Annotated in this window: 49 protein-coding genes, 1 tRNA gene and 1 pseudogene (1 of these 51 only partly in view); 29 read left to right on the forward strand and 22 right to left on the reverse strand. The window is 72.3% G+C overall.

Annotation, left to right across the window (positions count from 1 at the left end; translation table 11 throughout):
• A protein-coding gene (locus ACGF3I_RS16515; protein WP_393132481.1) for a penicillin acylase family protein crosses the window boundary here: on the forward strand, positions 1-355 show its 3' portion. The gene continues 2480 nt to the left of window position 1, outside the view; only the last 355 of its 2835 coding nucleotides appear in the window; its start codon lies off the left edge, out of view; its stop codon occupies positions 353-355.
• Positions 356-397: 42 nt separating this feature from the next.
• Here ACGF3I_RS16515 and ACGF3I_RS16520 read toward each other — a convergent pair whose 3' ends face one another.
• The gene (locus ACGF3I_RS16520) at positions 398-1735 is read right to left on the reverse strand and encodes a serine-threonine protein kinase (protein ID WP_393132483.1); all 1338 of its coding nucleotides are present in this window, start codon (positions 1733-1735) and stop codon (positions 398-400) included.
• A gap of 77 nt (positions 1736-1812) precedes the next feature.
• Positions 1813-3060: an exo-beta-N-acetylmuramidase NamZ domain-containing protein gene (locus ACGF3I_RS16525; protein WP_393132485.1), complete on the reverse strand. Its 1248-nt coding sequence runs from the start codon at positions 3058-3060 to the stop codon at positions 1813-1815.
• A gap of 322 nt (positions 3061-3382) precedes the next feature.
• Between ACGF3I_RS16525 and ACGF3I_RS16530 the strand changes: the two genes are divergently transcribed.
• From ACGF3I_RS16530 to ACGF3I_RS16540, 3 genes are all read left to right on the forward strand, one after another.
• Positions 3383-4147, forward strand: a complete 765-nt coding sequence (locus ACGF3I_RS16530) for an SDR family oxidoreductase (RefSeq protein ID WP_393132487.1) — start codon at positions 3383-3385, stop codon at positions 4145-4147.
• Positions 4144-5784, forward strand: a complete 1641-nt coding sequence (locus ACGF3I_RS16535; RefSeq protein WP_393132489.1) for a class I adenylate-forming enzyme family protein — start codon at positions 4144-4146, stop codon at positions 5782-5784. Before ACGF3I_RS16530 ends, ACGF3I_RS16535 begins: the two co-directional genes overlap by 4 nt.
• Before the next feature lie 93 nt (positions 5785-5877).
• A complete protein-coding gene (locus ACGF3I_RS16540; RefSeq protein ID WP_393132491.1) occupies positions 5878-6474 on the forward strand; it encodes a TetR/AcrR family transcriptional regulator in 597 nt (198 codons plus the stop codon).
• A gap of 30 nt (positions 6475-6504) precedes the next feature.
• Here ACGF3I_RS16540 and ACGF3I_RS16545 read toward each other — a convergent pair whose 3' ends face one another.
• The 6 genes from ACGF3I_RS16545 to ACGF3I_RS16570 form a co-directional block, all read right to left on the reverse strand.
• Positions 6505-7719 (reverse strand): acyl-CoA dehydrogenase family protein, encoded by a 1215-nt coding sequence (locus ACGF3I_RS16545; protein ID WP_393132493.1) that lies wholly within the window; start codon positions 7717-7719, stop codon positions 6505-6507.
• A gap of 9 nt (positions 7720-7728) precedes the next feature.
• Positions 7729-8751, reverse strand: a complete 1023-nt coding sequence (locus ACGF3I_RS16550; RefSeq protein ID WP_393132495.1) for a phosphotransferase family protein — start codon at positions 8749-8751, stop codon at positions 7729-7731.
• A gap of 231 nt (positions 8752-8982) precedes the next feature.
• Entirely contained in the window at positions 8983-9303 is a 321-nt protein-coding gene (locus tag ACGF3I_RS16555) for a DUF202 domain-containing protein (protein WP_393132497.1), read from the reverse strand.
• Positions 9303-9695, reverse strand: coding sequence for a YidH family protein (locus ACGF3I_RS16560; protein WP_393132499.1), 393 nt, complete (start codon positions 9693-9695; stop codon positions 9303-9305). Before ACGF3I_RS16560 ends, ACGF3I_RS16555 begins: the two co-directional genes overlap by 1 nt.
• A 25-nt stretch (positions 9696-9720) precedes the next feature.
• A complete protein-coding gene (locus tag ACGF3I_RS16565; protein ID WP_393132501.1) occupies positions 9721-10236 on the reverse strand; it encodes an NUDIX hydrolase in 516 nt (171 codons plus the stop codon).
• Positions 10237-10299: 63 nt separating this feature from the next.
• Positions 10300-11196: a DMT family transporter gene (locus ACGF3I_RS16570; protein ID WP_393132503.1), complete on the reverse strand. Its 897-nt coding sequence runs from the start codon at positions 11194-11196 to the stop codon at positions 10300-10302.
• Positions 11197-11364: 168 nt separating this feature from the next.
• On the opposite strand from ACGF3I_RS16570, the gene ACGF3I_RS16575 reads away from it, so the two are divergent.
• The 3 genes from ACGF3I_RS16575 to ACGF3I_RS16585 all read left to right on the forward strand — a co-directional run bounded on the left by ACGF3I_RS16575 (position 11365) and on the right by ACGF3I_RS16585 (position 14533).
• Complete coding sequence (locus ACGF3I_RS16575) at positions 11365-13020, forward strand: FAD-binding dehydrogenase (RefSeq protein WP_393132505.1); 1656 nt, start codon at positions 11365-11367, stop codon at positions 13018-13020.
• 198 nt (positions 13021-13218) lie between these two features.
• Positions 13219-13884: a molybdopterin-dependent oxidoreductase gene (locus ACGF3I_RS16580; protein ID WP_393132772.1), complete on the forward strand. Its 666-nt coding sequence runs from the start codon at positions 13219-13221 to the stop codon at positions 13882-13884.
• Positions 13856-14533 carry a cytochrome b/b6 domain-containing protein gene (locus ACGF3I_RS16585; RefSeq protein ID WP_393132507.1) on the forward strand — a complete coding sequence of 226 codons (678 nt, stop codon included), beginning with the start codon at positions 13856-13858 and terminating at the stop codon, positions 14531-14533. The genes ACGF3I_RS16580 and ACGF3I_RS16585 overlap by 29 nt, the downstream gene beginning before the upstream one ends.
• A gap of 93 nt (positions 14534-14626) precedes the next feature.
• On the opposite strand, the gene ACGF3I_RS16590 is transcribed toward ACGF3I_RS16585, so the two are convergent.
• Both ACGF3I_RS16590 and ACGF3I_RS16595 read right to left on the reverse strand, forming a co-directional pair.
• The gene (locus ACGF3I_RS16590) at positions 14627-16033 is read right to left on the reverse strand and encodes a gluconate:H+ symporter (RefSeq protein WP_393132509.1); all 1407 of its coding nucleotides are present in this window, start codon (positions 16031-16033) and stop codon (positions 14627-14629) included.
• Positions 16034-16044: 11 nt separating this feature from the next.
• Positions 16045-16554, reverse strand: coding sequence for a gluconokinase (locus ACGF3I_RS16595; RefSeq protein WP_393132511.1), 510 nt, complete (start codon positions 16552-16554; stop codon positions 16045-16047).
• A gap of 138 nt (positions 16555-16692) precedes the next feature.
• Between ACGF3I_RS16595 and ACGF3I_RS16600 the strand changes: the two genes are divergently transcribed.
• Both ACGF3I_RS16600 and ACGF3I_RS16605 read left to right on the forward strand, forming a co-directional pair.
• A complete protein-coding gene (locus ACGF3I_RS16600) occupies positions 16693-17394 on the forward strand; it encodes a FadR/GntR family transcriptional regulator (protein WP_393132513.1) in 702 nt (233 codons plus the stop codon).
• Between the two features lie 229 nt (positions 17395-17623).
• Positions 17624-19123, forward strand: a complete 1500-nt coding sequence (locus ACGF3I_RS16605; RefSeq protein ID WP_393132515.1) for an amino acid permease — start codon at positions 17624-17626, stop codon at positions 19121-19123.
• Between the two features lie 55 nt (positions 19124-19178).
• Here ACGF3I_RS16605 and ACGF3I_RS16610 read toward each other — a convergent pair whose 3' ends face one another.
• Positions 19179-19886 (reverse strand): TetR/AcrR family transcriptional regulator, encoded by a 708-nt coding sequence (locus ACGF3I_RS16610; RefSeq protein WP_393132517.1) that lies wholly within the window; start codon positions 19884-19886, stop codon positions 19179-19181.
• A gap of 29 nt (positions 19887-19915) precedes the next feature.
• Between ACGF3I_RS16610 and ACGF3I_RS16615 the strand changes: the two are divergent.
• The 4 genes and pseudogenes from ACGF3I_RS16615 to ACGF3I_RS16630 all read left to right on the forward strand — a co-directional run bounded on the left by ACGF3I_RS16615 (position 19916) and on the right by ACGF3I_RS16630 (position 25086).
• A pseudogene (locus ACGF3I_RS16615) lies at positions 19916-21517 on the forward strand (APC family permease).
• Positions 21518-21673: 156 nt separating this feature from the next.
• Complete coding sequence (locus ACGF3I_RS16620) at positions 21674-23317, forward strand: amidohydrolase (RefSeq protein WP_393132519.1); 1644 nt, start codon at positions 21674-21676, stop codon at positions 23315-23317.
• A 45-nt stretch (positions 23318-23362) separates the two neighbouring features.
• Entirely contained in the window at positions 23363-24451 is a 1089-nt protein-coding gene (locus ACGF3I_RS16625; RefSeq protein WP_393132521.1) for an S-(hydroxymethyl)mycothiol dehydrogenase, read from the forward strand.
• Entirely contained in the window at positions 24451-25086 is a 636-nt protein-coding gene (locus ACGF3I_RS16630) for an MBL fold metallo-hydrolase (protein ID WP_393132523.1), read from the forward strand. Before ACGF3I_RS16625 ends, ACGF3I_RS16630 begins: the two co-directional genes overlap by 1 nt.
• A gap of 790 nt (positions 25087-25876) precedes the next feature.
• Here ACGF3I_RS16630 and ACGF3I_RS16635 read toward each other — a convergent pair.
• Positions 25877-26854 carry a pseudouridine synthase gene (locus ACGF3I_RS16635; protein ID WP_393132525.1) on the reverse strand — a complete coding sequence of 326 codons (978 nt, stop codon included), beginning with the start codon at positions 26852-26854 and terminating at the stop codon, positions 25877-25879.
• A gap of 194 nt (positions 26855-27048) precedes the next feature.
• On the opposite strand from ACGF3I_RS16635, the gene ACGF3I_RS16640 reads away from it, so the two are divergent.
• The 5 genes from ACGF3I_RS16640 to ACGF3I_RS16660 all read left to right on the forward strand — a co-directional run bounded on the left by ACGF3I_RS16640 (position 27049) and on the right by ACGF3I_RS16660 (position 31035).
• Positions 27049-28575 carry a beta-ketoacyl-[acyl-carrier-protein] synthase family protein gene (locus tag ACGF3I_RS16640; protein ID WP_393132527.1) on the forward strand — a complete coding sequence of 509 codons (1527 nt, stop codon included), beginning with the start codon at positions 27049-27051 and terminating at the stop codon, positions 28573-28575.
• 377 nt (positions 28576-28952) lie between these two features.
• Entirely contained in the window at positions 28953-29162 is a 210-nt protein-coding gene (locus ACGF3I_RS16645) for a hypothetical protein (protein ID WP_393132529.1), read from the forward strand.
• A complete protein-coding gene (locus tag ACGF3I_RS16650; protein WP_393132531.1) occupies positions 29146-29670 on the forward strand; it encodes a DUF6879 family protein in 525 nt (174 codons plus the stop codon). The genes ACGF3I_RS16645 and ACGF3I_RS16650 overlap by 17 nt, the downstream gene beginning before the upstream one ends.
• The gene (locus ACGF3I_RS16655; RefSeq protein WP_393132533.1) at positions 29660-30493 is read left to right on the forward strand and encodes a helix-turn-helix domain-containing protein; all 834 of its coding nucleotides are present in this window, start codon (positions 29660-29662) and stop codon (positions 30491-30493) included. Before ACGF3I_RS16650 ends, ACGF3I_RS16655 begins: the two co-directional genes overlap by 11 nt.
• A gap of 305 nt (positions 30494-30798) precedes the next feature.
• Positions 30799-31035, forward strand: coding sequence for a hypothetical protein (locus ACGF3I_RS16660; RefSeq protein ID WP_393132535.1), 237 nt, complete (start codon positions 30799-30801; stop codon positions 31033-31035).
• Positions 31036-31252: 217 nt separating this feature from the next.
• On the opposite strand, the gene ACGF3I_RS16665 is transcribed toward ACGF3I_RS16660, so the two are convergent.
• Positions 31253-31340 (reverse strand) — tRNA-Leu (locus tag ACGF3I_RS16665).
• A 185-nt stretch (positions 31341-31525) separates the two neighbouring features.
• On the opposite strand from ACGF3I_RS16665, the gene ACGF3I_RS16670 reads away from it, so the two are divergent.
• The 3 genes from ACGF3I_RS16670 to ACGF3I_RS16680 all read left to right on the forward strand — a co-directional run bounded on the left by ACGF3I_RS16670 (position 31526) and on the right by ACGF3I_RS16680 (position 34251).
• Positions 31526-32857 carry a M20/M25/M40 family metallo-hydrolase gene (locus ACGF3I_RS16670; protein WP_393132537.1) on the forward strand — a complete coding sequence of 444 codons (1332 nt, stop codon included), beginning with the start codon at positions 31526-31528 and terminating at the stop codon, positions 32855-32857.
• A gap of 183 nt (positions 32858-33040) precedes the next feature.
• Positions 33041-33274, forward strand: a complete 234-nt coding sequence (locus ACGF3I_RS16675) for a chaplin (RefSeq protein WP_100577050.1) — start codon at positions 33041-33043, stop codon at positions 33272-33274.
• A gap of 137 nt (positions 33275-33411) precedes the next feature.
• Entirely contained in the window at positions 33412-34251 is an 840-nt protein-coding gene (locus tag ACGF3I_RS16680) for a chaplin family protein (protein ID WP_393132539.1), read from the forward strand.
• Positions 34252-34340: 89 nt separating this feature from the next.
• Here ACGF3I_RS16680 and ACGF3I_RS16685 read toward each other — a convergent pair whose 3' ends face one another.
• Positions 34341-34529 (reverse strand): DUF5703 family protein, encoded by a 189-nt coding sequence (locus ACGF3I_RS16685; RefSeq protein ID WP_100106356.1) that lies wholly within the window; start codon positions 34527-34529, stop codon positions 34341-34343.
• 47 nt (positions 34530-34576) lie between these two features.
• Between ACGF3I_RS16685 and ACGF3I_RS16690 the strand changes: the two genes are divergently transcribed.
• Positions 34577-35245, forward strand: a complete 669-nt coding sequence (locus ACGF3I_RS16690) for a hypothetical protein (RefSeq protein ID WP_393132541.1) — start codon at positions 34577-34579, stop codon at positions 35243-35245.
• A gap of 128 nt (positions 35246-35373) precedes the next feature.
• Here ACGF3I_RS16690 and ACGF3I_RS16695 read toward each other — a convergent pair whose 3' ends face one another.
• On the reverse strand, positions 35374-37716 hold the full coding sequence (locus ACGF3I_RS16695; RefSeq protein WP_393132543.1) for a helix-hairpin-helix domain-containing protein: 2343 nt from the start codon (positions 37714-37716) through the stop codon (positions 35374-35376).
• The gene (locus ACGF3I_RS16700) at positions 37713-38696 is read right to left on the reverse strand and encodes an aldo/keto reductase (protein WP_393132545.1); all 984 of its coding nucleotides are present in this window, start codon (positions 38694-38696) and stop codon (positions 37713-37715) included. The genes ACGF3I_RS16695 and ACGF3I_RS16700 overlap by 4 nt, the downstream gene beginning before the upstream one ends.
• Before the next feature lie 169 nt (positions 38697-38865).
• On the opposite strand from ACGF3I_RS16700, the gene ACGF3I_RS16705 reads away from it, so the two are divergent.
• Both ACGF3I_RS16705 and ACGF3I_RS16710 read left to right on the forward strand, forming a co-directional pair.
• Positions 38866-39921 (forward strand): LLM class F420-dependent oxidoreductase, encoded by a 1056-nt coding sequence (locus tag ACGF3I_RS16705; protein ID WP_393132547.1) that lies wholly within the window; start codon positions 38866-38868, stop codon positions 39919-39921.
• A 235-nt stretch (positions 39922-40156) separates the two neighbouring features.
• Positions 40157-40945 carry a ferritin-like domain-containing protein gene (locus ACGF3I_RS16710; protein WP_393132549.1) on the forward strand — a complete coding sequence of 263 codons (789 nt, stop codon included), beginning with the start codon at positions 40157-40159 and terminating at the stop codon, positions 40943-40945.
• A gap of 92 nt (positions 40946-41037) precedes the next feature.
• On the opposite strand, the gene corA is transcribed toward ACGF3I_RS16710, so the two are convergent.
• Complete coding sequence (corA, locus tag ACGF3I_RS16715; RefSeq protein WP_393132551.1) at positions 41038-42033, reverse strand: magnesium/cobalt transporter CorA; 996 nt, start codon at positions 42031-42033, stop codon at positions 41038-41040.
• Positions 42034-42092: 59 nt separating this feature from the next.
• On the opposite strand from corA, the gene ACGF3I_RS16720 reads away from it, so the two are divergent.
• The 5 genes from ACGF3I_RS16720 (at position 42093) to ACGF3I_RS16740 (ending at position 49552) form a co-directional block, all read left to right on the forward strand.
• On the forward strand, positions 42093-42779 hold the full coding sequence (locus tag ACGF3I_RS16720) for a histidine phosphatase family protein (RefSeq protein WP_393132553.1): 687 nt from the start codon (positions 42093-42095) through the stop codon (positions 42777-42779).
• 68 nt (positions 42780-42847) lie between these two features.
• A complete protein-coding gene (locus ACGF3I_RS16725; protein ID WP_393132555.1) occupies positions 42848-43438 on the forward strand; it encodes a DUF3090 domain-containing protein in 591 nt (196 codons plus the stop codon).
• A complete protein-coding gene (locus ACGF3I_RS16730; protein WP_393132557.1) occupies positions 43402-44223 on the forward strand; it encodes an SCO1664 family protein in 822 nt (273 codons plus the stop codon). Before ACGF3I_RS16725 ends, ACGF3I_RS16730 begins: the two co-directional genes overlap by 37 nt.
• A gap of 903 nt (positions 44224-45126) precedes the next feature.
• Positions 45127-46356 carry a cysteine--1-D-myo-inosityl 2-amino-2-deoxy-alpha-D-glucopyranoside ligase gene (mshC, locus tag ACGF3I_RS16735; RefSeq protein WP_393132559.1) on the forward strand — a complete coding sequence of 410 codons (1230 nt, stop codon included), beginning with the start codon at positions 45127-45129 and terminating at the stop codon, positions 46354-46356.
• A gap of 148 nt (positions 46357-46504) precedes the next feature.
• Positions 46505-49552 carry an NPCBM/NEW2 domain-containing protein gene (locus ACGF3I_RS16740; protein ID WP_393132561.1) on the forward strand — a complete coding sequence of 1016 codons (3048 nt, stop codon included), beginning with the start codon at positions 46505-46507 and terminating at the stop codon, positions 49550-49552.
• A 109-nt stretch (positions 49553-49661) separates the two neighbouring features.
• On the opposite strand, the gene ACGF3I_RS16745 is transcribed toward ACGF3I_RS16740, so the two are convergent.
• The 5 genes from ACGF3I_RS16745 to glpK all read right to left on the reverse strand — a co-directional run bounded on the left by ACGF3I_RS16745 (position 49662) and on the right by glpK (position 56365).
• Positions 49662-51068 (reverse strand): NADP-dependent succinic semialdehyde dehydrogenase, encoded by a 1407-nt coding sequence (locus tag ACGF3I_RS16745; RefSeq protein ID WP_393132563.1) that lies wholly within the window; start codon positions 51066-51068, stop codon positions 49662-49664.
• A gap of 97 nt (positions 51069-51165) precedes the next feature.
• Positions 51166-52149: a PAC2 family protein gene (locus ACGF3I_RS16750; RefSeq protein WP_393132565.1), complete on the reverse strand. Its 984-nt coding sequence runs from the start codon at positions 52147-52149 to the stop codon at positions 51166-51168.
• A 256-nt stretch (positions 52150-52405) separates the two neighbouring features.
• The gene (locus tag ACGF3I_RS16755; protein ID WP_393132567.1) at positions 52406-53095 is read right to left on the reverse strand and encodes a FadR/GntR family transcriptional regulator; all 690 of its coding nucleotides are present in this window, start codon (positions 53093-53095) and stop codon (positions 52406-52408) included.
• A gap of 109 nt (positions 53096-53204) precedes the next feature.
• Positions 53205-54833, reverse strand: a complete 1629-nt coding sequence (locus ACGF3I_RS16760; protein WP_393132569.1) for an FAD-dependent oxidoreductase — start codon at positions 54831-54833, stop codon at positions 53205-53207.
• A gap of 5 nt (positions 54834-54838) precedes the next feature.
• Positions 54839-56365, reverse strand: a complete 1527-nt coding sequence (gene glpK, locus ACGF3I_RS16765; RefSeq protein WP_393132571.1) for a glycerol kinase GlpK — start codon at positions 56363-56365, stop codon at positions 54839-54841.
• Positions 56366-56370 lie beyond the last annotated feature (5 nt).

Consider the following 56370-nt stretch of genomic DNA (forward strand, 5'->3'; position numbering starts at 1 on the left):
ACACGGGCCCACCGGCGCCCACGCCGGGTCGGCCTTCCAGTACGGCTGGTGGAGCTATGTCGACAAGGATCTGAGGTCGGTGCTCGGCGAGACCGTGCGGGGTCCGCTGGGCCGCGCCTACTGCGGCGGCGGTCAGCTCGCCGCCTGCCGCGACACTCTGCTCACCACCCTCAAGCAGGCCGCCGGCAAGACGCCGGCCCAGGTCTACCCCGGGGACGCCGGCTGCTCGGCGGGTGACCAGTGGTGCGCCGACAGCATCACGCAGCGCCCCCTGGGCGGCATCACCCAGTCCACGATCAACTGGCAGAACCGGCCGACCTACCAGCAGGTGGTCGAGTTCCCCAGCCACCGTTAGGGCGGAGGCGGCAGCCACCGCCGGGACGTGCCCGGCCGCGGGTCAGGATCCGGTGATCCGGCCCGCGGCCAGCACCACCCGGGCCAGTTCCGGATGGCAGATGTCGCTGTGCGCGCCCGAGGGCGGGCCGCCCGCCTTCACCACGGCGGCCGCGTCCACGCTGACGCACCCCGAGTCGGGCACCCCGTCGCGCAGCGCCTCGGCGAGGGTGAGCGTGGTGCACGGCCGTACGGCCTGGATGCCGTCGTGGCCGGTCGCCCACCACCGCCGGTCGAGGCCCGGCAGGGCGCTCGCGTAGTCACCGGCCAGGGCCGAGGCCAGCGGGTAGATCACCCCGAGCGCGGTGTCGAAGCGCGAGTAGCAGGACACCAGCGGCCCGTCCACCCGCTCCTGCGCGTCGCTCAGCGCGCCCGCGCCCGCGAGCCCGTCCGGCAGCCGCTCGGCGAAGGCGTAGTGCGAGAAGGCCCCTTCGAGCAGCGTCACCGACTTCACGTTGCGCGCCGTGCGCGGCAGCCCCGCCAGCGCGAACGCGACCAGCCGCGCGCCCTGGCTGTGGCCCACCAGATGGATCCGCAAGTCCGGCCGTGTCAGCGCCAGTTGGCCGAGCAGCGGGCCGAGACCGAGCCGGCCCACGGTGCCCGCGCGGTGCTTCATCTCGTAGTACGTCGTCTGGCGCAGCACCTCCTTCGCGCCGTCCCACAGGTGCTTGAGGGAGCCGCCGATCGAGAACGCGGGGCCGGGCGGCCCCGGCTCCACGGCCAGACCCGTCTCGGCGAGCGCGGCCGTGAACCGCCGGCACAGCGCCAGGACGTCGTCGGTGAGCAGGGCCGACGGCGCCCCGGGCCCGCCCTCGACGGTCAGGTCGCCCGCCGCCCCCGGCCCGCCCCCGGGAGCCGTCACCAACTGCCGGGTCAGCCGGCCGAATGCGGCGAACGCGTCCTCGGAGTCCGGCTGTGCGGCGAGCAGGCCGGCGATGGTGTCGAGCGCCGCATCCTGGCCGGGGAAGAACGCCTTCAGCGCGGTGACCGTCGCGCCGTCGAGGGCGGAGCCGGGGGCGGTCGTGGGGGAGGCGGCGGGGGTGGCCGCCGCGGTGGCGTGCGGGAAGTCGGGGACGGCCTCGTCGGTGAAGCGGATGGACGGCCAGACGAGGCCGCCGTAACCCAGGCGTACCGCGGGGGCGCCCGCCACCAGCGCCGGGAACGCGGCGAAGAACGCCCGGAACATGCCTCTCGCGGTGCCGGGGGTGTTGTTCCAGCCGTGCGCGAACAGCACCAGATCGGTGGCGTCCACGTCGGCCAGGGCGGCGCGCTGGGCGGGATCGGCGTCGCCGTCCGCGTCGAAGGTGATCTCCCGGTACGGCTCGACCCCGATGTCCGTCATGCCCCGACCTCCGGTCCGCTCGACGATGAGCGCCCCCATCGTCCCGCCGGGTCGGCGAGTCGGCCAGATGCGGGGACCTATCCGTCGTACATGAGGTACGTGCGGCGTACGGCCCGGAACGCCGCGAGGCCCGGCTGCCAGGCGGCGACGATCTCGTCCGTACCGGCCCCGGCGTCGATCATCGTCCGTACCAGGGCCGAACCCGTGAGCTTGTCGATCCAGTGGTCGGCGCGCCAGGCGAAGCCGCTCCACACCTGGCGCGCGGTCACCAGGAGGGCGATGCCCGTGCGTACGGGATCGAACAACTCCCGCCGGTGCACGTGGAGTTGGACGCCGCCCACGGTCCTGCCCTGGAACTTGGAGAACGTCGGCGCGAAGTAGGCCTCGCGGAACCGGACGCCGGGCAGGGCCAGTTCACCGAGCGCGCTCGCCCACCGGCCGTCGATCCCCTCGGCGCCCAGCAGCTCGAACGGGCGGGTCGTGCCGCGGCCCTCCGACAGGTTGGTGCCCTCGAACAGGCAGGTGCCGGAGTAGACGAGCGCGGTGTCGGGGGTCGGCATGTTGGGGCTCGGCGGCACCCAGGGGAGCGCGGTGTCGTCGTAGAAGTCCGAGCGCCGCCAGCCGCTCATCGCGACCGTCGTCAGGCGCACCTTCCCGTCCAGGAACTCGGCGTTGAACAGCCGGGCGAGTTCGGCGGCCGTCATCCCGTGCGCCTGGGCGATCGGTCTGCGGCCGACGAACGTGGCGAACGCCGGGTCGAGGACCGGGCCCGAGGCGGACCGCCCGCCCACCGGGTTCGGGCGGTCCAGGACCATGAAGCGCTTGCCGGCCAGGGCGGCGGCCTCCATGCAGTCGTAGAGCGTCCAGATGTAGGTGTAGAAGCGGGCTCCGACGTCCTGGATGTCGAAGACGACGGTGTCCACGGCGGAGGCGGTGAAGATGTCGGCGAGGGCCTGTCCGCTCCTGGTGTACGTGTCGTACACGGGCAGCCCGGTCGCCGGGTCGTCGTAACGGCCCTGGGAGCCGCCGGCCTGGGCGGTGCCGCGGAAGCCGTGCTCCGGGCCGAAGACGGCGGTGAGGCGCACGCGGGGGTCGGCGTGCATGACGTCCACGATGTGCCGTACGTCCGGGGTGACGCCGGTGGGGTTGGTGACCAGGCCCACGCGTTGGCCGGCGAGGGGGCGGTAGGCGTTCTCCGCGAGGCGGTCGAAGCCGGTGCGGGTTCGCTGCCGCCCGGCCCGCTCGCGCGGTTCGGCCGCGTCGGCGGGGGGTGCCACTCCCGTGGCGAGGGTGGCGGTCAGTAGGCCCCGTCTGGACAGGGGCATGTGGGCCTCCTCGGGGGTGCGGGGGGTTCCGCCGCCCACGCTAGCCCCCAACGCCCCACCGGGGAACGAGGCGCGTCTTCCTGGGGCCACCCCGGCGGGGGCTGCGCCCCCTGCGCCCCCCTTTCGCGCCTGAACGGCGCTCGTCCTCAATCGCCGGACGGGCTGAGGTGGCCTGCTGCTGCCCCAGCACCGGTCCCGCCAAGGTGCGCGGGGAACTGCGTGGGGTGGGGTGCGGACCGCGTGGGGGTCGGGGGGTTGGGGGTTCCCAGGTACATACCGACTGGTTAGTCTGTCGGGGCATCCCCCAGAGAGGCGGCACTTCATGGGCTCGGTCCAGAACACCACCGTGGTCGTCACCGGCGCGGGCGGCGGCATCGGCGCCGCCCTCGCCCGCAGATTCGCCGCGGAGGGCGCCCGGGTGGTCGTCAACGACCTCGACGCGGACAAGGCCCGCCGCACCGCCGAGGAGATCGGCGCCATCGCCGTCCCCGGGGACGCCTCCACCGTCGTCGGCCCCGCCCGCGAGGCGCTCGGCGGCACCATCGACGTCTACTGTGCCAACGCGGGCCTGGGATCGGGCGGTTCGGAGGCGGCCGACGAGGACGTGTGGGCCGCGGCCTGGGACGTCAACGTGATGGCGCATGTGCGCGCGGCCAAGGAACTGCTGCCGGACTGGCTGGAGCGCGGGACCGGGCGCTTCGTGTCCACCGTGTCCGCCGCCGGGCTGCTCACCATGATCGGCGCGGCCCCGTACAGCGTCACCAAGCACGGCGCGCTCGCCTTCGCCGAATGGCTGTCGCTGACCTACCGGCACCGCGGTGTGAAGGTGCACGCCATCTGCCCGCAGGGCGTGCGCACCGACATGCTGGCCGCCACCGGCACCGCCGGTGACCTGGTGCTCAGGCCCACCGCGATCGAACCCGCCGCCGTCGCGGACGCGCTCTTCGCCGCGATGGCCGAGGACCGGTTCCTGGTGCTGCCCCACCCCGAGGTCGCCGACTACTACACCGCCCGCGCCGCCACCCCGGACCGCTGGCTGACCAGCATGAACCACCTTCAGCAGAAGTGGGAGGCCAACGCCGAATGACCTCGATCTACGCGGCGAGGCCCTGGCTCGCGCAGCTCAGCGACGCCCAGCGGGCGGACATCGACCCGCCCGCGACCGTGCTGCACGCCTTCCGCGCCGCCGTCGCCCGCGCCCCCGAACGCACCGCGCTGGCCTACTTCGACGGCCGCCTCAACTACCGCGAACTCGACCGGCTCTCCGACTCCGTGGCCGGACACCTCGCCGCCCGCGGCCTGCTGCGCGGCGAGCGCGTCGCGCTGATGCTCCAGAACACCCCGCACTTCGTGATCGCCCTGCTCGGCGCCTGGAAGGCCGGGGCCGTCGTCGTCCCGCTCAACCCGATGTACAAGGCGGGGGAGGTCGGACATGTGCTGGACGACGCCGAGGCGGGCGCGCTGATCTGTTCCGACCGGGCCTGGGAGGGCTATCTGCGCGAGGCCGCCGCCGCGTCCCCGGTGCGCATCGCGCTCACCGCCTGCGAACTCGACCTGCAGACGCTGAACGACGAGCGGGTGCTCGGGTTCGAGCGGCTGCCCGTGCCCGACGACGCCGACGACCTCGTCTCCGTCGCGCGCCGCGGCCTCCCCGCCCCCGCGGACCGCCAACTCGCCTCCCACGACACGGCGTTGATCAGCTACACCTCCGGCACCAGCGGCACCCCCAAGGGTGCGACGAACACCCACCGCGGCATCACCTACAACGCCGAGCGCCAGCGCACCGGTCATCCGGTCCCCGAGGGCGCGGGCTACTTCGCGCTCGCCCCGCTCTTCCACATCACCGGCATGGTCTGCGAACTGGCCGCCTGCCTCGCCAACGCCGGCACCCTGATCCTGGCGTACCGCTTCCATCCGGGCGTCGTCCTCGACGCGTTCGCCGAGCACCGGCCGGCGTACACCGTCGGGCCCTCCACGGCCTTCATGGCGCTCGCCGCCGCCCCGGGCGTCACCCGGGACCACTTCGCCTCCTTCCGGGTCATCTCCTCGGGCGGCGCCCCGCTGCCGCCCGCGCTCGTCGAGAAGTTCCGCGCGGACTTCGGGCCGTACATCCGCAACGGCTACGGCCTGACCGAGTGCACCGCCCCCTGCGCCTCGGTGCCGCCCGAGAAGGAGGCGCCCGTGGACCCCGTGTCCGGGACGCTCTCGGTCGGCGTGCCGGGGCCCGAGACCGTCGACCTCGAAGGCAACGACGTACCGTTCGGCGAGCAGGGCGAGATCGTGGTGCGCGGACCGCAGGTCGTGCCCGGGTACTGGCGCCGCCCCGAAGCCACCGCCGAGACCTTCCCGGACGGCGAGCTGCGCACCGGGGACATCGGGTTCATGGACCGCGAGGGCTGGCTCTACGTGGTCGACCGGATGAAGGACATGATCAACGCCTCCGGCTTCAAGGTGTGGCCGCGCGAGGTCGAGGACGTCCTGTACACCCACCCGGCGGTGCGCGAGGCGGCCGTCGTCGGCGTCCCCGACGCCTACCGCGGGGAGAGCGTCAAGGCGTACGTCAGCCTGCGCCCGGGCGCCGCGGCGGACCCGGCCGAACTCGCCGCGTACTGCAAGGAGCGGCTCGCCGCCTACAAGTACCCGCGCCAGGTGGAGATCCTGACGGAGCTCCCCAAGACCACGAGTGGGAAGATCCTCAGGCGGGAACTGCGCGGCCAGGCGTAGCTCCCCGGGTACCGGTCGAGGTACCGGAGCAGCAGGACCGGAACAGGGCGGGGGCCGCGGCCCCCGCGCACGGACGAGAGAAGGGCGGCGGCGATGGCCAAGGCGACGGACACGAGCGGCACCACCCCCGTGCCCCAGCGGCTGCTCGCCGCCGCCACCCGCCTCTTCGCGGAGAACGGCTACGACCGCACCTCCGTCCAGGAGATCGTCGAGGCGGCCGGCGTCACCAAGGGCGCGCTGTACCACTACTTCGGCTCCAAGGAGGACCTCCTCCAGGAGGTGTACGCGCGGGTGCTGCGCCTCCAGCAGGAGCGGCTCGACGCGTTCGCCGGTGCGGACGCGCCCGTCGAGCAGCGGCTGCGCGAGGCGGCGGCCGACGTGGTGGTGACCACCATCGACAACCTGGACGACGCGGCGATCTTCTTCCGCTCGATGCACCAGCTGAGCCCCGAGAAGAACAAGCAGGTGCGCGCCGAGCGGCGCCGCTACCACGAGCGCTTCCGTGCGCTCGTCGAGGAGGGCCAGGCCGCCGGGGTGTTCTCCACCGCGACCCCGGCCGACCTGGTGGTGGACTACCACTTCGGCTCGGTCCACCATCTGTCCACCTGGTACCGGCCCGACGGCCCGCTCACCCAGCAGCAGGTCGCCGATCACCTCGCCGACCTGCTGCTGCGCGCGCTGCGTCCCTGAACTCGTTTTCTGCCAGGGGTACTTGTGCGACTACAGGTACTTCTTCAGCTCGCGGCGGGCCAGTGAGCGCTGGTGCACCTCGTCGGGTCCGTCCGCGAGGCGCAGCGTCCGCGCCGCCGCCCACAGTTCGGCCAGCGGGAAGTCCTGGCTCACGCCGCCCGCGCCGTGCAGCTGGACCGCGTCGTCGATGATGCCGACCACGGTGCGCGGGGTGGCGATCTTGATGGCCTGGATCTCGGTGTGCGCCCCGCGGTTGCCGACGGTGTCCATCAGCCAGGCCGTCTTCAGGACGAGCAGCCGCAGTTGCTCGACGGCGACCCGGGCGTCCGCGATCCACTCCTGCACCACGCCCTGCTGGGCGATGGGCCTGCCGAACGCGGTACGGGCCACGGCCCGGCGGCACATGAGCTCGATGGCCCGCTCCGCCATGCCGATCAGACGCATGCAGTGGTGGATCCGGCCGGGGCCGAGCCGGGCCTGCGCGATGGCGAAGCCGCCGCCCTCCTCGCCGACGAGGTTGCTCACGGGCACCCGGGCGCCGTGGAAGACGACCTCCGCGTGGCCGCCGTGCGCGTGGTCCTCGTAGCCGTACACCCGCATGGCCCGGCGGACCTCCACGCCCGGGGTGTCGCGCGGGACCAGGATCATCGACTGCTGGCGGCGCACATCGGCGTTGCCCGGGTCGGTCTTGCCCATCACGATGAAGATCTTGCAGTCCGGGTTCATGGCCCCGGAGATGTACCACTTGCGGCCGGTGACGACATAGCTGTCGCCGTCGCGCTCGATGCGCGTCTCGATGTTGGTGGCGTCGGAGGAGGCGACCTCGGGCTCGGTCATCGCGAAGGCCGAGCGGATCTCCCCGGCGAGCAGCGGTTCCAGCCACTGCTTCTTCTGCTCGTCGGTGCCGAACTGGGTGAGGACCTCCATGTTGCCGGTGTCCGGGGCCGCGCAGTTGAGGGCGGTGGGCGCCAAGTGCGGGGAGCGGCCGGTGATTTCGGCCAGCGGGGCGTACTGGAGGTTGGTGAGCCCCGCACCGTACTCGGCGTCCGGCAGGAACAGGTTCCACAGGCCCTGGCGGCGCGCCTCGGCCTTGAGGTCGCCCACGACGCGCGGGGTGTCCCAGGGGGAGGCGAGCAGGGCGTGCTGCTCGTGCGCGACGGCCTCGGCGGGGTGGACGTACTCGTCCATGAAGGCCAGGAGCCGGGTGCGCAGCTCTTCGGTGCGGGCGTCGAATGCGAAGTCCATGGCGGGCGTTCAGCCTTCCTGAAGGGTGGTGAGGCCGTGCTCGATGAAGACGGGGACCAGGTCGCCGATGCGGTCGAACCCGGCGCCCACGGTCTGGCCGAGGGTGTAGCGGTAGTGGATGCCTTCGAGGATCACGGCGAGCTTGAACCAGGCGAACGCCGTGTACCAGGCGAGGGCGGAGGTGTCGCGGCCCGAGCGGGCGGCGTAGCGCTCGATCAGCTCGGCGGGGGAGGGGTGGCCGGGCGCGCCGGCCGTGGTGGAGACCGGCGAGTCGGGGAGTTCGAGCCGGGCGCTGTACATCACGAGGAGGCCGAGGTCGGTCAACGGGTCGCCGAGCGTGGACATCTCCCAGTCGAGGACGGCCTTGATCCGGTCGTCCTCGCCGAGCAGGACGTTGTCGAGGCGGTAGTCGCCGTGCACGACGGTGGCCGCGGGCGAGTCGGGCAGCTCGCGCCCCAGCGCCGCGTGCAGTTCGTCGATCCCGGCGAGTTCGCGGTTGCGCGAGGCGTCGAGCTGCTTGCCCCAGCGGCGCAGCTGCCGGTCGAGGAAACCGTCGGGACGCCCGAAGTCCTGGAGCCCGACCGCTTCGGGGTCCACGGCGTGCAGGTCGACGAGGGTGTCGACCAGGGCGAGCACGGCGGCCCTGGTGCGCTCGGGCCCGAGCGGCGCGAGCTGTTCGGCGGTGCGGTACGGGGTGCCTGCCACGTACTCCATGACGTAGAACGGCGCACCGAGCACCGACGGGTCGTCGCAGAGCAGCACCGGCTCGGGCACCGGCACGGCCGTCGGGTGCAGGGCGCTGATGACCCGGTGCTCGCGCTTCATGTCGTGCGCGGTGGCCAGCACATGGCCGAGCGGGGGCCGGCGCACGACCCACTGCCCCGACCCGTCCGTGACGACGTAGGTCAGGTTCGAGCGGCCCCCCTCGATCAGCCGGGCTGTGAGCGGGCCGCCCACCAGGCCCGGCCGCACGCGGTCGAGATGGGACCGCAGCTGCTCCGGGTCGAGGCCTGGCGGGGGGACTGTGCTCATGAGGGGCACCTCCGGAACGGAAGACGGGTCGGGCAGCCTGTGCGAGGGACACGCTACCGACCAGTCGGTATGCCGTCCAGGGCGGACCGCGACGGAGGTACGGAGCCGGCCTGCCGCCGCGCCGGGTGCGTCGCGTCCCGCGCGGGGGTGTCGCGGTCCTGTGCCGGGGCATCGCGCCCCCTGGGCCGGGACCCGGCCGCCCGGTGCGGCAGCCCGCGAGGGGCCCGCCCCTCAGAACAGCGTCACGACCGCGAAGCACGCCAGCGCCACCGTGCAGGCCACCGCGCCGAGCGCGGCGCGCACCCCCAGCACACGGGGGCGGGCGTCGCCGCTCAGGGTCTGGATGCGGCGGTGCGCGACGGCCAGGAACCCGAGCCAGACCAGCGCGCTGAGCGTGACGGCGGTCAGGGCGAGCGGTGAACCGCCCCGGTGCACCGCCTGCTTGGCGGCGAGCACGGCCGCCACCGTGCAGGACAGGGTGGTGCGCCGCCAGGCGAGCCGGGTCCGCTCGGGCTGGAGCCCCGGATCGCGGGCGGCGTCGGGCGAGGACATCAACCGGCCCAGCCGAAGACCACGACCACCACCATCGCCACGGCCACCACCGCGACGGCCAGGCTCAGGAAGGTGGGGAAGCGCGACACCGGCAGGTCCTCGCCGCGCCGCATCGCGCGCTCGCAGCGCACCCAGTGGTTCACCGCCCGCAGCGCGCACAGCACGCCGGCGGCCAGCAGCGCGAGGGCGAGCGCCACCCGGACGCCCCAGCGCAGGTCCGGCAGGAACTGATCGACCGCGAACCCACCACCGACCAGCGCGAGCGAGGTCCTGATCCAGGCCAGGAACGTCCGCTCGTTGGCGAGCGAGAACCGGTAGTCCGGGGTCTCGCCCTCCTCGCCGATGCGCTGGGGCGCGAACCACAGCCGCAGGGTCTGCACGATCGTGATCACCCGCCGCACCCTACCCGGCGGCCCCTCAGGAGGGCCCGAGCCCCGAGGCGCGCAGCCGCCGCCAGGCCGCGAGGCCGTCGGGCACCCACTCCCAGGTGCCGATCCTGCGCTCCAGCTCGGCCAGGGGCAGGAAGCCGTGCCAGGCGACCTCCTCGGTCTGCGGGTTCACCGGCAGCTCGCAGCGCACCTCGTACACCGCCGACCACCAGCTCCGCCCGGCGCTCTCGTAGAGGAACGTGAACAGGGGCGTCGGCCGGGGCAGCCCCCGCACGCCGAGCTCCTCCTCGGCCTCGCGCAGCGCCGCGTCGTCGTACGACTCGCCCGCGCCCACCACCCCGCCCACGAACATGTCGTACAGGGAGGGGAAGACGAGCTTGTCCGGGGTGCGGCGGTGGACGAAGATCCGGTCCGCCGCGTCGCGGGCCAGGACGAACACGCAGCGGTGGCGCAGGTTGTGCGCATAGGCGTCGGCGCGCCGGGCCTGGCCGATCACGGTGTCGTGCTCGTCGACGATGTCCAGGATTTCGTCAGCCGGGTTCATGGGCCCATCCAAGCACCGGCGGCCCGGCCCGGGCAGGGCCGCCGGGCGCCCCGCCCGGCAGGCTCAGTGGGGCTGGAGGTCGCGGGACTCCGGCGCCGGCGCCGTGCCGGACGGCATCGCCGGGTGCAGCCCGAGGAGCACGATCCCGGTCACGATCGCGGCGAGCCCGGCCGCCTCCCAGGCGAGCGCGCCGGTGTCGGTGCGCAGCTGATCGCCGAGGAAACCGACCCCGCAGGCGATCCCGGCCAGCGGCTGCGCCGCGGTCAGGGCGGGCAGGGACATCCGCAGCGGCGCCGTCTCGAAGGCGCTCTGTACGAGCACGAGCCCGCTCACGCCGAGCGCGATCACCACGTACGGCTGCCAGCTCGTCATCAGCTCGGGCCAGCCGCCGCGCGACAGGTGCTGTCCGCTGATCCGGGTCAGCGCGTCCTGGAGCCCGTACAGCAGCCCCGCGGCGACGGCCAGCATGACCGGGGCCGCCACGCTGAGCCGATCGTGTTTGGCGAGCCCGGCGAGCAGCAGCGCGCTGCCCACCACCAGCCCCACGATCAGCCAGTGCCGCAGCGCCCCGGCCTCCGCGACGCCGCCGCGCGGCTGGCCCGCCACGATGAACGCGCTCACCCCGCCCGCGAGCAGCGCGAGCCCGGCCCAGCCCTGCCGGCCGAGCGGCTGACGGGTCTGGAGCCGCGACAGCCACAGGGCGAAGAACAGATTGGTCGCCACCAGCGGTTCGACCAGCGAGACCTCGCCCGAACCCAGGGCCAGCGCGCTCAGCACCATGCCCGCCACCATCAGGCCTATCCCGGCCAGCCAGCGCGGCATGCGCACCAGGTCGAGCAGCAGCCGGGGCGACAGGAAGTCGCCCAGCGGGGCGTGCTGCGCCGCGTTCTGCTGGAGCACGAATCCGAAGCCCAGACAGCACGCCGCGCTCACGGCGAGGACGAGGACCAGAACCGACACGACGGGTACACCTCAAGTACGGCCGGGGAGCGCCGACTTGGCCGACCCTAGCGCCCCGGGAGCGCTCCTGCCTCCCGGGTGCCCGCCACCGGGCGGTTGACGCCGGGTGGCGGCCCGCCGAAGATCTGACGCACGGGTGACCCGGCGGACGAGCGGAGTGAGCGGCCCATGGCGTACGACGCCGATGTGATCGTGATCGGGGCGGGGCTCGCGGGCCTGGTGGCCACGGCCGAGCTGGCGGAGGCCGGCCGGAAGGTGATCCTGCTCGACCAGGAGCCCGAGCAGTCGCTGGGCGGTCAGGCCCACTGGTCGTTCGGCGGGCTCTTCCTCGTGGACTCGCCCGAGCAGCGCCGGATGCGGATCAGGGACAGCCGGGCGCTCGCGCTCCAGGACTGGTTCGGCACGGCCGGCTTCGACCGCGCCGAGGACCACTGGCCGCGCCGCTGGGCCGAGGCGTACGTGGACTTCGCCTCGGGCGAGAAGCGGGCGTGGCTGCACGCCCGGGGGGTCCGGTTCTTCCCCGTCGTGGGCTGGGCCGAGCGGGGCGGCTACGACGCCAACGGGCATGGCAACTCCGTTCCCCGCTTCCACATCACCTGGGGCACCGGCCCCGGTCTGGTGGCCCCGTTCGAGCGGAGGGTGCGGGAGGCCGCCGCCCGGGGGCTCGTCCGATTCGGTTTCCGGCACCGGGTCACGGGGCTCGCCCGTACCGCCGGGGCCGTCGACACCGTGAGCGGCGAGATCCTTGAGCCGTCCGGCGCCGAGCGAGGGACGGCCTCCACCCGGACCGTCACCGGGTCCTTCGAGCTTACGGCGCAAGCGGTCGTGGTGACCAGCGGCGGCATCGGCGGCAACCACGACCTCGTTCGGGCCCAGTGGCCCGAACGGCTCGGCACCCCGCCCGAGCACCTGCTCTCCGGCGTGCCCGCCCATGTCGACGGCCTGATGCTCGGCATCACCGAGCGGGCCGGCGCCCACCACATCAACCGCGACCGGATGTGGCACTACACCGAGGGCATCCAGAACTGGAACCCGATCTGGGCCCGGCACGGCATCCGCATCCTGCCCGGGCCCTCCTCGCTCTGGTTCGACGCGCGCGGCAACCGGCTGCCCGTGCCGCTCTTCCCCGGCTTCGACACGCTGGGCACGCTCGACCACATCATGAAGACCGGGCACGACCACACCTGGTTCGTCCTGGACCGAAGGATCATCGGCAAGGAGTTCGCGCTCTCGGGCTCCGAGCAGAACCCCGACCTCACCGGCAAGTCCGTGCGGGGCGTCATCGGGCGGGCCAGGGCCGATGTGCCGGGCCCGGTGCGGGCGTTCATGGACCACGGCGCCGACTTCGTGGTGGAGAAGGACCTGCCGGCGCTGGTGCGCGGGATGAACGCGCTGACCAAGGAGCCGCTCATCGACGAGGCCGCGCTGCGCCGCGAGATCGTGGCCCGCGACCGCGAGATCGCCAACCCGTTCACCAAGGACCTCCAGGTCACCGCCATCCGCGGGGCCCGCAACTACCTCGGCGACAAGCTCATCCGCACCGCGCCCCCGCACCGCATCCTCGACCCCGCCGCGGGTCCGCTGATCGCGGTCAAGCTGCACATCCTGACCCGCAAGTCGCTCGGCGGCCTGGAGACCGACCTGTCCTCGCGGGTGCTCACCGCCGGCGGCGACCCTCTGCCCGGCGTGTACGCGGCGGGCGAGGCGGCCGGGTTCGGCGGCGGCGGGGTGCACGGCTACCGCTCCCTGGAGGGCACCTTCCTCGGCGGCTGCATCTTCTCGGGCCGGGCCGCGGGCCGTGCCGCGGCCCGGGCGGTGTCGTAGGCCGCCGAGGGGGCCGCGCCGCCGGCGACGAGGAACGGCACCGGATCTCGGCGGCCGGCCCGGATCTGACGGAACGGTGACATACGGCCGCGGGCCCTGGCAGGAGCGGCCCCCGGGTGTTCGAATCGAGAGGTGACACCAGAACCGACACCGCCTCCCTCGCGGGGCACCCCCGTGGGGCGCCGGCTCGTGCTGGGGATGCTCGGCCTCGGCGTGGCCGGGGTCGCCTCGGCGCGCTCCGTACAGGGCGGGCTCGAAGCGTTCCTCGGCGCCGCCGCCGACAAGGACCCCACCGGCCTGACCAGTCTGCTGCCCAACGGCGGCGGCTTCCGCTACTACTCGGTGGCCTCGTCGGTGCCCGACCGGAGCGCCGCCGACTACCGGCTCACCGTGGACGGCCTGGTCACCAGGCCCGCCACCTACACCCTGGACGCGCTGCGCGCCCTGCCGCAGACCAGGCTGGTGCGTGACGTGCAGTGCGTGACCGGCTGGCGGGTGCCGGGCACGCCCTTCGCCGGGGTCCAGCTGTCCCGGCTGCTGGACGCGGCCGGGGTGCGTCCCGGCGCCGGAGCCGTCCGCTTCACCTGCTTCGACGGTGCGTACAGCGAGAGCCTGACCCTCGAACAGGCGCGCCGCGACGACGTGCTGGTCGCGCTGAGCATGCAGGACAAGCCGGTCAGCCACGCACACGGCGGGCCGGTGCGCCTGTATGTGGCGCCCATGTACTTCTACAAGTCGGCGAAATGGCTGTCCAAGATCACCGTGACGCGGACGGTGGAACCGGGATTCTGGGAGGAGCGAGGCTATGACGTCGACGCCTGGGTCGGCCGGTCCAATGGACGCGAAGACACCCCCACCTCCTGAACTCCCTTACACGGTAAGGCGGTTCACGCCGGGGGTGCGGTGGGTGCACCGGGCCACGGCCTGGCTGATGGGGGCCTGTGTGGTCACCGCCGCCGTCCTCTACGTCCCGCAGTTCGCGGAGGCGGTCGGGCGGCGCGAACTGGTGGTGCGGGTGCACGAGATCTGCGGCGTCCTGCTCCCGGTGCCCGTGCTCATCGGTCTGGTGTCACGGGCGCTGCGCGCCGACCTCGGACGCCTCAACCGCTTCCAGCCGTACGACAGGGTCTGGCTGCGCAGCGCGCTGCGGCGGGTGCGCGAGCCGCGTCCCGCCGGGAAGTTCAACGCCGGGCAGAAGCTGTACGCGGGCTGGATCGCGGGGGCGGCCCTGGTGATGCTGGGCACCGGGTTGCTGATGTGGTTCACCCACCTCGCGCCCATCGAGGTGCGGATCGGGTCCACGTTCGTGCACGACTGGCTGTCCTTGGCCGTCGGGATCGTCGTCGCCGGCCATGTGTGGATGGCGCTCGGCGACCCGATGGCACGCCGTGGCATGCGCACCGGGTCGGTCGACCGGGACTGGGCGCTGGACGAACACCCGTTGTGGGAGCCGGAATCGGACGAGGATCCGGACTCGGCCGGCTCGGGCCCGGCCCGGTCGCGCCGCCCCTAGCCGAGCCGCGCCTGGCCGAGCCGCCCCTGGCTCAGCCGACCCGCGCCGGGGACGAGCCGTGCCGGGGACGAGCCGTGCCTGGACGAGCCGTGCCTAGACCACGAGGGAGAGCAGCAGCACGAAGCCGAGCGACACCACGGAGATGATCGTCTCCATCACCGACCAGGTCTTGACGGTCTGCCCGACGGACAGCCCGAAGTACTCCTTCACCAGCCAGAACCCGGCGTCGTTGACATGGCTGAAGAAGAGCGAGCCGGCACCCACGGCGAGCACGAGCAGGGCCGCGTGCGCGGTCGACATGTCGGCCGCCAGCGGTGCCACCAGACCCGCGGCGGAGATCGTCGCCACGGTCGCGGAGCCCGTCGCCAGCCGGATGGCCACCGCGATCAGCCAGGCCAGCAGCAGCGAGGGGATCGCCCAGTTCTTGGAGAGGTCCAGGACCATCTGGCCCACGCCCACGTCGATCAGGGTCTGCTTGAACCCGCCGCCCGCGCCCACGATGAGCAGCACACCCGCGATCGGCGCGAGGGACTTCTCGACGGTCACCGAGATCCGCTCCCTGGTGAACCCGGCGGCGCGGCCCAGCGTGAAGATGCCGACCAGGACCGCGGCGAGCAGCGCGATCAGGGGCGAGCCGATGACGTCGGTGACCCGCTGGAGGTGGTTCTTGGGGTCGTCCACCACGATGTCGACCAGCGCCTTGGCCAGCATGAGGACGACCAGGAGCAGGACCGTGACGATGGTGGCGCCGAAGCCGGGCCGCTTGGTGAGGTCCTCCGAGGGACGGGTGGGAACCATCGTGTCCGGGGCGGGCACGTCGACCCAGCGGGCCGCGTACTTCGAGAACACCGGCCCCGCGATGATCACCGTCGGAATGGCGACGACGACGCCGAGCGCGAGCGTCACCCCCAGGTTGGCGCCGATCGCGTCGATGGCGACGAGCGGCCCCGGGTGCGGCGGGATCAGGCCGTGCATCACGGAGAGACCCGCGAGCGCCGGGATGCCGATCCGCATGAGCGAGTAGTTGCCGCGCTTGGCGACGAGCAGCACCACGGGGATCAGCAGCACGATGCCGACCTCGAAGAACAGCGGCAGCCCGATGATCGAGGCGATGGCGACCATCGCCCAGGGCATCGCACGGCCCCCGGACTTTCCGGCCCTGGCCAGGATGGTGTCGACGATCTGGTCCGCGCCGCCGGAGTCGGCGAGCAGCTTGCCGAGGATCGCGCCGAGCGCGATGAGCACGCCCACGCCCGCGACGGTGCTGCCGAGCCCGGCGCTGAAGCTGGTGATGACCTTGTCCAGCGGGGCGCCCGCGAAGGCGCCGAGTGCGAGCGAGCCGATGGTCAGGGCCAGGAAGGCGTGCAGTTTGAACCGGGTGATGAGCAGGACGATGACGGCGATGCCCGCGAGTACGGCAATGCCCAGCTGGGTGTTGCCGGCCGAGGTGATCGGCTGCGTGGCGTCCGCTGCCAGGAACTCGACGCTGAGTCTGGTCACGGTGGGGATCCTTAGATGGTGAGCGGTCGCAGAGCGGCGGCGGCCCGCTCCGCGATGTCCTCGGGGGTGCCGGACACGTCGACGGCGACGCCCGCCTCGTCCGCGCCGAGCGGCTGGAGGGTGGCGAACTGCGAGTCGAGCAGCGCGGGCGGCATGAAGTGGCCCGTGCGCTCGGCCATCCGCCGCTCGATGAGCGCGCGGTCGCCGGTCAGGTGCAGGAAGACGAGGCCGGGGGCGGCGGCGCGCAGCCGGTCGCGGTAGCTCCGCTTGAGTGCCGAGCTGCTGACGACCCCGCCGAGCCCGGCCCGGCCGTGCGCCCAGGCGCCGATCGCGTCGAGCCAGGGGAGGCGGTCGGCATCGTCCAGCGGGATGCCCGCGGACATCTTGGCGACGTTCGCCTCCGGGTGGAAGTCGTCGCCCTCGGCATAGGGGACGCCGAGCCGGGCCGCCACCAGCGGCCCGATGGTCGTCTTGCCGGTTCCGGCCACGCCCATCACGACGACGGTCAGGGGGGAGTTCATACGGGTGGTGCCTCGCTGTCCTCATCGACATCGATGTCCGTCGCGCACACTCAAACCCATTAGGTACGACATATTCAAGAGTTCGTGATGTAAAAGTCATACTTTTAAGCGCGGAGTGCCCCACCGTAGGCTTGGCCCATGACGACTGGGGCCCGGGGCCTTCACACGCACGTGCTCGACAGCCTGGGCCTGGCCATCACGGCCGGCGAGTACCCCCCGGGCAGCGTGCTGCGCACCGATGAACTCGCCCAGCGCTTCGACGTCTCGCGCACGGTGATCCGCGAAGTGGTACGGGTCCTCGAATCCATGTACCTGGTCGAGTCCCGGCGCCGGGTGGGCGTGACCGTCCAGGTGCCCGAGCAGTGGAACGTGTACGACCCCCAGGTCATCCGCTGGCGGCTCGCGGGCGCCGACCGGCCGCGCCAGCTGCGCTCGCTGACCGTGCTGCGCTCCGCGGTGGAGCCGGTGGCCGCCGGGCTCGCCGCCCTGCGGGCCACCCCGGCCCAGTGCGCCGACCTCACCGAACAGGCCCTCGGCATGGTCGCCACCTCCCGCGGGCGCCAACTGGAGGCGTACCTCGTCCACGACGTGGCCTTCCACCGGATCGTGCTCGACGCGTCCGGCAACGAGATGTTCGCCCGGCTCGGCGACGTGGTGGCCGAGGTCCTCACCGGCCGCACCCACCACCAGGTGATGTTCCCCGACCCCGATCCGGCCGCCGTCACTTTGCATGTGCGGGTCGCCGAGGCGGTGCGCGCGCGGGACGCGGCCGAGGCGGAACGGCTGACCCGGGAGATCGCGGTCGGCGCCCTCCACGAGCTGGACGTCCTGGCCCCCTAGGTACCCTGGGCAACAAAAAAAGCCCGTCGGATACCTTTCGGTTACCTCAGAAACAGCTCAAATCTGTCCGTACGTGACATTGACCACTGCCAAACTGTGCCGACAGCCGGGACCATGGGCCGCCGGTCCGTGTCATGGTGTCGCGTGCGCCTGCCACGGTGGCCACCCGCATCACCGGCCCGGCCGGTCCCGCACGACCGCATGACCCCTCACAAAGGCGAACTACTCCATGAGTGACCGCACCATGCCTGCGGCCGAGACCCAGAGTGCCCCCGCGGGGGCGACGACGGGCACCCCCCACATCGACGCCGGTGATGCCGGTTACAGCAAGGACCTCAAGTCCCGCCACATCAACATGATCGCCATCGGCGGCGCGATAGGCACCGGACTCTTCCTCGGGGCCGGCGGCCGGCTGGCGGGCGCGGGCCCCTCGCTCGCGATCGCCTATGCGGTCTGCGGCGTCTTCGCCTTCTTCGTGGTCAGAGCCCTCGGCGAGCTCGTGCTCTACCGCCCCTCGTCCGGCGCCTTCGTCTCCTACGCCCGTGAGTTCATGGGGGAGAAGGGCGCCTACACGGCGGGCTGGCTGTACTTCCTGAACTGGTCGACCACCGCCGTCGCCGACATCACCGCGGCCGCGACCTACGCCCACTTCTGGGCCATGTTCAGCGACGTCCCGCAGTGGGTCTGCGCGCTGGTCGCGCTCGCGGTCGTCCTCACCGCCAACCTCATCTCGGTCAAGTACTTCGGCGAGATGGAGTTCTGGTTCGCGATCATCAAGGTCGTCGCGCTGGTCGCCTTCATGCTGGTCGGCATCTACCTCGTGGTCACCCAGCACGACGTGGACGGCTCCACCCCCGGCTTCTCCAACATCACCAGCCACGGTGGCGTCTTCCCGATGGGCATGCTGCCCATGCTGCTCGTCATCCAGGGCGTCGTCTTCGCGTACGCCTCGGTCGAGCTGTGCGGCGTCGCCGCGGGCGAGACGGAGAACCCGCAGAAGATCCTGCCCAAGGCGATCAACTCGATCATGTGGCGCGTCGGCATCTTCTACGTCGGCTCCGTGGTGCTGCTCGCCCTGCTGCTCCCGTACACCGAGTACTCCGAGGGCCAGAGCCCGTTCGTCACCGTCCTCGACAAGATCGGCGTGCCGGGTGCGGCCGGCGTGATGAACCTCGTGGTCCTCACCGCGGCGCTCTCCAGCCTCAACTCCGGTCTGTACTCCACCGGACGCATCCTGCGCTCGATGTCGCTCGCGGGCTCCGCGCCCAAGTTCGTCGGCGTGATGAACAAGGGCAAGGTCCCCTACGGCGGCGTCCTGTTCACCGCCTTCTTCGGTGTCATCGGTGTGGCCCTGAACAAGGTCGTGCCGGACGACGCCTTCGAGATCGTGCTGAACTTCGCCTCCATCGGCATCCTCGGCACCTGGGCGATGATCATGATCTGCTCGCTGCTCTTCTGGCGCCGCGCCAAGGAGGGCCACCTGGAGCGGCCCTCCTACAAGCTGCCCTGGGCGCCGTACACCCAGCTCGTGACGCTGGTCTTCCTCGCGTCCGTGGCGTTCTTGATGTGGTACGGCGGGGGAGTGGGCCGCACCACGATCTACTGTCTGCCGATCATCGCGGCGCTGCTCGTCGGCGGCTGGTACGTCGTGCGCAAGCGGGTCGGCGCCATCGCCTCCGCCTCCGCCGCGTCGTCCGGCTCGTCCGCCGCGACCACCACGGAGAAGTAACGCCGGCACCACCTCGAAAGGGCGGCGCCCCCGGCCACGGGGGAGCCGCCCTTCGTCATGCCCGGACGTGCCGCAACCGGGCCTCGGCGGCGGCGAGCATCATCTCCAGGGCGGCCGGATAGGCGCTGCGGCCCATCTCCGCGACCAGGGTCGCAGCCGTCGCGGCCACATGCGGGTGGGTGTCGGCCGGCAGCCGTGCGTACCGCTCGCGCCAGGTGCGCTCCTCGGCCGCGCGGGACGGCTGGTCCAGGGTGAGCACCGTCGCGTCCAGCGCCGCGAACGCCAGCGTCTGGTCCACGAACACGTGGTAGATCCGCACCGCCTCGGCGTCCGGGAACCCGGCCTCGCGCAGGATCTTGAGGATCGTCTCCACCGACCGCATCTCGTGCGCCCGCCCGGTCACCCGGGTACAGGTCAGCACCGCCGCCCGCGGGTGGGCCTGGTAGTCGGCGTGGATGCGCAGGCCGAGCGAGCGCAGATCGGCCCGCCACGCGCCGGTCGGCCGCCAGGACCGCAGGGTGCGCCCGATCAGCTCGTCCGCCACCGCGAGCAGCAGGTCGTCGGTGTCGTGGAAGTACCGGTAGAGCGCGCTGGGATCCGCGCCGAGGGCCGTGCCGAGCCGGCGCACGGTCAGCGCCGCCGCCCCGTGCTCGCCGATCAGGCGCAGCGCCGTCTCGACGATCAGCGCCTCCGACAGCACCGTGCCCGCCTTCGTCGGCCGGCGCCTGCGCCGCTCCCCGTCCGCCACGACCCGCTCGCTCATGCGCGGCACCCTAGTGACCGGCGCGCCTTATGACAACGCCGTTGACGCACCCGCTCCCCCCGGAGTTCGATGTGCCGCCATCGGGGCCGAACAGCGCCCCCGGCGAAGGAGCGTCCGTGCGCACTCCCCACGGCATTCCCCACGGCAGTGACGACCCACCCCAGCTCCGCAAGAGCCTCGGCGTCCTCGACTGCGTCGCCATCGCCGCCTCCTCCACGGCGGCCACCACCAGCATCGGCATCGGACTCGGCGTGACGGCCGGCGCCGTCGGACCACACCTCCCGATCGTGATGCTGCTCGCCTTCCTGCCGATCCTCGGCATCGCGAGCGCCTACACCCGGCTCAACAAGGTCGAGCCCAACATGGGCAGCGGCTATGTGTGGGTGGGCCGCTCGCTCAGCCCCTGGCTCGGCTTCCTGACCGGGTGGATCGGCATCGTCTCCACCGTGGTCTTCCTCGCCTACACCACCGCCGTCACCGGCTCCGCCCTGCTCCAGCTGGCCGGCGAGACGGGCTTGCACACGCTCGGCGGGCTGCGGCTCGACCCCGACTCCACGGCCCAGTCCACCGCGATCGGCATCGTGGTCCTGGTCGCCGTCACCTTCACCGCGGTCGTCGGCACCCGCTCGGCGGCCACCCTCTAGAAGTGGCTCCTCGTCTTCGAGTACGCCGTGCTGCTCGGCTTCTGCGGCTACGGACTCCTCAAGGGGCCCCACCCCTTCAGCCTGGACTGGCTGAACCCGTTCACCATTCCCTCGGGCCAGGGCCTCGCCCAGGGACTCCTGCTGTCCGTCTTCTGCTACTGGGGCTTCGAGTCGACGTTCAGCGTGAACGAGGAGGTCCGCGACCCCCAGGACGCCTCCAGGGCCGGGCGCATCACCCTGTTCACCATGCTCGGCCTCTTCCTGCTCGGCTCCTTCGCCTTCCAACGGGTGCTCAGCCAGGACGAGTTGATCGGCCACGGCGCCCAGGGGCTCACCTACTTCGGTGACCGCCTCGCCGCCCAGCCCCTCGCCGCGCTGCCCCTGGTGGCCCTGACCTTCTCGGCGGTGGCCTCGCTCCAGTCCGGCGTCATCCCCACCGTGCGGGGCATGTTCGCGATGAGCCGGGACCGCACGCTCGGCCCGCTCTGGCTCCGGGTCAGCCCCCGGTACGGGACCCCGGCCGCCGGCACGGTCGCGATCGGCTGCGTGGCCGCGGCCATCGCCGTCCTGTCGCTGCTCATCCCGAGGATCGGCGATCTGATCCTCGCCTCCGTCAACGCCATCGGGATCGTCGTGTCCCTGTACTACGCGCTGACCGCCCTGGCCGCCGCGAGCCGCTTCCGCGGGGCGCTGGGGCAGGGTGCGGTCGAGGCCGTCCGGGCCGTCGTGCTCCCGGCCCTGAGCGCGCTGTTCCTGCTCGGTCTCGGCGCCTACCTGGCCTGGACGTTCTACACCTCGGCCGACCACTTCGAGGTCGGTCCGGACAACGGGTGGTTCATGCTGATGTGCCCCGCGGTCATGGTGTTGAGCGGCTTCGTGGTCGCGGCCTGGGCCAAGTGGGCAAGGAAATCACCGTACTTCGAGACCGGCCGCTCCACCATGGAGACCGATCCGGCGCCGCTCGGCCCCTCCCCGGAAACCGTCTGAACCGCACCCCGGCACCGCCCCCGCGCCGCTCGCTCCGGCACCCGACCCCGCCCCGCTGCCTGACCGGCCCCCTGGGTAGAAGACCCCTCCCCGCTGCCCGCCCGACCTCCGCACCCGACCCCGCCGCACCCGACCCCGCACAGAACGGAACCCCGCATGCGCCACACCCCCGCCGACCTCGTCTTCACCGGCGGCCCCGTCCTCACCCTGGACGCCGCCCGCTCGCGTGCCACCACCGTCGCCGTCACCGGCGAGCGCATCACCGCCGTCGGCCACGACGAGGTGCGGGAGCTGATCGGGCCGCGGACCGAAGTCGTCGACCTGGCGGGCAAGTTGCTGGTCCCCGGCTTCCAGGACGCCCATGTCCACCCCGTCTCGGCCGGCCTCGAACTGGCCCGGTGCGACCTGACGGGCCTGCACACGGCGGACGAGACCCTCGCGGCCGTACGCTCCTACGCCGAGGCGAACCCCGGCCAGGAGTGGATCACCGGGGGCGGCTGGTCGATGGAGGCCTTCACGGGCGGCAGCCCGACGCGCGACCTGCTCGACCGCGTCGTCCGCGACCGGCCCGTCTACCTGCCCAACCGGGACCACCACGGCGCCTGGGTCAACACCCGCGCCCTGGCACTCGCCGGCGTCACCCGGGACACCCCCGACCCGGCCGACGGACGCATCGAGCGCGACGCGTCCGGCGAGCCGACCGGCCTCCTCCAGGAGGGCGCGATGAACCTGGTCGGCCGGCTCACCCCGCGCTCCACCCCCGCCGACCGGCTCGCCGCCCTGCTGCGCGCCCAGGCCCACCTCCACGCGTACGGGATCACCGCCTGGCAGGACGCGATCGTCGGCACCTTCGGCTCGATGGACGACCCGGCCGACGCCTATACGACCGCCGCCCGCGACGGCTCGCTGACCGCGCGGGTGGCCGGCGCCCTGTGGTGGGACCGCGAGCGCGGCGCCGAGCAGATCCCCGAACTGGTGGAGCGGCGGCAGGAGTTGAGCCACGGCCGGTTCCGCGCCGGATCGGTGAAGATCATGCAGGACGGCGTCGCCGAGACCGGCACCGCCGCCCTGCTCGGCCCCTACCTCGACGCCTGTGGCTGCGCCACCGCCAACACGGGCACCAGTTTCGTGGACCCGGACCGACTGCGCTCCTACGTCACGCAGTTGGACGCGCTGGGCTTCCAGGCGCACTTCCACGCGCTCGGCGACCGCGCGGTGCGCGAGGCGCTCGACGCGGTGCAGGCGGCGCGCGAGGCGAACGGCTGGCGCGACACCCGCCCGCACCTCGCCCACCTCCAGATCGTCCACCCCGACGACATCGACCGCTTCCGCGCCCTCGGGGCCACCGCCAACATCCAGCCGCTGTGGGCCTCCCACGAACCCCAGATGGACGAGCTGACCATTCCCTTCATCGGCGCCGAGCGGGCCGGGTGGCAGTACCCGTTCGCGGCGCTGCTGGCCTCCGGCGCGACCGTGGCGGCGGGCTCGGACTGGCCGGTCAGCAGCCCGGACCCGATGCAGGGCGTCCACACCGCCGTCAACCGGATCGCCCCGGGCGAACGCGGCCCGGTGTTCCTGCCCGCGCAGCGCATCACCCTGACCGCGGCCTTCGCCGCGTACACGGCGGGGACGGCCCATGTGAACCACCTCGACGACACCGGCTCGGTCCGCGCGGGCGCCCTCGCCGACCTCGCGGTGCTCGACCGCGACCCGTACGCGGGCCCGCCCGAGGCGATCGGCGACACCCGGGTGCACGCGACCTACGTCGCGGGGCGACGCGTGCACCAGGTCTCCTCATAGGGTGTATTCCTGATACGTCCGACGGCAGGAACAGGGAGTGGCGGCATGGCGCAGCAGGTCCGAGGGGTCATCGCACCGGGGAAGAACCAGCCGGTGCGAGTGGAGACCATCGTGGTGCCCGACCCGGGCCCCGGTGAGGCCGTGGTGAAGGTCCAGGCCTGCGGCGTCTGCCACACCGACCTGCACTACAAACAGGGCGGCATCAACGACGACTTCCCGTTCCTGCTCGGCCACGAGGCGTCCGGCGTCGTGGAGTCGGTGGGCGAGGGCGTCACCGACGTCGCGCCCGGCGACTTCGTGATCCTCAACTGGCGTGCGGTGTGCGGAAGTTGCCGCGCCTGCCTGCGGGGCCGCCCGCAGTACTGCTTCAACACGCACAACGCGCGGCAGAAGATGACGCTCCTCGACGGGGGCGCCGAGCTGTCGCCGGCCCTCGGCATCGGGGCGTTCGCCGAGAAGACCCTGGTCGCGGCCGGGCAGTGCACCAAGGTCGACCCGGCGGTCTCGCCGGCCGTCGCGGGCCTGCTGGGCTGCGGCGTCATGGCCGGCATCGGCGCGGCCATCAACACCGGCAACGTCGGCCGGGGCGACTCGGTCGCCGTCATCGGCTGCGGCGGCGTCGGCGACGCGGCGATCGTGGGGGCGCGGCTCGCGGGCGCGGCCCGGATCATCGCCGTCGACATCGACGACCGCAAGCTGGCGACGGCCCGGACGATGGGCGCCACGCACACCGTCAACTCCCGCACCCAGGACGCCGTCGAGACGATCCGCGAGCTGACCGGAGGCAACGGCGCGGACGTCGTCATCGAGGCGGTCGGGCACCCCGAGACGTACAAGCAGGCGTTCTACGCCCGCGACCTGGCGGGCACGGTCGTCCTGGTCGGCGTGCCGACCCCGGACATGACCCTGGAGCTCCCCCTCCTGGACGTCTTCGGCCGCGGCGGCGCACTGAAGTCCTCCTGGTACGGCGACTGCCTGCCCTCCCGCGACTTCCCCATGCTGATCGACCTGCACCAGCAGGGCCGCATCGACCTCGGCGCGTTCGTCACCGAGACGATCGCGCTCGACGAGGTCGAGAAGGCCTTCGAGCGGATGCACGAGGGCGATGTGCTGCGATCGGTGGTGCAGTTCTGATGGCGGTCCGCGCGCGCATCGACCACCTGGTCACGTCCGGCACCTTCTCTCTCGACGGCGGGACGTGGGACGTCGACAACAACGTCTGGATCGTCGGGGACGACGAGGAGGCCGTCGTCATCGACGCGGCGCACGACGCCGAGGCGATCCTGGCCGCCCTCGGGGGCCGCACGCTGCGGGCCATCGTGTGCACGCACGCCCACAACGACCACATCGACGCGGCGCCCGCCCTCGCCGACGCGACGGGCGCGCCGATCCTGCTCCACCCCGCCGACCTCCCGCTCTGGAAGCAGACCCACCCCGACCGGCTCCCGGACGGCGAACTCGCCGACGGCGAGGCGGTGTTGGTGGCGGACGTGGCCCTGAAGGTCCTGCACACCCCCGGCCACGCGCCGGGCGCGGTCTGCCTGTACGCCCCCGCGCTCGGCACGGTCTTCACCGGCGACACCCTGTTCGCCGGCGGCCCCGGCGCGACGGGCCGCTCGTTCTCGGACTTCCCGACGATCATCGCGTCGCTGCGGGAGAGGGTGTTGTCGTTGCCGGGGGGGACGGTGGTGCGGACGGGGCACGGTGAGGAGACCTCGATCGCCGCCGAGGCCCCCCACCTCCCCACCTGGACCTCCCGAGGCCACTAACCCCCTGGGGCCCAGCCCCGGCCCCCTCCCGGCTCCCCGGCTCCCCGGCTCCCCGGCTCTCGTGCTGCGCAGAGCCCCGCTTGCGCCCGGGGGGGGGCGGGTGCTGGGTGCGCCGTTCCCCGCGGCCCTTGGGGGTGCTGGGGGGGGCTGGGGGTGGCCGGTTTTGCGCAGTTCCTCGCGCCCCTGGCGGGGCTTGGGTGCTGGGGGTTTGTGCGTTTCTCCGTGTGGCTGTCCTCTCGGCCGTGTGCGGGTCGTGGTCGCTCTTCGCGCAGTTCCCCGCGCCCCTTGGCGGGGCTGGTGTTGGGCGGGTTGCGAGGTGCCCCGCCCCCAGAGCCCCTTCGGTCATGTGCGGACCGTGGGTGCTTCTCGCGCAGGTCCCCGCGCCCCTAACGGGACCGGTGCTGGTCCGCATGCGCATCCTCAGCCCGTCCGGCGTTTGAGGACGAGCGCCGTTCAGGCGCGAAGGGGGGTCCGGGGGCGCAGCCCCCGGAAGGGGTGCAGGGGCGGAGCCTCCGCGCGGGGGTGCTGGGGGCGGAGCCCCCGCCGGGGTTCGAGGGGCGGAGCCCCTCGGGGGGTCTGGGGCGCAGCCCCAGGGCCAGCACCCTCCAACCCGCTGCACGGGCGGGCGGGTGGGCAAACCCCCCGGGGGTGCAGGGGCGAAGCCCCGCCGGGGTTCGAGGGGCGGAGCCCCTCAGCGGGTCTGGGGCGCAGCCCCAGGGCTCAGCTGATCCAACCCGCTGCACGGGCGGGCGGGTGGGCAAACCCGCCGGGGTCCGAGGGGCGGAGCCCCTCAGCGGGTTTGGGGCGCAGCCCCAGGGGCCGGGCCCGAACCCGGGGCAAGCTGCGGCCACTCCGCAAGCCGCAACCCACTCTCGAACCGAACCACACCCCCCTCCACCGGATCGGTGAACTCCAGCGCCCGGGCAAGCAGTTGGAGCGGCCGGTCGAAGGACTCCCCGGCGTCCGGCAGCACCACCGGGTAGACCGGGTCGTGGAGGATCGGCAGGCCGAGCCGGTTCATGTGGACCCGCAGCTGATGGGTGCGACCGGTGGCGGGCAGCAGACGGTAGCCCCCGAGATCACCGTGCCGGGCGGCGAGTTCGACCCGGCTCTCCGCATTGGGCTCGCCCGCCTCCTCGTACGCGGCGATCACCCCGCGCTCCTTCACGATCCGGCTGCGCACGGTCGCGGGCAGCGAGACCCCCGCGTCGTACGGCGCCACCGCCTCGTACTCCTTGCGCACCCGGCGCCCGCCGAACAGGTTCTGGTACGCCCCCCGGTCCTCGGGCCGCACCACGCACAGCACGAGCCCCGCCGTCAGCCGGTCGAGACGGTGGGCGGGCTGGAGCGTGGGCAGCCTCAGGTCCCGCCGCAGCCGGGCCACAAGGGTCTCGGTGATGTGCCGGCCGCGCGGTGTGGTGGCGAGGAAGTGCGGCTTGTCGGCGATGACGATCCGCTCGTCCCGGTGGACGATCCCCACCTCGAACGGCACCGGCACCTCCGGCGCGAAGTCCCGGTGGAACCAGACCGACGTTCCGGCCCGGTACGCCTCCGTGCCGTCCAGCGCCCCGTCCGTGCCGACGAAGCGCCCCTCGCGCAGCATCGCGTCCACCCGCTCCGCGCCGATCGCCCCCGCGAACCGGCCGCGCAGATGGTCACCGACCGTGGGCCAGGCTCCCTCCGGATCCGCGGGCAGCCGCACACGCACCGGATCGATGCCGTTGCGCTGCGCGAGCGGGGCGGCCGGGGTCCTGGATCTGCGTCTCACGGAACCAGAGAACCCCACCCGACCCCGCCGGAGCAAGAGAACCCCAGGTCAGCGAGACAGCAGCCGGACCCCAGCGGTCGGTCGGCCGCAGGGGGCCCACTCCCTGGCCTGCTATCCGGGCGAACGGGAGGCATGCTGCCTGAGGAGATTGTGCGTAATTTTCGTACATGGCGTAAACGACGCGAAGGTCTGCAATGAGCGAAGAGTCGGTTATGGGTGGTGCGTGCTGGCTGCTCACCACGGGTGAACTGGTCCCCGGGGACGTCATCGCGACGGACCCGGACGGCCCCTGGCTCGTCGTGGTGCGCACCGCGCCCGCGACCGAGACGAAGACCCGGCTCCAACTGCGCCCCCTGACCGGCGGCCCCGACCTGGAACGGGTGCTGCCGCGCTACGAACGGCAGGTCGTCCGCACCACGCGGGTGGACCCGGCCGATCTCCCCGACCCGGCCCAGCGGGTGGACCCACGGCGTCGCCGGGTCGTGGTGACCGGCCTCGGCGCGGTCAGCCCGCTCGGCGGCGACGTACCCGAACTGTGGCAGGGCCTGCTGGACGGCCAGTGCGGGGTGTCGGTGATGGAGGGGCCCGAGTTCGACGGCCTGCCGGTGCGGCTCGCGGCCCCGGCCGCGATCGACCCCGCGGGCCTGCTGCCCAAGCCGGTCGCGCGCCGGATGAACCGCTCGGCGCAGTTCGCCCTGCTCGCGGCCCGCGAGGCCTGGCGCGACGCCGGCCTCGACCCCGGCGGCACCGTCGCCAGCGGGCTGCGCCCCACCCGTACCGGAGTGTCGATGGGCACGATCATCGGCGGCGCGCCCGTGATGGTGCAGAGCCGGCTCACGCTCGACGCGCGCGGCCCGCGCGCGGTCTCCCCGCACACCAGCCCCATGACCGTGCCGTCCGCCGCCTCCGCCCAGATATCCCGGGACCTCGACATCCGCGGCGAGGCCAGGACGTTCGTCTCCGCCTGCGCCTCGGGCACCGAGGCGATCGGGCAGGGCATCGACGCGATCCGGTCCGGCCGGGTCGACCTGGTCGTAGCGGGCGGCACCGAGGCCGTGATCACCCCCGAGATCCTGGCCGCCTTCGCCGCGATGCGCGCCGTCTCGACCCGCAACGACCAGCCGGAGCACGCCTCGCGGCCCTTCGACGAGGCCCGCGACGGATTCGTCCTCGGTGAGGGCGCGGGCGTGCTGGTCCTGGAGGACGAGGAGCACGCCCGGGCCCGCGGCGCCCGCATCTACTGCGAGGCGGCGGGCTGGGGCCTGTCCGCGGACGCCTTCCACATGGCGGCGCCCGAGCCGGAGGGCCGCGGCATCGAGGCCGCGGTGCGCTCCGCCCTCGCGGACGCCGGTGCCACGCCCGGCGACGTCGCCCACGTCAACGCGCACGCCACCGCGACCGCCGAGGGCGACCGCACGGAGGCCCTCGCGCTCGGGCGGCTCTTCGGCAGCCATGTCCGCGACATCCCCGTCACCGCGAACAAGGGGGCCCTCGGGCACCTCCAGGGCGCGGCGGGCGCGGTGGAGGCCATCGCCGCAATCCTCACCCTGCGGGACGGTCTGATCCCGCCGACCGTGGGCTGCGACCACCCCGAGGAGGGCCTCGGCCTCGACGTCGTCCGCGAGACGCCCCGGGCCCTGCCGCCGTGCGGCGACATCGTCCTGAGCAACTCCTTCGGCTTCGGCGGCCACAACGCGGTCCTCGCCTTCCGCCGCTTCTGAACGCGCGACGGGGCCGCACAGCGCGTCCGGGTGGGAGCGAGGGCGGGGTACAAGGTGCGGGCGGCCCGAAACGCGAAAGAACCCCACCGAGGTGGGGTTCCTGCTGGTGTCCGAGGGGGACTTGAACTCTCCACTCGGACACCAGCACTTTAGATAGCTGACCTGCAAGAACATGGCCGACACGCGGGAGAGTTGACGGCCCCTGTTGGTTATGCGTTGGTCACGTAGCCAACCCTCAGGCGCTCGTGACTAGTCAGGATGCAAGATCGTCTACCCGACAACGCGAATATTGGCGAAGTGCCATAGACCTGGCATGCGGGCCCGGCCTACCGTCCTCCTGGCGGCAGGGAACGCCCCTGCACCCGAGGAGGGGAATCATGGCGCGTGAGGAACTGACCCGCCTTACCGGCAACGTCGGCGGACCCAACTGCGACGACGATGATTGTCCGAACGTCTACCGGACGAAGGGCGGCTCGATCGTCGTCCAGGGCGACGTGTCCGGTGCGTTCACTCCACCCTCGGGCGAGGGACTGGTGGAGATCCCGGAGCACATTTTGAGGGAGGCTGTTCATGCTCTTGGATGGTGACGGCTGGCGCCGCTTCTTCGACGCCTTCGAGCGCGAAGCGTGGCGGTTTGAGGCGCAGCCCACGTACACCATGCCCAAGGAGCAGGAAAACGTAGCCCGCTTCCTGCGCGGTGAGGACAAGCCCACCGGCCACAATGCCCGCTGGCACGAACGAGTGCGCGGGTACGTCGAATCCGGTAAGTACATCGGACGTGTCCGCATCGTGCGTCAGCCGCTCACCAACTACCAGCGATATCAATTCGCCTGGGGCATCCCTGGAAACATTTCTGCTGGGGAAGACATTCGCATCTTGGATGTGACGTGTGGCGACTTCGGGTTGCCGCTCTCAAGCCGAGATTGGTGGATGTTCGATGATTCCCGCATCGCTCATCTGAACTTCCGCCCGGACGGAAGTCAGGTGAATCGCGAAGCGTACGAAGGTGAACTGGCACCCTACCGGGAGTGGAAGCGGGTCGCCCTGGAGCATGCAGTACCTTTCGAGGAATACGTGAGAGGCCTTGACGCTTGACCCTGACCAGCTAGGCCAGTCGAAAGCTGACCTAGCGGAAACTCTCCGCGGCATCCGAAAGCGAGCCGGGCGTACTCAAGTCTGGCTCGCTCAGCGCTGCAATATCTCTCAGACCAAGCTGAGCAATATCGAGACTGGTCGAGTCACCCCTGGTCTTGTCGATGTCGAGTTGATTCTTAGAGCCCTCGATGCGCCTCCGGAACTCTTGGCCGAAGTTACCGCCCTGGCGCGGCTGGCCAATACAGAGTGGCAAGGTAAGCGGGCGTCGTGGCGAAGAGGGCTGGAGAAGCGACAAGCCGAGCTGGCCAGCCTTGAAAGGGAAGCCTCGGCGCTCCGCTACTTCCTGCCTGCGATGGTGACGGGACTCCTTGCCACACCTGAATACATCAGGGCCAGCCTCAGCAACTCTCCAGTGGATACAACCAAGACAATCGCCAGGAAGCTGGAACGGCAAGCGGTCCTCTACGAAGGCACGAAAAATTTCACATTTCTGCTAACAGAACAAGCTGTCAGGTGGGCTGTTGTCCCGCCTGTAGCCATGGCCGTCCAGATGGATCGGCTCGCCTCAATTTCCCACCTGTCCAATGTGCGTATCGGGGTCATCCGTACAGGAACAATTATGGGTCGTGGGCCCATGAACACCTTCACCGTTTATGACCAACGGCTAGCGACTGTCGAGACATTCACCGGCCGTATCGTTTTCCAGGACGCCAGGGATATTGCGGAACACCTCGAAGTTTTCCGCATGTACGAGCGTCACGCATTGTTCGGCGACGAAGTCAGAGATTTGCTCGGCCGGTGGGCCGCGGACTGCCGCGCGTGATCATTTACCCCACAATGACAATAAAGGCGGGGCAACGGCAACAGCGGGCAGACACTTGTCAGGCACCAACGACGGCGCCGACGAGAGGGAGCCATGACCACTCCGTTGAAGTACCCACAGCCCCCCGTGGAGTTGCCCGGGGCGGTGGAAGCCTTTCTGTACGACTGCACGCCGGCCGATGACTGTGGGGTATGCGTGGCGCTCGGGACGGAGCTGGAAGAGGCCAGGGCCGCTGAGAGGTGGCGTGACGCGTACGACGCTGCGGCGGAGGTGCGGAACCACCCGCACGCGAAGCGGGGCCGTCGATGATGAACACCCAGGACTGGCACGCGGCGTGGGATCACGCGCAGGACGCGACGGACGCGCTCAGAGTGGCCCTGAGTGACTTGGGGGCCGGGGCGTCTCAGCTCATGCACCTGCGTCCCATGGTGACCCGTAGAGGGACGGCCTGGGTGGACGTGGGTCAGTTGCCCGCCGATCTGGCCGTGAAGCTGGCGGAAGTGATCCGGGTCGGGACCCTCGACAACATCGGTCGCTCATGAGCCAACAGGCTGCCTGCCCGCGCGATGACTGCCCGTACCTTGTCGGTCGGAGCCGCGGTGCGGGTCTTGTGCTCGCCTGCCGCTACGAGGGCGGCGACGGCCCGGCCCGGCCTCTCACCCCTGGTCTGACCAGGCAACTCTCTGGGCTGTCGGGCTCGTGGTCGGTCACGCCACACCCCGGAAAAGCAAAAAACCCCAGCTCAACTGGGGTCTTAGCTGGTGTCCGAGGGGGGACTTGAACCCCCACGCCCGATAAAGGGCACTAGCACCTCAAGCTAGCGCGTCTGCCATTCCGCCACCCGGACAAGGTGTCTGTCTCGCGGGCCGTGCCCGTTCCGACGTGGAAAACAATAGCAAACATCCGGGGGTGCTCGATCACCCCTTTGGCCTGCGTGAACTCCGCATGTCGGCGGGATGCCGCCCTTGGGCGCCGAGGAGGTCGGAGGGAGGATGGGGAGGGACCACACGAGCGACAGCGGGAGGAAGCAGCGTGAGCGAGTCGAGCACGACCCGGACCGGCGGCGTGACCGGCGAGGACGAGGTCGTCGACCTCTGTCGCGAGCTGATCAGGATCGACACCAGCAACTACGGCGACCACTCCGGACCCGGCGAGCGGGCGGCCGCGGAGTACGTGGCGGAGAAGCTCGCGGAGGTCGGCCTCGAACCGAAGATCTTCGAGTCGCACAAGGGACGCGCCTCCACCGTGGCCCGGATCGCGGGCGAGGACCCCTCGCGCCCCGCGCTGCTCATCCACGGCCACACCGACGTCGTGCCGGCCAACGCCGACGACTGGACCCACGACCCCTTCGGCGGCGAGATCGCCGACGGCTGTGTGTGGGGCCGTGGCGCGGTCGACATGAAGGACATGGACGCGATGACCCTCGCGGTCGTCCGCGACCGCCTGCGCAGCGGCCGCAGGCCCCCGCGCGACATCGTCCTGGCCTTCCTCGCGGACGAGGAGGCCGGCGGCACCTACGGGGCCCGCTTCCTCGTGGACAAGCACCCCGAACTCTTCGAGGGCGTCACCGAGGCCATCAGTGAGGTCGGCGGCTTCTCCTTCACGGTGAACGAACAGCTGCGGCTCTACCTGGTCGAGACGGCTCAGAAGGGCATGCACTGGATGAAGCTCACCGTGGACGGCACCGCCGGACACGGCTCGATGATCCACAAGGACAACGCCATCACCGAGCTGTCCGAGGCCGTGGCGCGCCTGGGCCGCCACAAGTTCCCGGTACGGGTGACCAAGACGCTGCGGCACTTCCTGGACGAGCTGTCGGACGCGCTCGGCACCGAGCTCGACCCCGAGAACATGGACGACACGCTCGCCAAGCTCGGCGGCATCGCCAAGCTGATCGGCGCCTCCCTGCAGAACACCGCCAACCCGACTCAGCTGGGCGCCGGTTACAAGGTCAACGTCATTCCGGGCCAGGCCACCGCCCATGTCGACGGGCGCTTCCTGCCGGGCTACGAGGAGGAGTTCCTCGTCGACCTCGACCGGATCCTCGGGCCGCGCGTCAAGCGCGAGGACGTGCACGCCGACAAGGCCCTGGAGACCACGTTCGACGGCGCCCTGGTCGACGCGATGCAGACCGCGCTGCGGGCCGAGGATCCGATCGCGCGCGCCGTGCCGTACATGCTCTCGGCCGGTACCGACGCCAAGTCCTTCGACGACCTCGGCATCAGGGGCTTCGGCTTCGCACCGCTGAAGCTGCCCCCGGAGCTGGACTTCGCCGGGATGTTCCACGGCGTGGACGAGCGGGTTCCGGTGGACGGTCTGAAGTTCGGGGTGCGCGTGCTTGACCGGTTCATCGATGCCTCCTGACGCCCCTACGGGGTGGCCGGGCTCGAACGTGTGCGGACGCCGGCCCGCCGGATTCGTCCGGACGTACGCATTCGACTGAAAAGAGTGAATGCACTCATATGCTCGTAGCCCCATAACTTCCCCCTCGTTACAGGGAGTGCGGTCCGCGGCTGGGATCGCACATATGCCAACAAGGAGGAAGTAATGATCAAGAAGGTCGTCGCTGCTGCGGCTGTCACTGGTGGTCTGGTTCTCGCGGGTGCGGGTCTGGCTGTCGCCGATGCGGGTGCTCAGGGTGCCGCGGTGAACTCCCCGGGTGTCGCTTCCGGCAATGTCATCCAGGTCCCCGTGCACATCCCCGTGAACCTGTGCGGCAACACGGTCTCCGTGATCGGGCTGCTGAACCCCGCCTTCGGCAACACCTGCGTCAACAAGTGACGTTGTGCCTCAACCCGTGAGGGTCTGAGCCGGGCGGCCCCGGAGTGCGCGCCATGCACTCCGGGGCCGCCGGCGTTCCGGCCCGGGCGCGACGGCGCGGCCGGGCATTCCGCAAGGCAGAGGGCAGGGAACGAATCATGCGACAGGTCACCCGCAAGGGACTGATCACCATGGCGGCCGCGAGCGGCGTCATCGCCATGGGCAGCGGCGCCGCACACGCCGACTCGGCGGCCCGGGGCGCCGCCTCCGACTCGCCGGGCGCGCTGTCCGGCAACGCCGTCCAGGCGCCGGTGCACGTGCCGGTCAACGCCTGCGGCAACACCGTGAACGTGATCGGCGCGCTCAATCCGGCGTTCGCCAACCACTGCGCCAACACGGGCGGCGGGCGGCACGCGGGCGGCGCGTCAGCCCGCGGTCACGCCACCAACTCGCCGGGCGTGGGCTCCGGCAACCACATCCAGGCACCCGTCGACGTCCCCGTGAACCTGTGCGGCAACAGCGTGAGCGTGGTGGGCATCGGCAACCCGGCGTTCGGCAACGACTGCGCGAACGTCGAAGGGGGCCACGGCGGGCACGCCCAGCACCCCGGGCACCCGGGCCAGCCGGGTCACCCCGGGCACCCCCAGCACCCGGGCCACCCCCAGCACCCGGGCCAGCCGGGTCACCCCGGGCACCCCCAGCACCCGGGCCACCCCCAGCACCCTGGGCAGCCCGGTCAGGAGCACCCCGGGGTTCCGCAGCAGCCCGGTGTCCCGCAGCACCCGGTCGGCCCGGTCTCGCACCGGCCCGGCACGCCCACGGGGACGGTCGGTGTCACACCGGGCGCCCCGGCCGGCCCGGCCGTGGCCGCGCCGCACGCCCCGGCCGCCCAGCTGGCGCACACCGGCTCGGACGGCATCGGCTACGCCGTTCCGGCCGCCGCGGGACTGCTCCTCGGCGGAGCCGTGCTCTACCGCAGGGGCCGCGCCGCGCAGTAGCGGCGGCGACCCCAACGGGCCGTCCACGACGGTCCTCGCGACGGAGCGGGCCCCATGCGTGAGGGGCCCGCTCCGTCATGTGTCCACGTTCACCACGTGGCGCGCACCTGGCGGATGATCCGCCTGCGGAGCCGCACCCTGCGGCTGCCGTCCCGGTGCAGAGTCAGTCGGTCCAACTCCCAGTGTCCGTACTCGGCATGGTCGGTCAGCAGACGCGTCGCCTCCTTGCGGGAGACCCCGCGGGGGACGTACACGTCGACAAATTCGTATTCCGGCATCGCATCTATTGTGCGGGCAGAGGCCCGGTACGGATAGCGTCTGCACTATGTCTGATGCTGCGCAGCCCACCGCTGCCGAGGTACGTGCCGCCGCCGAGGCGGTCAAAGCCGCGCTGGACCGTCACCTCGATGCGGTGGAACGCCGCACGGGGGACGACGATCCCGATGTGTACGAGGCCTTCAACGCGCTCGCGGCGGCGGCCGAGGCGTACGACGAGCGGCTCTACGACCGCTACGACGAGGTGACCCCCTTCGAGATCCCCGGGGCGGACGACACGCTGCCCCCCTACGCCGGCCCCGAAGAGCCCAACGCCCTGAGCGTCCTCATCCGGCGCGACTACGCCGTGGCCGAGCCGCAGCGGCTGCTCGCCCAGGCCCAGCGCATCACCGACCTCGACCCCGAGGCGGTCGAGGACGAGCACTCCGCCCCGGCCGTCGCCACCAGCGTCCACGCCGCGCTCGGCGTGCTCTTCGGTGAGTACGAGCCCGATGAAATCGCCTCGCGGCACAAGGAGTTCGGCCTGGAGGAGGGCGACTCCACGCTGTGGGTCTCGGCCGCCGACGAGCTGCCGGAGCCCGGCGAGTGGCTGAGCACCCCGTTCGACCACGCCGATCCGCAGCGCGTGGTGTGCCGCTTCGACGTGAGCGCCGTCTTCGACGAGGAGGACCTCGACGACGACCTCGACGGGGAGGACGGCCTGCGGTCCCCCTCCTGACCTGGCCGGACAGGACGAGGGCTGCCACCCGCGCGACGAGGGCACCCACGTGACGAGGGCCGCCCACCGCGCGTACGACGCGGTGGGCGGCCCTCGGCATTCGGCATGGGGAACACGGGCCGTGCGGGCTACTCCGCGGGCTTCACCAGGCCGTGCAGGAGCGGGGTGAGGCGGGTCGTGCGGGGCGCGGGGAGCAGCTCGGCCACCGCGCGGGGGAGGGCCTGGTCCACGCCGTGGACGACGGACAGGTGCCGCTCGGCGCGGCCGAACGCCGTATAGACCCAGGCCCGGTTGAGGCCCTGCGCCGCGTCCCCGGGCAGCACCGCGACCACCGCGGGCCAGCGCATCCCGACCGCCTGGTGCGCGGTCAGCGCCCAGCCGTGCCGCACCGCCGCCTCGACGCGCTCCTTGGGCACCAGGACGGGCGTGCCGGCGCAGTCGAGCCGCAGGCCCTCCGCGTCGGCCCCGGTGACCGTGCCCACCACCGTGCGGCCGGGAGCCTGCGCGTACGCGGCCCGGTCCCCGGGGTCGAAGCCGCCGAACCGGCCGGGGCCGGGGTTGAGGCGCTGCTTGAGGGCCGCGTTCAGGGCGCGGGTGCCGGCCGAGCCGCCGTGGCCGACCGTGATGACCTGGGCCTGCTCGACGGGGATGCCGAAGGCCCGGGGGATCGAGTCCGCCAGGAGCTGGACGCAGCGGTGCACGGCCTCGCCCGCGTCCCGCACCGGGACGATGACGACCTCCTTGCCGGGCGCCTCCACCTGGTTCAGCTCGCCGATGCCGATGCCCGACACCAGCTCGCCGACGGGCCCCGGGTCGGGCAGCCGCGAAGCCACGACCGGGCAGATCCGGGCCGAGAGCACGTCCTGGAAGACCAGGCCCGCGCCGGCCGGGCCGAGCACGCCCGGATCTCCGCTCAGCACCAGCCGGCAGCCGTCGGGCAGCGACTCCACCAGGACGGCCGCGGTCTCCACGTCGAGCTGTGTCGCGTCCTGTACGACCAGCACGTCGAGGGCGAGCGCGCCGTCCGCGTCCCGGCCCGGGCCCTCGCCGCCCAGCAGGCCCGCGACCGTGAACGCGGCCAGTGGGCCGGTCAGTTCGGCCAGCCGGCGCCGTCCGTCCGCGGTGTGCGCCGCACCCGCCGCGCGCAGCCCGGCCGCCGCGGCGGCGCTCACCACCGCCGCCGACTCGGCTCGCGCCGCCTCGCCGCCGGTGTGCGCCACCAGACCGCAGGCCGCGACCGCGCGGACCAGCTCACCGCCGTCGGGCCAGACCGAACCGTCCTGTGCCACGGGGGAGTTGAGCAGCCGGGCCAGGCCGTCGGCGAGGCTCTCCTCGGCCAGTGCGTACCGGTCGAGCCCGAGCAGGACCTCGACCGGCTCGGCGGGCTCGGCCGCCTCGACCGTCCCGTCCTTGTTCTCGTCCTCGGGATCCGCCGCGGGTTCCGGCTCCTCTTGCGCCAGGCCGTCCTGGAAGACCAGCACCACGCCCTCGGCGATGGCCTGCTGCACCGCCTCGTCGGGATCGGGCACCGAGCGCCCGGCCAGGGCCGCGCGCACCGCTTCGGCCGTCAGGGCCGTGTGCCCCTGCTCCGCGGCCCGTTCGAGGATCCAGCCGACCAGCGCGGCCGACCTGCGCTCGTCGTCGGGGCGGCACTCGGCGCCGAGCAGCGCCCGCGCGAACCCGTCCGCCTGCTCGGGCCGCACCCCGGGCACGGCGAGGAGCTGCCACGGGTCCGCGTCGAGCCGCTCGGCGGCCTGCTCGCCGAGGGCCGCGGTGGCCTGGCCGGCCAGCGTCTCGGGGGCGCCGCCCCGCGCCAGGACCTGGCGTACGGCGGTGAGGGCCTCGGCCGACGTGGCGGGCGCCCCGGCCGGTTCGGCCGCGCGGGACCGTACCGGGGCGGACTCCTGCGCGGGGCCCGGGGCGGGCCTGCGGGGCGCCGGGGGCGGGCCTTCGAAGAACGCGGCACCCGACTTCTCACCGCTCTCCACGGCCCGGACCGCCGCGAGGAGGTCGGCCGCCTGCCCGCTCAGCTTGGTGCCGGCCGCGATGGGGGCGTCCTTCTCGGCCTTGCGCTGCTCGATCCTGGCCCGCAGCTCCCGCTGGGCCGCGAGCTCGGCGGCGGCCTCGGACACCTCGGGAGCGGCCTCCGCCTTGGCCACCCCTTCCGTGACCTCGGCTCCGTCCGCCCCCTCGGCGCTCTCCGGGCCTTCGGCGGCGCCTTCCGCGGCCTCGGCCTGTTCGGCGCCTTCCGGACCCTCCGCTTCGGCGTCGCCTTCCGCCACCTCGGCCTCCTCGGCACCTTCCGCGCCCTGCGCTTCGGCGGCGTCCGCCCCGGTGTCCCCGCTGCGGGGTCCGGCCTCCTCGGCCCCGTCGCCGTCCGCACCGGTGTCCGCGGCGGCGGGGGCCGCCTCCGGCTCGGCGGGTTCGTCGGCCGTGGATCCAGGGGCCGAGCCCTGGGGAAGCGCAGTCACAGCGTGCTCCAGTCCTGATCGGGATAGCGGTGCACGGGCGCCGACACATCGTCGAGCGCCTGGCAGATCTCGTCAGGAAGACTAAGGGCCTCCACTGACAATGCCGCCGCGAGCTGCTGCGCGGTGCGCGCGCCCACGATGGGCGCCACCACTCCCGGACGGTCCCTCACCCAAGCGAGCGCCACCTGAAGGGGTGTCGCCGCGAGCCCGTCCGCCGCTATGGAGACGGCGTCCACGATCCGGCTCGCCGCGTCGTCGAGGTAGGGGGCCACGAACGCGGACAGGCCCTCGGACGCCCCGCGCGAGTCCGACGGCGTCCCGTGCCGGTACTTGCCCGTCAGGACACCGCGCCCCAGCGGCGACGAGGGCAGCAGCCCGACCCCGAGGTCGAGGGCGGCCGGCAGCACCTCGCGCTCCACGCCCCGTTGCAGCAGGGAGTACTCCATCTGGGTGCTGGCGAGCCGGGTGCGCAGGCCGGGCGCGGCGAGCTGCCACGTCGCCGCCTTGGCCAGCTGCCAGCCGCTGAAGTTGGAGATGCCCGCATAGCGCGCCCGTCCGCTGCTGACCGCGATGTCCAGCGCCTGGAGGGTCTCCTCCAGTGGTGTGCCGCAGTCGAAGGCGTGCACCTGCCAGAGGTCCACGTAGTCCGTACGCAGGCGTTCGAGGGAGGCGTCGAGCGCGTTCAGGAGATGGCCGCGCGAGCCGTCGAAACGGCGGTCGGGGTCGGGCACGCTGCCCGCCTTGGTCGCCAGGACCAGGTCCCGGCGCGGCACGAGGCGCTCCGTCAGCGCACCGAGCAGGTACTCCGCGTCGCCGCCGCCGTACACGTCCGCCGTGTCGACCAGCGTCCCGCCCGCCTCCCAGAACGCCTTGAGGAGGTCGGCGGCGTCCTGCTCGCCGACGTCCCGGCCCCATGTCAGGGTGCCGAGACCGATCCGGGATACACGCAGGCCCGTGCGGCCGAGATGCCTCTGCTCCATGGGCGCTGAGATTACTGGCCAGGGGCCCACGGGGAGAGAGCCTGTGGACAACTCGGCCCTGCCGCATAGCGCCCGCGCGCGCTAGAGTCCCCGCACAGGAACGTTACTCATGAGTAAGACGCGGGAACGGACGCGTGCGTGCGCGTCACGACGAGTAAGGGGATCGGCCATGCGGCTCGGCATCAACCTCGGCTACTGGGGCGCGGGAATGGACGGCGACAACCTCGCCGTCGCCAAGGAGGCGGACAAACTCGGCTACGACGTCTGCTGGGCCGCCGAGGCCTACGGCTCGGACGCCCCGACCGTCCTGGCCTGGGTCGCGGCCCAGACGGAGCGCATCGACGTCGGCTCCGCGATCCTCCAGATCCCGGCCCGCCAGCCCGCCATGACCGCGATGACGGCCGCCACCCTCGACTCCCTGTCCGGCGGCCGCTTCCGCCTCGGCCTCGGCGTCTCGGGGCCGCAGGTCTCCGAGGGCTGGTACGGCGTCAAGTTCGACAAGCCGCTGGCCCGCACCCGGGAGTACGTCGAGATCGTCCGCAAGGCGATGACGCGCGAGCGCCTGTCCTACGAAGGGGAGCACTGGACGCTGCCGCTGCCCGGCGGCCCCGGCAAGCCCATCAAGCTGACCGTGCACCCCGAGCGCGAGCACATCCCGCTCTACATCGCCGCGATCGGCCCGAAGAACCTGGAGCAGACCGGCGAGATCGCCGACGGCGCGCTGCTGATCTTCCCGGCCGCCGAGCACATCGAGGCGACCGCCATCGCGCACATCCGCGCGGGCCGCGAGAAGGCCGGGCTCACCATGGACGGCTTCGACGTCTGCCCGACGCTGCCGATCTCGCTCGGCGCCGACGCCGATGTCGCGGCGCTCGCCGACATGTTCCGCCCGTACACCGCGCTGTACGTCGGCGGCATGGGCAGCCGCAAGCAGAACTTCTACAACCAGCTCGCCCAGCGCATGGGGTACGAGAAGGAAGCCGCCGAGATCCAGGACAAGTACCTGTCCGGCGACAAGGCGGGCGCCGGCGCCGCGGTGCCGCAGCAGCTCATCGACTCGACCACGCTGCTCGGCTCGGTCGAGCGGATCGCCGACCGGATGCAGGCGTACGCCGCCGCCGGCGTCACCACCCTGACCCTGGCCCCGGCCGGCTTCACCCTGGACGAGCGGCTCGCCTCGCTGCGCGCGGGCACCGAGGCGCTGGAGCGCGCGGGTCTCGCGTAGGGGCACCGCCAGAGGGTTTCCGCGGCCGTGGTGGGGGCTCGGGGGTCTTCCCCGCCACGGCCGTCACGACGGACAACGCGCGCGGGGACGGCGCGGTTACGGCGGCGCGGGCACCGCACATTCCTTCGTTCGGCCCAGCGTGGCCCGACCCCTGTTGCCGGGCCCGGCACGCCGCATTTGACTCGGTCCTGACTCGGATCCGCAGAGTCCTGTGCGCACCCCCGGAGGTACGGCGATGCTCTCGGCCAAGAGCCTGTTCCAGGAGATCCTCGACAACGACGAGTCGTTCCGGCTGTTCTGCTCCATCGCGGCCGGCGGCGAGGCCCAGGGCGGCTGGGAGAACGGCCGGATCGCCGCGCTGCTGCCCGACAAGTGCCGGGAGCTCGCCCCCAAGGCGGCGCGGCACGGCGCCGACGAGGACAAGCACGGGCGGATCTTCACCGCGCTCCTGAAGAAGCGCGGTCTGAGCCCCGTCTCCGTACCGGACGACACCGACTACACGATGCTCCTGGAGCGCCGCGGCATCGGGCTCGCGCACACCCGGCTGCGGGGCGACGAGCCGCTCACCGAACGCGAGGTGGTGGTCTACCTCGCGCACAGCAGGGTCACCGAGCAGCGCGCGTCGGAACAGATGCGACTGCTGTGCCGGCACTTCGGCGACCACCCCGAGCTCGGGCGCGCGGTACGCATGATCTCCGCCGACGAGGACAACCATCTGGCGTACTGCCACGAGGAGTTGCTGCGGCTGGCCCGCGCCGGACACGGGCCCGTCATCCAGCGGGTGCTGCGCGAGTGCGCGCTCGCCGAGATCCGCGTCTACCGCGATGTCAGCCTCGCCGTGATGTCCCGCATGGGCGCCGTCCTGGGCTGGCCGCGCCCCAAGGCGAAGGCCCTCCAGGCAGGGATCCACGCGGTGTACGCCTATGAGCGGCTCACGGGATGGCGGCGGATGGTCTCCCTCACCATGCCGCGGCGCCGCAACGCCCTGGGCGGCCCCGCCGTCGCCGCACCCGGCCTCGCCTAGGCAGCCACCGCTACAGCCGGCCGCGCCGCTTGAACCGGCGGAACAGGCCGATCACAGCCGGCCGCGCCGCTTGAACAGGCGGAACAGGCCGATCACAGCCAGCCGCGCCGTTTGAACAGGCGGAACAAGCCGATCTCCAGGACCACCATCAGCGCGATCAGGGCCGGATAGCTCCACCCCCAGTGCAGTTCCGGCATGTGGTCGAAGTTCATGCCGTAGATGCCCGCCAGCATGGTGGGGACCGCCGCCATCGCCGCCCACGCCGAGATCTTGCGCATGTCGTCGTTCTGGCGGACGCCCACCTGCGCCAGATGCGCCGACAGGATGTCCGAGAGCAGCCGGTCGAGGCCCTCCACCGCCTCGTTGGTCCGCATCAGATGGTCGTCCACGTCACGGAAGAACGGCTGTGACTCCGCGTTGACGAACGGCACGCCCGCGCTCGCCAGGCGCTGCACGGGCTGCGCCAGCGGACCGGTGGCCCGGCGGAACTCCAGCACCTGGCGCTTGAAGGTGTAGATCCGCGAGGCGGTGTCCTTGGTGTCGCGGCTGCCGACCGGCGCGAAGACCTGCGCCTCCAGCTCCTCCAGGTCGGTCTGGAGCTCGGCCGCCACCTCCGTGTAGTGGTCGACGACCGCGTCGCTCACCGCGTACAGGACGGTGGTGGGCCCGTGCTTGAGCAGCTCGGGCTCGGCCTCGAGGCGCTTGCGCACCGCCTTCAGCGGAGCGCCCTCGCCGTGCCGCACCGTCACCACGAAGCCGTCGCCCACGAACACCATCAGCTCGCCGGTGGTCACGGTGTCGCTGTCCGGCTCGTAGACGACGGGCTTGAGCACCATGAACAGCGAGTCGTCGTACACCTCCAGCTTGGGCCGCTGATGCGCCTTGAGGGCGTCCTCGACGGCCAGTTCATGCAGCCCGAACTCGGTGCTGACCAGCTCGAACTCCTGCTCCGTCGGCTCGTGGAGGCCCACCCACAGGAAGCTGTCGCCGGAGCTGCGCGCCTGGGTCAGGGCATCGGAGAAGTCCGTCGGGCCCTCGGTGCGGCGGCCCTCGCGGTAGATGGCGCAGTCGACGATCATCGAGGGCATCCTCCCGCGAACGGGAGCCGCCCGCACCCCTGGTGCACCGGACGCCTAGGCTGGCGCCCATGGCCACGCTGATCCTCGTACGCCACGGACGTTCCACCGCCAACACGGCGGGGGTGCTGGCCGGCTGGACGCCGGGTGTCGCCCTCGACGAGCGCGGTGCCGCCCAGGCCGCCGCCCTGCCCGCCCGGCTCGCCGGGGTGCCGCTCGCCGCCGTCGTCACCAGCCCGCTGCAACGCTGCCGGGAGACCGTACAGCCGCTGCTCGACGCGCGCCCGGGCCTGCCGCTGCACCCCGAGGACCTGATCGGGGAGTGCGACTACGGCGACTGGTCGGGCGGCAAGCTCGCCGAGCTCTCCGGCGACCCGCTGATGGAGGTGGTGCAGCAGCACCCGTCCAACGCGGCCTTCCCCGGCGGCGAGTCGATGCGCGCGATGCAGGCCCGCGCGGTCGGGGCCGTACGGGACTGGAACGAGCGGATCGAGACGGAGCACGGCCCCGACGCGGTGTATGCCATGTGTTCGCACGGCGACATCATCAAGTCCGTGGTGGCGGACGCCCTCGGCATGCATCTCGACCTCTTTCAGCGCATCTCGGTGGAACCGTGTTCCCTGACCGTGATCCGCTACACGCGGCTGCGGCCCTACCTCGTCCGCCTCGGCGACACCGGGGACCTCGCCTCGCTGGCGCCCCGCGAGACCCGCCCGGACGAACAGGCCGAGGTCGGTGGCGGTGCGGGAGCACCGTGATCGCCGGGCGCAGTAGGGTGGTCGCGCCGAAAACCGCCGCTCCAACTCCGAACTAGGGAGACCAGAACGTGTCCCGTCAGGTGTTCTTCTACGACCCGCCGGACCGTTTCGTGGCCGGCACGGTCGGGCTCCCCGGGCGCCGGACGTTCTTCCTCCAGGCGTCCGCGGGCACCCGCACCACCAGCGTGGCCCTGGAGAAGACCCAGGTGGCGGCGCTCGCCGAACGGATCGACGAGCTGCTCGACGAGGTCGTGCGCAGGACCGGCGGAAACGCTCCTGTGCCGGCCGTGGCCCCGCCCGACGTCACCGACACCGCGCCGCTCGACTCGCCGGTCGAGGAGGAGTTCCGGGTCGGCACCATGGCGCTGGCCTGGGACGGCGACGAACAGCGCATGATCATCGAGGCGCAGGCCCTGGTCGAGCTGGACGCCGACACCGAGGACGATCTCGCCGAGGCCGAGGAGCGGATGCTCCAGGACGAGGAGAACGGCCCGCCGATGCTGCGGGTGCGGCTCACCGGAGCCCAGGCCCGCGCCTTCGCCAAGCGGGCGCTCGACGTCGTGAACGCGGGCCGGCCGCCGTGCCCGCTGTGCAGCCTCCCGCTCGACCCGGAAGGACACGTATGCCCGCGCCAGAACGGATACCGCCGGGGAGCCTGACCTCCGTCGAGCTGCTGACCCGTGGCGAACTTACCGTCCTCGGCCGGATCCGCGAGGCGTCCAACGCGGTCCTGTACTGCTCGGTGACGCTCGGGGACGAGAGCGCGCACTGCGTCTACAAGCCCGTGGCGGGGGAGCGCCCGCTGTGGGACTTCCCCGACGGCACGCTCGCCCAGCGCGAGGTCGCCGCGTACGAGGTGTCGCGCGCCACCGGCTGGGACCTGGTGCCGCCGACCGTGCTGCGCGACGGTCCCCACGGCGAGGGCATGGTCCAGCTGTGGATCGAGCCGGCCGAGGGGGACTCCGGGCTGCTCGCGCTCGTCGAGGACGAGGAGCCGGCCGAGGGCTGGAAGGCGGTCGGTTTCGCCGAGGTCGGTGAGGGGCGCACCGCGCTCCTCGTGCACGCCGACGACGAGCGGCTGCGGCGGCTCGCGGTGCTCGACGCGGTGATCAACAACGGGGACCGCAAGGGTGGGCACCTGCTTCCGGCGCCGGACGGGCGGTTGTACGGGATCGACCACGGGGTGTCGTTCCACGTGGACGGGAAGTTGCGGACGCTGTTGTGGGGGTGGGCGGGGGAGCCGCTCACCTCGGAGGCGGTGGGCGCTCTGAAGGGCCTGGCCGAGGCCCTTCGACCCCGGGAGCCCCTTGCTCTGCGGCTCGCCGCGCTGATCACGGAGTCCGAGCTCCACGCCCTCCGCACCCGAGTGACCACCCTCCTGGCCACCCCCACCCACCCCACCCCGTCCCCCGACTGGCCCCCCATCCCCTGGCCCCCCATCTAGCCCTGAGCCACGCCTCGGCCCCGTCGGTGGTGTGCGGGCCGTCGGTCGTGTGCGGGCCGTGGTCGCTTCTCGCGCAGTTCCCCGCGCCCCTGGGGGTGCTGGGGGTAGCCCGGGGTTTGCGCAGTTCCCCGCGCCCCCAACCCCCTGGCCGTCCGCGGACCGCGGTCGCTTCTCGCGCCGTTCCTCGCGCCCCCAAACCCGCTGTCGGCCTCGCGCCGTGCATGGCTGGTCGCGCAGTTCCCCGCGCCCCTGACAGGACCGGTGCTGGGCCGCACGTGTAGCCCGGCCTGGCTCGCGCAGTTCCCCGCGCCCCTTAACTGCCTGGTGCTGGCCCGCACCGGGCACTTCAGCCCGTCCGGCGTTTGAGGACGAGCGCCGTTCAGGCGCGAAGGGGGGTCCGGGGGCGCAGCCCCCGAAAGGGGTGCAGGAGACGAAGTCCCCGCGCGGGGGTGCAGGGGGCGGAGCCGCCGCCGGGTTCGAGGGGCGGAGCCCCTCAAGGGGGTCTGGGGCGCAGCCCCAGGGCCAGGCACCCTCCAGCCCCCTCCACGGGCGGGCGGGTGGGCAACCCCCTGGGGGTTTGGGGCGGAGCCCCAGGGGCCGAACCCTTCAACCCCCTGCACGGGCGGGCGGGTGGGCAACCCCCTGGGGGTTTGGGGCGGAGCCCCAGGGGCCGAACCCTTCAACCCCCTCCACGGGCGGGTGGGTGGGCAAGCGCCCCGGGGTCTGGGGCGGAGCCCCAGGGAGCCGGGCTTATCCGACCCCCTGCACGGGCGGGCGGGTGGGCAACCCCCCCCCCGCAGGGCCGGCCCCTAGCAGCCCAGGGCGCCCCGGGCAAGGCGGGGGATTCGGCCAAGAGCGGGATCCGGTTCGTATCCGGAACGTGCGTCCGGTTACGCTCAAGACATGCATGCCTGGCCCGCTTCTGAGGTCCCCGCCCTGCCCGGCAAGGGCCGCGACCTCAAGATCCACGACACCGCGACCGGCCACCTGGTCCCCCTGGACCCCGGTCCCGTCGCCCGTATCTACGTCTGCGGCATCACCCCGTACGACGCGACCCACATGGGTCACGCGGCGACCTACAACGCGTTCGACCTCGTTCAGCGCGTGTGGCTCGACACCAAGCGGCAGGTTCACTACGTCCAGAACGTGACGGACGTGGACGACCCCTTGCTGGAGCGAGCCGTCCGCGACGGCAAGGACTGGGTGGAGCTCGCCGAGGGCGAGACCGCGCTGTTCCGCGAGGACATGACCGCCCTGCGCCTGCTCCCCCCGCAGCACTACATCGGCGCCGTCGAGGCGATACCCGGCATCGTCCCGCTCGTCGAGCGGCTGCGGGACGCGGGCGCGGCGTACGAACTCGACGGCGACGTCTACTTCTCCGTCGAGAGCGACCCGCACTTCGGCGGCGTCTCGCACTACGACGCCGACGTCATGAGGGCGCTGTCCGCCGAGCGCGGCGGCGACCCCGAGCGCCCCGGCAAGAAGAACCCGCTCGACCCGATGCTGTGGATGGCCGCCCGCGAGGGCGAGCCCAGCTGGGACGGCGGCACGCTCGGCCGCGGTCGCCCGGGCTGGCACATCGAGTGCGTCGCCATCGCGCTCGACCACCTGGGCATGGGCTTCGACGTGCAGGGCGGCGGCTCCGACCTGATCTTCCCGCACCACGAGATGGGCGCCTCGCACGCCCAGGCGCTGACCGGCGAACACCCCTTCGCCAAGGCGTACGTGCACGCCGGCATGGTGGCCCTGGACGGCGAGAAGATGTCCAAGTCCAAGGGCAACCTGGTTTTCGTCTCCAAGCTGCGCCGCGACGGCGTCGACCCGTCGGCGATCCGCCTCGCCCTGCTCGCCCACCACTACCGGTCGGACTGGGAGTGGACCGACCAGGTGCTCCAGGACGCCGTCGAGCGCCTGGGCCGCTGGCGCGCCGCCGTCTCGCGCCCCGACGGGCCGTCCGCGGACGGGCTGGTCGAGGAGGTCCGCGAGGCCCTCGCCCACGACCTGGACGCGCCGGCCGCCCTCGCGGCGGTCGACCGCTGGGCCGCCCGGCAGGACGCCGAGGGCGGCACCGACGAAGCCGCCCCCGGCCTCGTCTCCCGTACGGTCGACGCCCTCCTCGGCGTCGCCCTCTAGGCCCGCCGGCCCGCCGCGCCCGAAGCGGCGGCAGGCCCTTGACCGCCCCCCGGACTCCTCGTGAGTCCGGGGGGCGGTTTCGTTTTTTCTGTGCTTTTCCTGAGCGCACCCCTTGGTCGCGTGCTCGTTCGTGCGCTAAACACGCTCTATGCAATCACCAATACGCACGAGAGTGGCACTCGCGGGTGCGGCCGTGCTCGGTCTGCTGGCGGTCGTCGCCGGGCCGGGCAGCGCGCAGGCCGATCCGTCCGCCGACGCTCCGGCCGACACCACCGTCGGTGACGTGACCGGCTTCCAGGCATCGGGCGGCTCCGTCTTCACGCTGCACGCGGGCGCGGCCGAGGCCAGGGTCAGTTTCGTGGCGGCCGACACCTTCCGCCTCGAACTCGCCCCGAACGGCACGTTCACCGACCCGACCGGCTCCGACATCGTCCTGCCGCAGGGCAAGCCGCCCGCCGCCCGCTGGAAGGACCGGGGCGACCGCTACGAGCTGAGCACCGACAAGGTCACCCTGCGCGCCTTCAAGTCCCCGCTGCGGTTCGCCCTGTACAAGGCGGACGGCACCCGACTGTGGGCCGAGACCAAGCCGCTCAGCTGGACCAAGGACACCACCACCCAGACGCTGTCGCGCGGCCCCGCCGAACAGTTCTACGGCGGCGGCATGCAGAACGGCCGCGGCAACACCTCGCACCGCGACCAGACCGTCCAGGTGAGCGTGGACGACAACTGGAACGACGGCGGACACCCCAACTCCGTGCCGTTCTACCTCTCGACGGCCGGCTACGGCGTCTTCCGCAACACGTACGCCCCCAATACGTACGTCTTCGGACAGCCGGTCACCGCGAGCGCCAAGGAACAGCGCTTCGACGCCTACTACTTCGCGGGCGACGCCAAGCAAGTCATCGGCGACTACACCCGGTTGACGGGCAAGCCGTTCCTGCCGCCGGTCTACGGTCTCGAACCCGGCGACTCCGACTGCTACCTGCACAACGCCAACCGCGGCGAGCGCCACACCCTCGACGCGCTCAAGATCGCCGACGCGTACAAGACCAACGACATGCCCAACGGCTGGATGCTGGTCAACGACGGCTACGGCTGCGGCTACGAGAACCTTCCCGAGACCAGCGCCGGTCTCCAGAAGGACGCGATGCACATGGGCCTGTGGACCGAGGACGGCCTCGACAAGCTCGCCGACCAGGTGAAGGCCGGCCAGCGCGTGGCCAAGCTCGACGTCGCCTGGGTCGGCGACGGCTACAAGCACGCGCTCGACGGCTGCAAGGCCGCCTACCAGGGCATCGAGGACAACAGCGACGCCCGCGGCTTCACCTGGGCCCCCGAGAGCTGGTCCGGCGCGCAGCGCTGCGGTGTCCAGTGGTCCGGCGACCAGTCGGGCAGCTGGGACTACATCCGCTGGCAGATCCCGACCTACGCGGGTGCCAGCATGTCCGGGCTCGCCTACACCAGCGGCGACATCGACGGCATCTTCGGCGGCAGCCCCAAGACCTACACCCGCGACCTCCAGTGGAAGGCGTTCCTGCCGACCGTGATGACGATGGACGGCTGGGCCGCGAGCGACAAGCAGCCCTACCAGTACGGCGAGCCCTACACCTCCATCAACCGGAACTATCTGAAGCTGAAGGAGTCCCTCCTTCCCTACCTGTACTCCTACGCCCACGAGGCGACGAAGACCGGCGTGGGGCCCGTCCGCCCGCTGGCGCTCGAATACCCCGACGACCCGAAGGCGGCCGGCGACGCGGCCAAGTACGAGTTCCTGTCCGGCGAGGACTTCCTGGTCGCGCCGGTCTACCAGGACACGGCCGTGCGCGACGGGATCTACCTGCCCAAGGGCACCTGGACCGACTACTGGAGCGGGCGCACCTACCAGGGCCCGACCACCGTCAACGGCTACAGCGCGCCGCTCGACACACTGCCCCTGTTCGTGAAGGCCGGCGCCGCCGTCCCGATGTGGCCCGGCATCCGCTCCTACCAGGACCGCACCGCGAACTCCCCGCTCGCCTGGGACGTCTACCCCCAGGGCCGCTCGTCCTTCCAGCTGTACGAGGACGACGGCGTGACCCGCGCCCACCGCAGCGGCGCCTACGCCACCCAGCGGGCCGACGTCAGCGCCCCGCAGCGCGGATCCGGTGACGTGAGCATCCACGTGGGCGCCAGCAAGGGTCGGTTCACGGGCAAGCAGACCGCCCGGCCCTACCAGTTCACCGTGCACACCGGCAGCGCGCCCGCCCAGGTCGAGGTGCAGGGCCGCAAGCTCGCGCGGCTCGGCTCGAAGGCCGCGTACGACAAGGCCGCCGGCGGCTGGTTCTACGACGCGGCCGACCGCGGCGGCGTCGTCCTGGTGAAGACCGCGACGCTGCGCACCGACACGGCGTTCGAGGTGCGGCTGAAGGACACCAGCGCGGTCGGCGGCAGGACACCGGGCGCCGCCGTCACGCTGGCCGCGCCCGTCGCGCAGGAACTGGGCGCGGGCACCCCGGGCACGGTCGCCGTGGACGTCACCGCCGGCGCCAGGGACGCCCGTGACGTCCAGGTCTCGCTCGCCGCGCCGGCCGGGTGGACGGTGGCCCCGGCCGCCCCGCTCGACCGCGTCCCGGCCGGCGCCACCCGGCGCGTCGAGGTGGGGATCACCCCCGCCAAGGACGCCAGGCCCGGCGAGGCCACGCTGACCGTCAACGCGGCCTCCCGCGGCGGCAGTTCGCAGCAGCGCATCGCGGTGTCCGTGATGCCGGCGCCGCCCTCGGGGCAGGCCTGGGCGAGCGACCTGGTCTGGCTGACCTCGTCCAACGGTTACGGTCCGCCCGAGCGCGACCGCTCCAACGGCGAGTCCGGCGCGGCCGACGGCCATCCGCTCACGCTCGCGGGCACCTCGTACGCCAAGGGCATCGGCGCCCACGCCGACTCCGACATCGAGATCTACACCGGCGGGAAGTGCACGGCCTTCACCGCCGACGTCGGCATCGACGACGAGATCAACGGCTACGGGGAGGTGGCCTTCTCCGTGGAGGCCGACGGCAAGGTGCTGTGGACCTCGCCGAAGGTGACCGGCGCCTCGGCCACCGTGCCGGTGGACGTCCCGCTCGCCGGAGCGCGCCACGTCCGCCTGAGGATCACCGACACCAACAACTCCAAGTCCGGCGATCACGGCGACTGGGCTGCGGCGAAGTTCAGCTGCGCCTAGCCGGCACGCGGCGCCGGACGGGGGGCCGTCCCCGTCCGGTGCCGCGCCGTGCACATGTGACGCCTCGTCAGCAAGTGCTTCGGTAGGCGGACTTGTTCCACGGACGGGGTCAGGAGTCGTCGGGCTCCGCCCCGTGCCACACCGTCGTCACGTTGCAGAATTCGCGGATCCCGTGGCCGGAGAGCTCGCGGCCGTAGCCGGAGCGCTTCACGCCGCCGAACGGCAGGGCCGGGTGCGACGCGGTCATCCCGTTGAAGAACACCCCGCCCGCCTGGAGGTCGCGCACGCAGCGCTCCTGCTCGGCCTCGTCCCGGGTCCAGACGTTGGAACTCAGGCCGAACGGCGTGTCGTTGGCGACCGCGAGGGCCTCGTCCAGGTCGCGCACCCGGTAGAGCGTGGCGACCGGGCCGAAGGTCTCCTCGCGGTGGATGCGCATGTCGGCGGTGACCCCGGCGAGGACGGTGGGCAGATAGAACCAGCCCCGGCCGTCCCCCTCGGGTCGGCCGCCGCCGCACAGCGCGGTCGCGCCCTTGCGCACGGCGTCGTCCACCAGCTCCTCCAGATCGGTGCGGCCCTGCTCGCTGGCCAGCGGGCCGACGTCGGTGTCCTCGTCGAGCGGATCGCCGACCTTCAACTCCCTCATGCCCGCGGTGAATTGCTCGGCGAACGTGTCGTAGACGTCGGCGTGCACGATGAACCGCTTCGCGGCGATGCAGGACTGGCCGTTGTTCTGCACCCGTGCGGTGACCGCGGTCCGCGCGGCGCGCTGCACATCGGCGGAGGCGAGCACCAGATAGGGGTCGCTGCCGCCGAGTTCGAGCACGGTCTTCTTGATCTCGTCGCCGCAGATCGCGGCGACCGAGCGGCCCGCGGGCTCGCTCCCGGTCAGGGTCGCCGCCGCCACCCGCGGATCGCGCAACACCTTCTCCACGCCGTCGGAGCCGATCAGGAGCGTCTGGAAGCAGCCGTCGGGGAAGCCCGCGCGGCGGAAGAGGTCCTCCAGGTACAGCGCGGTCTGCGGCACGTTCGAGGCGTGCTTGAGCAGGGCCACGTTGCCCGCCATCAGGGCGGGGGCGGCGAACCGGACGACCTGCCACAGCGGAAAGTTCCACGGCATCACCGCGAGGACCACGCCGAGCGGCCGGTAGTGCACCCGGGCCCGCTCGGCCCCCGAGTCGCGCACGTCGTCCCGGTCGGGCTCCTCGTCGGCGAGCAGCTCGGCCGCGTGCTCCGCGTACCAGCGCATGGCCTTCGCGCACTTGGCGGCCTCGGCGCGCGCCGCCACCAGGGGCTTGCCCATCTCCAGGGTCATGGTGCGCGCGATGTCGTCGCGGTCGGCGTCGAGCAGGTCGGCCGCGCGCAGCACGAGCCGGGTGCGTTCCTCGAAGCGGGAGGTGCGATGGGCGGCGAAGGCGGCGTCCGCCGCCGCGAGCCGCCGCTCGACCTCCTCGGGGCCCATGGCACCGAAGCTCTTGAGCGTCTCACCGGTAGCCGGATTCACCGTGGCGATGGGCATACGTACGACACCTCCTGAAGGCATTGGTCCTTCGACCTTCCCGCGCTCCAGGAGGCGCCGCAACGCGAACCGCGGTCCGGCGGCCGGGCCCCGCCCGCTATTCCTCGGGTGTCTCCTCGCCGGGGTCCTCCGTCTTCGGGGGCTTCGGCGGGCGGGTACGACCGCTGGAGGTGTCCCGCAGATAGGAGCCGTCGCCCTCGGTGGCGTGGCCGCCCGCGGTGCCCTGGCCCGGGCCGGGACCGCCGTCGCGCCGGCGCAGATAGCGCTCGAATTCGCGGGCGATGGCCTCACCGGACGCCTCGGGCAGATCCGCTGTGTCCCGCGCCTCCTCCAGTGTCTGCACGTACTCGGCCACCTCGCTGTCCTCGGCGGCCAGTTGGTCGACGCCGAGCTGCCAGGCCCGCGCGTCCTCGGCGAGCTCGCCGAGCGGGATCCTCAGGTCGATGAGGTCCTCAAGACGGTTGAGCAGGGCGAGGGTGGCCTTCGGGTTCGGCGGCTGGGACACGTAGTGCGGCACCGCCGCCCACAGGCTGACCGCCGGTACGCCCGCGTGCGTACAGGCCTCCTGGAGGATGCCGACGATGCCGGTGGGGCCCTCGTAGCGGGTCTCCTCCAGGTCCATCGTCCGGGCCAGGTCGGGGTCGGAGGTCACGCCGCTGACCGGCACCGGCCGGGTGTGCGGAGTGTCGCCCAGCAGTGCGCCGAGGACCACCACCATCTCGACGCCCAGCTCGTGCGCAAAGCCCAGGATCTCGTTGCAGAACGAACGCCAGCGCATCGACGGCTCGATGCCCCGTACGAGCACCAGGTCGCGCGGCTTGTCACCGCCGACCCGCACCACCGAGAGCCGCGTGGTGGGCCATGTGATCTTGCGGACCCCGCCGTCCAGCCACACCGTGGGCCGGTTGACCTGGAAGTCGTAGTAGTCCTCCGCGTCGAGCGCGGCGAAGACCTCGCCCTTCCACACCCCGTCCAGGTGAGCGACCGCGGAGGAGGCGGCGTCGCCCGCGTCGTTCCAGCCCTCGAACGCGGCGATCATGACCGGGTCGACCAGCTCGGGAACGCCCTCCAGCTCGATCACCCAGTGCCTCCCTCCGAAGTTCCCTTGCGTACGTCTCAACCTTACGGCTTCAGACCTACCCAGCCGCAGCCCCCGTGCACGGGTGCGCGGGCTCGGATTCGTCCGAGCTATGCGGGTTCGGCGTGGACGTTCGTTCAGCGATTCATCCAGGTGCGGGTCGTGGTCGCTCTGTGCGCAGTTCCCCGCGCCCCTGGCTGCGCCGGTGCCGGCCCACGTCGGGCATGTCAGCCCGTCCGGCGTTTGAGGACGAGCGCCCTCAAGGCGCGATCGGGGGCGCGGGGGGCGAGGCCCCCGCCGGGCGGGGCGGGGCGAGGTGGATCGTGGCCCAGGCCCGCGCCGTCTCCGCGTCCCGCCCCCGCAGCGCCCCCAGGATCGCCCGGTGCTCGCGGAGCGTACGGCTCACCGCGTCCTTTTGCGTGAGCCCCCGCCATACCCGCGCCCGCGTCGTCGGCCCGGACAGGCCGTCCAGGAGGGAGCACAGCACCGTGTTCCCGGAGCCCGCCACGATCCCGCGGTGGAATGCGAGGTCGGACGCCGCCAGTTCCGCCACCGACGGCGTGTCCCCGAGCGCGTCCAACTGGGCGCCCAGCGCGTCGAGTTCGGCGTCCGTGAGCCGCGTCGCCGCCATCGCCGTCGCGGCCGGCTCCAGGATGCGGCGCACCGCGAGGAACTCCAGCGCCGTGTCGTCGCGGTGGAAGTCGGCGACGAAGCCCAGCGCTTCGAGCAGCATCTGCGGGTCCAGGCTGGTGACGTAGGTGCCGTCGCCCTGGCGCACGTCCAGGACGCGGATCAGGGACAGCGCGCGTACCGCCTCGCGCAACGAGTTGCGGGACAGGCCGAGTTCGGCCGCGAGTTCGCTCTCCTTGGGGAGCCGGTCGCCGGGCCGCAGTACACCGGAGACGATCATTTCCTTGATCTTCTCGATGGCCTCGTCGGTGACAGCCACGGGGCGACCTCCACACATCCGACGAATCGGCCCCCATTATGCGCGCCGGGGAACGCCGAAGGGGCGGCTCCCGCGAAGGAGCCGCCCCTCAACCGCCGTCGGCGTGGCGTCAGTTCTTCTTCCGCAGCAGGTCGTCGACCTTGCCGCGGATCTCGTCCGTGGCCAGGCCCCGGATCGTCAGGGTCGTACGGCGGCGCAGCACGTCGTCCGCGGTCTCGGCCCACTCGTGGTCGCGGGCGTAGGCGACCTGGGCCCAGATCTCCGGGGCGTCCGGGTGGATGCGCTCGGCGAGCGAGGTGTCCTCGTCGGCCAGCCGCGCGATGTCGAAGGACAGCGAACCGTAGTGCGTGGCCAGGTGCTTGGCGGTGTCGGCCGCCATCTGCGCGCCGGGCGCCCGGCCGTCCAGCATCAGGCGGTGGGCGACGGCACGCGGGTTGGCGATGCCGGGCAGCGGCATCTTGCCGGGCAGCGCGGAGATCGGCTCGAAGTCGTTGCCGAGCGGGTGGCCCGGCAGCTGCTCCAGCTTCTTCATCACGGTGCGGCCGATGTGGCGGAAGGTCGTCCACTTGCCGCCGGCCACCGACAGCATGCCGCCGCGGCCCTCGGTGACGACCGTCTCGCGCTTGGCCTTCGAGGTGTCGCCGGGGCCGCCGGGCAGGACCCGCAGGCCGGCGAAGGAGTACGTGATCAGGTCGCGCGACAGCTGCTGGTCACGGATCGAGAACGCGGCCTCGTCCAGGATCTGCGCGGTGTCCGCCTCCGTGACGCGGACGTCCGCCGGGTCGCCCTCGAACTCCTCGTCGGTGGTGCCGAGCAGGAGCATGTCCTCCCACGGCAGGGCGAAGGTGATCCGGTACTTGTCGATGGGGGTCGCGAGCGCGGCCTTCCAGGGGGCGGTGCGCTTGAGGACCAGGTGCGCGCCCTTCGACAGGCGTATGGAGGGCGCCGCGGCCGGGTCCTCCATCGTGCGCAGGTGGTCGACCCAGGGGCCGGTGGCGTTGAGGACGAGGCGCGCGTCGACACCGAACTCCTCGCCGTCCATGCGGTCCTTGAGCTCGGCACCGGTGACCCGGCCCTTGGTGAAGCGCAGTCCGGTGACCTCGGCGTGGTTGAGCACGACCGCGCCGGCCTCGACGGCGGCGCGCACCGTCATCAGGGCCATGCGGGCGTCGTTCATCTGGTCGTCGCCGTACACGGCCACGGCCTTCAGGTTGTCCGTGCGCAGCTCCGGCACGTCGGCCGCGGCCTTGGCGGGGGAGAGCAGGTGGCCGACGCCGTCACCGAAGGCGGACAGCGCCGAGTAGGCGAACACGCCCGCGCCCAGCTTGGCGGCGCCGTGCGGGCCGCCCTTGTACACCGGCAGGTAGAAGGTGAGCGGGTTGGCGAGGTGCGGGGCCACCTGACGGGACACCGCACGCCGCTCGAAGTGGTTCTCCGCGACCAGCTTCACCGCGCCGGTCTGCAGGTAGCGCAGACCGCCGTGGAGCAGCTTGGAGGAGGCGGAGGAGGTGGCGCCGGCGAAGTCGCCGGCGTCCACCAGGGCCACCCGCAGACCGGACTGCGCGGCGTGCCAGGCGGTGGAGATGCCCAGGATGCCGCCGCCGATGACCAGGAGGTCGTACGTCGCCTTGGACAGCTGCTCCCGGGTCTCGGCGCGGCTCACTGCCTTGAAGGAAGACACAGTGGAGCCGGGGGCCGGGTGCGTCCCTACGGCAGGGACGCTCTGCAGGGTGGTCATGTCGATTACTCCTCGTCCTCGATCCAGCCCATGGTCCGCTCGACGGCCTTGAGCCAGTTCTTGTACTCGCTGTCACGCTGGTCGGCGTCCATGCGAGGGGTCCATTCCGCCGCCCGGCGCCAGTTGGCGCGCAGTGCGTCGGTGTCCGGCCAGAAGCCGACGGCCAGGCCGGCGGCGTAGGCGGCGCCGAGGCAGGTCGTCTCGGCGACCATCGGGCGCACCACCGGCGCGTCCAGGAAGTCCGAGAGGGTCTGCATCAGCAGGTTGTTGGAGGTCATGCCGCCGTCGACCTTCAGCGCGGTCAGCTCGACGCCGGAGTCCTTCGTCATGGCGTCGCTGATCTCGCGGGTCTGCCAGGCGGTGGCCTCAAGGACGGCGCGCGCGATGTGCGCCTTGGTGACGTACCGGGTCAGGCCGGCGATCACACCGCGGGCGTCGGGGCGCCAGTACGGGGCGAACAGGCCGGAGAAGGCCGGCACGAAGTAGGCGCCGCCGTTGTCGTCGACCGAGGACGCGAGCGTCTCGATCTCCGCGGCGGTCTTGATCATGCCCATCTGGTCGCGCATCCACTGGACGAGCGAGCCGGTGACGGCGATGGAGCCTTCGAGGGCGTAGACCGGCTTCTGGTCGCCGATCTGGTAACCGACCGTCGTCAGCAGGCCGTTGTAGGAGTTGACGGGCTTGTCACCGGTGTTCATCAGCATGAAGGTGCCGGTGCCGTAGGTGGACTTGGCCTCGCCCTCGGAGAAGCAGGTCTGGCCGAACAGGGCCGCCTGCTGGTCGCCGAGCGCGGAGGCGACGGGGATGCCGTCCAGGACGCCGCCCTTGGCGTGCCCGTACACCTCGGCGGAGGAGCGGATCTCGGGCAGCACGGCCGCCGGGATGTCCATGGACTGCAGGATCTTCTCGTCCCACGCCATGTCGTGCAGGTTCATCAGGAGGGTGCGCGAGGCGTTGGTGACGTCCGTGACGTGCACACCGCCGTCGGTGCCGCCGGTCAGGTTCCAGATGACCCAGGAGTCCATGGTGCCGAAGAGGATGTCGCCGCGCTCGGCGCGCTCGCGCAGTCCCTCGACGTTGTCGAGCAGCCAGCGCACCTTGGGGCCCGCGAAGTACGAGGCGAGCGGAAGCCCGGTCTGCCGGCGGAAGCGGTCCTGGCCGACGTTGCGGCCGAGCTCGCGGCAGAGCGCGTCGGTGCGGGTGTCCTGCCAGACCAGCGCGTTGTGCACGGGCTCGCCGGTGTTCTTGTCCCACATCAGCGTGGTCTCGCGCTGGTTGGTGATGCCGATCGCCTTGACGTCGGCGGCGGTGATGCCCGCCTTCTCGACGGCTCCGGCCACGACCTCCTGGACGTTGGTCCAGATCTCGGCGGCGTCGTGCTCGACCCAGCCGGGCTTGGGGAAGATCTGCTCGTGCTCCTTCTGGTCGACCGCGACGATGCGGCCGTCCTTGTCGAAGACGATGCAGCGGCTGGACGTGGTGCCCTGGTCGATGGCCGCGATGAAGGGCCCGGTGGAGTGGATCTCGCTCATGGGTG

Source organism: Streptomyces sp. NPDC048111 (assembly GCF_043202815.1).
GTDB lineage: Bacteria > Actinomycetota > Actinomycetes > Streptomycetales > Streptomycetaceae > Streptomyces.

Coding starts and splice junctions, on each gene's coding strand:
- ACGF3I_RS16685 (WP_100106356.1), bottom strand. CDS start 34,529: ATGCCGGAATACGAATTTGTCGACGTGTACGTCCCCCGCGGGGTCTCC.
- ACGF3I_RS16545 (WP_393132493.1), bottom strand. CDS start 7,719: ATGGACTTCGCATTCGACGCCCGCACCGAAGAGCTGCGCACCCGGCTC.
- ACGF3I_RS16720 (WP_393132553.1), top strand. CDS start 42,093: ATGGCCACGCTGATCCTCGTACGCCACGGACGTTCCACCGCCAACACG.
- ACGF3I_RS16745 (WP_393132563.1), bottom strand. CDS start 51,068: ATGCCCATCGCCACGGTGAATCCGGCTACCGGTGAGACGCTCAAGAGC.
- ACGF3I_RS16730 (WP_393132557.1), top strand. CDS start 43,402: ATGCCCGCGCCAGAACGGATACCGCCGGGGAGCCTGACCTCCGTCGAG.
- ACGF3I_RS16565 (WP_393132501.1), bottom strand. CDS start 10,236: ATGAACCCGGCTGACGAAATCCTGGACATCGTCGACGAGCACGACACC.
- ACGF3I_RS16595 (WP_393132511.1), bottom strand. CDS start 16,554: ATGAACTCCCCCCTGACCGTCGTCGTGATGGGCGTGGCCGGAACCGGC.
- ACGF3I_RS16705 (WP_393132547.1), top strand. CDS start 38,866: ATGCGGCTCGGCATCAACCTCGGCTACTGGGGCGCGGGAATGGACGGC.
- ACGF3I_RS16525 (WP_393132485.1), bottom strand. CDS start 3,060: ATGCCCCTGTCCAGACGGGGCCTACTGACCGCCACCCTCGCCACGGGA.
- ACGF3I_RS16650 (WP_393132531.1), top strand. CDS start 29,146: ATGCTCTTGGATGGTGACGGCTGGCGCCGCTTCTTCGACGCCTTCGAG.
- ACGF3I_RS16710 (WP_393132549.1), top strand. CDS start 40,157: ATGCTCTCGGCCAAGAGCCTGTTCCAGGAGATCCTCGACAACGACGAG.
- ACGF3I_RS16550 (WP_393132495.1), bottom strand. CDS start 8,751: ATGAGCACAGTCCCCCCGCCAGGCCTCGACCCGGAGCAGCTGCGGTCC.
- ACGF3I_RS16625 (WP_393132521.1), top strand. CDS start 23,363: ATGGCGCAGCAGGTCCGAGGGGTCATCGCACCGGGGAAGAACCAGCCG.
- ACGF3I_RS16605 (WP_393132515.1), top strand. CDS start 17,624: ATGAGTGACCGCACCATGCCTGCGGCCGAGACCCAGAGTGCCCCCGCG.
- glpK (WP_393132571.1), bottom strand. CDS start 56,365: ATGAGCGAGATCCACTCCACCGGGCCCTTCATCGCGGCCATCGACCAG.
- ACGF3I_RS16700 (WP_393132545.1), bottom strand. CDS start 38,696: ATGGAGCAGAGGCATCTCGGCCGCACGGGCCTGCGTGTATCCCGGATC.
- mshC (WP_393132559.1), top strand. CDS start 45,127: ATGCATGCCTGGCCCGCTTCTGAGGTCCCCGCCCTGCCCGGCAAGGGC.
- ACGF3I_RS16680 (WP_393132539.1), top strand. CDS start 33,412: ATGCGACAGGTCACCCGCAAGGGACTGATCACCATGGCGGCCGCGAGC.
- ACGF3I_RS16530 (WP_393132487.1), top strand. CDS start 3,383: ATGGGCTCGGTCCAGAACACCACCGTGGTCGTCACCGGCGCGGGCGGC.
- ACGF3I_RS16580 (WP_393132772.1), top strand. CDS start 13,219: ATGCTCGGCCTCGGCGTGGCCGGGGTCGCCTCGGCGCGCTCCGTACAG.
- ACGF3I_RS16660 (WP_393132535.1), top strand. CDS start 30,799: ATGATGAACACCCAGGACTGGCACGCGGCGTGGGATCACGCGCAGGAC.
- ACGF3I_RS16610 (WP_393132517.1), bottom strand. CDS start 19,886: ATGAGCGAGCGGGTCGTGGCGGACGGGGAGCGGCGCAGGCGCCGGCCG.
- ACGF3I_RS16645 (WP_393132529.1), top strand. CDS start 28,953: ATGGCGCGTGAGGAACTGACCCGCCTTACCGGCAACGTCGGCGGACCC.
- ACGF3I_RS16690 (WP_393132541.1), top strand. CDS start 34,577: ATGTCTGATGCTGCGCAGCCCACCGCTGCCGAGGTACGTGCCGCCGCC.
- ACGF3I_RS16575 (WP_393132505.1), top strand. CDS start 11,365: ATGGCGTACGACGCCGATGTGATCGTGATCGGGGCGGGGCTCGCGGGC.
- ACGF3I_RS16640 (WP_393132527.1), top strand. CDS start 27,049: ATGAGCGAAGAGTCGGTTATGGGTGGTGCGTGCTGGCTGCTCACCACG.
- ACGF3I_RS16600 (WP_393132513.1), top strand. CDS start 16,693: ATGACGACTGGGGCCCGGGGCCTTCACACGCACGTGCTCGACAGCCTG.
- ACGF3I_RS16620 (WP_393132519.1), top strand. CDS start 21,674: ATGCGCCACACCCCCGCCGACCTCGTCTTCACCGGCGGCCCCGTCCTC.
- ACGF3I_RS16630 (WP_393132523.1), top strand. CDS start 24,451: ATGGCGGTCCGCGCGCGCATCGACCACCTGGTCACGTCCGGCACCTTC.
- ACGF3I_RS16760 (WP_393132569.1), bottom strand. CDS start 54,833: ATGACCACCCTGCAGAGCGTCCCTGCCGTAGGGACGCACCCGGCCCCC.
- ACGF3I_RS16535 (WP_393132489.1), top strand. CDS start 4,144: ATGACCTCGATCTACGCGGCGAGGCCCTGGCTCGCGCAGCTCAGCGAC.
- ACGF3I_RS16520 (WP_393132483.1), bottom strand. CDS start 1,735: ATGACGGACATCGGGGTCGAGCCGTACCGGGAGATCACCTTCGACGCG.
- corA (WP_393132551.1), bottom strand. CDS start 42,033: ATGCCCTCGATGATCGTCGACTGCGCCATCTACCGCGAGGGCCGCCGC.
- ACGF3I_RS16585 (WP_393132507.1), top strand. CDS start 13,856: ATGGACGCGAAGACACCCCCACCTCCTGAACTCCCTTACACGGTAAGG.
- ACGF3I_RS16740 (WP_393132561.1), top strand. CDS start 46,505: ATGCAATCACCAATACGCACGAGAGTGGCACTCGCGGGTGCGGCCGTG.
- ACGF3I_RS16675 (WP_100577050.1), top strand. CDS start 33,041: ATGATCAAGAAGGTCGTCGCTGCTGCGGCTGTCACTGGTGGTCTGGTT.
- ACGF3I_RS16555 (WP_393132497.1), bottom strand. CDS start 9,303: ATGTCCTCGCCCGACGCCGCCCGCGATCCGGGGCTCCAGCCCGAGCGG.
- ACGF3I_RS16540 (WP_393132491.1), top strand. CDS start 5,878: ATGGCCAAGGCGACGGACACGAGCGGCACCACCCCCGTGCCCCAGCGG.